At 47.6% G+C, this 57671-nt stretch carries 51 protein-coding genes (2 of these 51 cut by a window edge); 28 read left to right on the top strand and 23 right to left on the bottom strand.

Features of this window, described 5'->3' with window-relative positions:
- On the top strand, positions 1 to 124 hold the 3' end of the coding sequence (locus B147_RS0120785) for a methyl-accepting chemotaxis protein (protein ID WP_020589137.1). The gene continues 356 nt to the left of window position 1, outside the view; the window shows 124 of its 480 coding nt (coding positions 357–480); its start codon lies beyond the left edge, outside the window; its stop codon occupies positions 122 to 124.
- Between the two features lie 176 nt (positions 125 to 300).
- Here B147_RS0120785 and B147_RS29095 read toward each other — a convergent pair whose 3' ends face one another.
- The 3 genes from B147_RS29095 to B147_RS0120770 all read right to left on the bottom strand — a co-directional run bounded on the left by B147_RS29095 (position 301) and on the right by B147_RS0120770 (position 4771).
- A complete protein-coding gene (locus tag B147_RS29095) occupies positions 301 to 1959 on the bottom strand; it encodes a chemotaxis protein CheW (RefSeq protein WP_020589136.1) in 1659 nt (552 codons plus the stop codon).
- A 91-nt stretch (positions 1960 to 2050) separates the two neighbouring features.
- Complete coding sequence (locus tag B147_RS0120775; protein WP_020589135.1) at positions 2051 to 4030, bottom strand: methyl-accepting chemotaxis protein; 1980 nt, start codon at positions 4028 to 4030, stop codon at positions 2051 to 2053.
- A 327-nt stretch (positions 4031 to 4357) separates the two neighbouring features.
- Positions 4358 to 4771 (bottom strand): hypothetical protein, encoded by a 414-nt coding sequence (locus B147_RS0120770; RefSeq protein WP_020589134.1) that lies wholly within the window; start codon positions 4769 to 4771, stop codon positions 4358 to 4360.
- A gap of 173 nt (positions 4772 to 4944) precedes the next feature.
- On the opposite strand from B147_RS0120770, the gene B147_RS0120765 reads away from it, so the two are divergent.
- From B147_RS0120765 to B147_RS0120755, 3 genes are read left to right on the top strand one after another with little or no spacing between them, the layout of a single operon-like run.
- Positions 4945 to 6609: a FecR domain-containing protein gene (locus B147_RS0120765; RefSeq protein ID WP_020589133.1), complete on the top strand. Its 1665-nt coding sequence runs from the start codon at positions 4945 to 4947 to the stop codon at positions 6607 to 6609.
- Positions 6610 to 6629: 20 nt separating this feature from the next.
- Entirely contained in the window at positions 6630 to 9245 is a 2616-nt protein-coding gene (locus B147_RS0120760; protein ID WP_020589132.1) for a CHASE2 domain-containing protein, read from the top strand.
- 21 nt (positions 9246 to 9266) lie between these two features.
- A complete protein-coding gene (locus tag B147_RS0120755) occupies positions 9267 to 9518 on the top strand; it encodes a hypothetical protein (RefSeq protein WP_020589131.1) in 252 nt (83 codons plus the stop codon).
- Here the strand turns inward: B147_RS0120755 and mltA are convergent.
- The 5 genes from mltA to mobA are packed head-to-tail and all read right to left on the bottom strand — an operon-like array spanning position 9515 to position 13471.
- On the bottom strand, positions 9515 to 10738 hold the full coding sequence (mltA, locus tag B147_RS0120750) for a murein transglycosylase A (RefSeq protein WP_245569073.1): 1224 nt from the start codon (positions 10736 to 10738) through the stop codon (positions 9515 to 9517). The genes B147_RS0120755 and mltA overlap by 4 nt on opposite strands.
- Positions 10728 to 11909 carry a DNA recombination protein RmuC gene (locus B147_RS0120745; protein ID WP_245569072.1) on the bottom strand — a complete coding sequence of 394 codons (1182 nt, stop codon included), beginning with the start codon at positions 11907 to 11909 and terminating at the stop codon, positions 10728 to 10730. Before B147_RS0120745 ends, mltA begins: the two co-directional genes overlap by 11 nt.
- Positions 11910 to 11929: 20 nt before the next feature.
- The gene (gene moaC / locus B147_RS0120740; protein ID WP_026259759.1) at positions 11930 to 12418 is read right to left on the bottom strand and encodes a cyclic pyranopterin monophosphate synthase MoaC; all 489 of its coding nucleotides are present in this window, start codon (positions 12416 to 12418) and stop codon (positions 11930 to 11932) included.
- A 27-nt stretch (positions 12419 to 12445) separates the two neighbouring features.
- Positions 12446 to 12805 carry a molybdenum cofactor biosynthesis protein MoaE gene (locus B147_RS0120735; RefSeq protein ID WP_020589127.1) on the bottom strand — a complete coding sequence of 120 codons (360 nt, stop codon included), beginning with the start codon at positions 12803 to 12805 and terminating at the stop codon, positions 12446 to 12448.
- Between the two features lie 9 nt (positions 12806 to 12814).
- The gene (gene mobA / locus B147_RS0120730) at positions 12815 to 13471 is read right to left on the bottom strand and encodes a molybdenum cofactor guanylyltransferase (RefSeq protein ID WP_020589126.1); all 657 of its coding nucleotides are present in this window, start codon (positions 13469 to 13471) and stop codon (positions 12815 to 12817) included.
- A gap of 188 nt (positions 13472 to 13659) precedes the next feature.
- Between mobA and pyrR the strand changes: the two genes are divergently transcribed.
- Genes pyrR through B147_RS0120715 form a run of 3 tightly spaced genes read left to right on the top strand, consistent with a single transcriptional unit; the run spans position 13660 to position 15146 of the window.
- A complete protein-coding gene (pyrR, locus tag B147_RS0120725) occupies positions 13660 to 14196 on the top strand; it encodes a bifunctional pyr operon transcriptional regulator/uracil phosphoribosyltransferase PyrR (RefSeq protein WP_020589125.1) in 537 nt (178 codons plus the stop codon).
- 38 nt (positions 14197 to 14234) lie between these two features.
- The gene (locus tag B147_RS0120720) at positions 14235 to 14738 is read left to right on the top strand and encodes a MogA/MoaB family molybdenum cofactor biosynthesis protein (RefSeq protein ID WP_020589124.1); all 504 of its coding nucleotides are present in this window, start codon (positions 14235 to 14237) and stop codon (positions 14736 to 14738) included.
- Between the two features lie 3 nt (positions 14739 to 14741).
- Complete coding sequence (locus B147_RS0120715; RefSeq protein ID WP_020589123.1) at positions 14742 to 15146, top strand: hypothetical protein; 405 nt, start codon at positions 14742 to 14744, stop codon at positions 15144 to 15146.
- Between the two features lie 60 nt (positions 15147 to 15206).
- Here the strand turns inward: B147_RS0120715 and ychF are convergent, their stop codons facing one another.
- The 4 genes from ychF to B147_RS0120695 all read right to left on the bottom strand — a co-directional run bounded on the left by ychF (position 15207) and on the right by B147_RS0120695 (position 18910).
- Positions 15207 to 16277, bottom strand: coding sequence for a redox-regulated ATPase YchF (ychF, locus tag B147_RS0120710; protein ID WP_020589122.1), 1071 nt, complete (start codon positions 16275 to 16277; stop codon positions 15207 to 15209).
- A gap of 25 nt (positions 16278 to 16302) precedes the next feature.
- The gene (locus B147_RS0120705; protein WP_020589121.1) at positions 16303 to 17175 is read right to left on the bottom strand and encodes an MBL fold metallo-hydrolase; all 873 of its coding nucleotides are present in this window, start codon (positions 17173 to 17175) and stop codon (positions 16303 to 16305) included.
- A gap of 16 nt (positions 17176 to 17191) precedes the next feature.
- Positions 17192 to 17497 carry a YhbY family RNA-binding protein gene (locus B147_RS0120700; protein ID WP_020589120.1) on the bottom strand — a complete coding sequence of 102 codons (306 nt, stop codon included), beginning with the start codon at positions 17495 to 17497 and terminating at the stop codon, positions 17192 to 17194.
- 186 nt (positions 17498 to 17683) lie between these two features.
- The gene (locus B147_RS0120695) at positions 17684 to 18910 is read right to left on the bottom strand and encodes an HD-GYP domain-containing protein (RefSeq protein WP_020589119.1); all 1227 of its coding nucleotides are present in this window, start codon (positions 18908 to 18910) and stop codon (positions 17684 to 17686) included.
- 540 nt (positions 18911 to 19450) lie between these two features.
- Here B147_RS0120695 and B147_RS0120685 point away from each other — a divergent pair.
- The 8 genes from B147_RS0120685 to B147_RS0120650 all read left to right on the top strand — a co-directional run bounded on the left by B147_RS0120685 (position 19451) and on the right by B147_RS0120650 (position 25656).
- Entirely contained in the window at positions 19451 to 20497 is a 1047-nt protein-coding gene (locus tag B147_RS0120685) for a 3-deoxy-7-phosphoheptulonate synthase (protein WP_020589117.1), read from the top strand.
- A gap of 425 nt (positions 20498 to 20922) precedes the next feature.
- Positions 20923 to 21306, top strand: a complete 384-nt coding sequence (locus tag B147_RS0120680) for a response regulator (RefSeq protein WP_020589116.1) — start codon at positions 20923 to 20925, stop codon at positions 21304 to 21306.
- A gap of 35 nt (positions 21307 to 21341) precedes the next feature.
- Positions 21342 to 22202 (top strand): ATP-binding protein, encoded by an 861-nt coding sequence (locus B147_RS0120675; protein ID WP_026259758.1) that lies wholly within the window; start codon positions 21342 to 21344, stop codon positions 22200 to 22202.
- Positions 22202 to 23101 carry an ATP-binding protein gene (locus tag B147_RS0120670; RefSeq protein WP_020589114.1) on the top strand — a complete coding sequence of 300 codons (900 nt, stop codon included), beginning with the start codon at positions 22202 to 22204 and terminating at the stop codon, positions 23099 to 23101. The genes B147_RS0120675 and B147_RS0120670 overlap by 1 nt, the downstream gene beginning before the upstream one ends.
- A gap of 74 nt (positions 23102 to 23175) precedes the next feature.
- Positions 23176 to 23562 carry a NifB/NifX family molybdenum-iron cluster-binding protein gene (locus tag B147_RS0120665; protein ID WP_020589113.1) on the top strand — a complete coding sequence of 129 codons (387 nt, stop codon included), beginning with the start codon at positions 23176 to 23178 and terminating at the stop codon, positions 23560 to 23562.
- Between the two features lie 19 nt (positions 23563 to 23581).
- A complete protein-coding gene (locus tag B147_RS0120660; RefSeq protein WP_020589112.1) occupies positions 23582 to 23941 on the top strand; it encodes a NifB/NifX family molybdenum-iron cluster-binding protein in 360 nt (119 codons plus the stop codon).
- 205 nt (positions 23942 to 24146) lie between these two features.
- Positions 24147 to 24401, top strand: coding sequence for an FmdB family zinc ribbon protein (locus B147_RS0120655; RefSeq protein ID WP_020589111.1), 255 nt, complete (start codon positions 24147 to 24149; stop codon positions 24399 to 24401).
- On the top strand, positions 24364 to 25656 hold the full coding sequence (locus B147_RS0120650; protein ID WP_169400724.1) for a THUMP domain-containing class I SAM-dependent RNA methyltransferase: 1293 nt from the start codon (positions 24364 to 24366) through the stop codon (positions 25654 to 25656). Before B147_RS0120655 ends, B147_RS0120650 begins: the two co-directional genes overlap by 38 nt.
- A 40-nt stretch (positions 25657 to 25696) precedes the next feature.
- Here B147_RS0120650 and B147_RS0120645 read toward each other — a convergent pair whose 3' ends face one another.
- Positions 25697 to 26449 carry an alpha/beta hydrolase gene (locus B147_RS0120645; RefSeq protein WP_020589109.1) on the bottom strand — a complete coding sequence of 251 codons (753 nt, stop codon included), beginning with the start codon at positions 26447 to 26449 and terminating at the stop codon, positions 25697 to 25699.
- A gap of 337 nt (positions 26450 to 26786) precedes the next feature.
- Here B147_RS0120645 and B147_RS0120640 point away from each other — a divergent pair, with 337 nt between their 5' ends.
- The 7 genes from B147_RS0120640 (at position 26787) to B147_RS0120610 (ending at position 35953) form a co-directional block, all read left to right on the top strand.
- Positions 26787 to 27530 (top strand): metal-dependent hydrolase, encoded by a 744-nt coding sequence (locus B147_RS0120640; RefSeq protein ID WP_020589108.1) that lies wholly within the window; start codon positions 26787 to 26789, stop codon positions 27528 to 27530.
- A 119-nt stretch (positions 27531 to 27649) separates the two neighbouring features.
- Entirely contained in the window at positions 27650 to 29551 is a 1902-nt protein-coding gene (locus B147_RS0120635) for an HDOD domain-containing protein (RefSeq protein ID WP_020589107.1), read from the top strand.
- Positions 29552 to 29597: 46 nt separating this feature from the next.
- Entirely contained in the window at positions 29598 to 30869 is a 1272-nt protein-coding gene (locus tag B147_RS30600; RefSeq protein WP_020589106.1) for an adenylate/guanylate cyclase domain-containing protein, read from the top strand.
- A gap of 22 nt (positions 30870 to 30891) precedes the next feature.
- A complete protein-coding gene (ald, locus tag B147_RS0120625; protein WP_020589105.1) occupies positions 30892 to 32010 on the top strand; it encodes an alanine dehydrogenase in 1119 nt (372 codons plus the stop codon).
- Between the two features lie 38 nt (positions 32011 to 32048).
- Positions 32049 to 33026, top strand: coding sequence for a class I SAM-dependent methyltransferase (locus B147_RS0120620; protein WP_020589104.1), 978 nt, complete (start codon positions 32049 to 32051; stop codon positions 33024 to 33026).
- A 39-nt stretch (positions 33027 to 33065) separates the two neighbouring features.
- Positions 33066 to 35177, top strand: coding sequence for a hypothetical protein (locus B147_RS0120615; protein WP_020589103.1), 2112 nt, complete (start codon positions 33066 to 33068; stop codon positions 35175 to 35177).
- 20 nt (positions 35178 to 35197) lie between these two features.
- On the top strand, positions 35198 to 35953 hold the full coding sequence (locus B147_RS0120610; RefSeq protein ID WP_020589102.1) for a type VI secretion system-associated FHA domain protein: 756 nt from the start codon (positions 35198 to 35200) through the stop codon (positions 35951 to 35953).
- A gap of 167 nt (positions 35954 to 36120) precedes the next feature.
- Here B147_RS0120610 and B147_RS29085 read toward each other — a convergent pair whose 3' ends face one another.
- Together B147_RS29085 and B147_RS0120600 are read right to left on the bottom strand one after the other, a co-directional pair.
- Positions 36121 to 37434, bottom strand: coding sequence for a tetratricopeptide repeat protein (locus tag B147_RS29085; RefSeq protein ID WP_020589101.1), 1314 nt, complete (start codon positions 37432 to 37434; stop codon positions 36121 to 36123).
- Between the two features lie 5 nt (positions 37435 to 37439).
- Entirely contained in the window at positions 37440 to 38453 is a 1014-nt protein-coding gene (locus B147_RS0120600; protein ID WP_083927954.1) for a polysaccharide deacetylase family protein, read from the bottom strand.
- Positions 38454 to 38747: 294 nt separating this feature from the next.
- Here B147_RS0120600 and B147_RS0120595 point away from each other — a divergent pair, with 294 nt between their 5' ends.
- From B147_RS0120595 to B147_RS0120585, 3 genes are all read left to right on the top strand, one after another.
- A complete protein-coding gene (locus B147_RS0120595; RefSeq protein WP_020589099.1) occupies positions 38748 to 39593 on the top strand; it encodes a hypothetical protein in 846 nt (281 codons plus the stop codon).
- 109 nt (positions 39594 to 39702) lie between these two features.
- The gene (locus tag B147_RS30595; RefSeq protein WP_020589098.1) at positions 39703 to 41316 is read left to right on the top strand and encodes a protein kinase domain-containing protein; all 1614 of its coding nucleotides are present in this window, start codon (positions 39703 to 39705) and stop codon (positions 41314 to 41316) included.
- A gap of 1 nt (position 41317) precedes the next feature.
- Positions 41318 to 42043 (top strand): PP2C family protein-serine/threonine phosphatase, encoded by a 726-nt coding sequence (locus tag B147_RS0120585; protein ID WP_020589097.1) that lies wholly within the window; start codon positions 41318 to 41320, stop codon positions 42041 to 42043.
- Between the two features lie 98 nt (positions 42044 to 42141).
- Here the strand turns inward: B147_RS0120585 and B147_RS0120580 are convergent, their stop codons facing one another.
- The 3 genes from B147_RS0120580 to B147_RS0120565 all read right to left on the bottom strand — a co-directional run bounded on the left by B147_RS0120580 (position 42142) and on the right by B147_RS0120565 (position 47793).
- Positions 42142 to 43836, bottom strand: a complete 1695-nt coding sequence (locus tag B147_RS0120580; protein WP_020589096.1) for a bifunctional sulfate adenylyltransferase/adenylylsulfate kinase — start codon at positions 43834 to 43836, stop codon at positions 42142 to 42144.
- Positions 43837 to 44163: 327 nt separating this feature from the next.
- Complete coding sequence (gene acs / locus B147_RS0120575; protein WP_020589095.1) at positions 44164 to 46128, bottom strand: acetate--CoA ligase; 1965 nt, start codon at positions 46126 to 46128, stop codon at positions 44164 to 44166.
- A gap of 279 nt (positions 46129 to 46407) precedes the next feature.
- The gene (locus tag B147_RS0120565; protein WP_020589093.1) at positions 46408 to 47793 is read right to left on the bottom strand and encodes a sigma-54-dependent transcriptional regulator; all 1386 of its coding nucleotides are present in this window, start codon (positions 47791 to 47793) and stop codon (positions 46408 to 46410) included.
- Positions 47794 to 47846: 53 nt separating this feature from the next.
- Here B147_RS0120565 and B147_RS31885 point away from each other — a divergent pair, with 53 nt between their 5' ends.
- From B147_RS31885 to crcB, 3 genes are all read left to right on the top strand, one after another.
- Positions 47847 to 48002 carry a hypothetical protein gene (locus B147_RS31885; protein WP_157237974.1) on the top strand — a complete coding sequence of 52 codons (156 nt, stop codon included), beginning with the start codon at positions 47847 to 47849 and terminating at the stop codon, positions 48000 to 48002.
- 250 nt (positions 48003 to 48252) lie between these two features.
- Positions 48253 to 48450 carry a hypothetical protein gene (locus tag B147_RS0120555; protein WP_020589091.1) on the top strand — a complete coding sequence of 66 codons (198 nt, stop codon included), beginning with the start codon at positions 48253 to 48255 and terminating at the stop codon, positions 48448 to 48450.
- 351 nt (positions 48451 to 48801) lie between these two features.
- Positions 48802 to 49179 carry a fluoride efflux transporter CrcB gene (gene crcB / locus B147_RS0120550; RefSeq protein ID WP_026259757.1) on the top strand — a complete coding sequence of 126 codons (378 nt, stop codon included), beginning with the start codon at positions 48802 to 48804 and terminating at the stop codon, positions 49177 to 49179.
- Between the two features lie 289 nt (positions 49180 to 49468).
- On the opposite strand, the gene B147_RS0120540 is transcribed toward crcB, so the two are convergent.
- The 5 genes from B147_RS0120540 to B147_RS30590 form a co-directional block, all read right to left on the bottom strand.
- Complete coding sequence (locus B147_RS0120540) at positions 49469 to 50677, bottom strand: acetate/propionate family kinase (RefSeq protein WP_020589088.1); 1209 nt, start codon at positions 50675 to 50677, stop codon at positions 49469 to 49471.
- A gap of 341 nt (positions 50678 to 51018) precedes the next feature.
- The gene (locus B147_RS0120535) at positions 51019 to 52374 is read right to left on the bottom strand and encodes an ATP-binding protein (protein ID WP_020589087.1); all 1356 of its coding nucleotides are present in this window, start codon (positions 52372 to 52374) and stop codon (positions 51019 to 51021) included.
- A 30-nt stretch (positions 52375 to 52404) separates the two neighbouring features.
- On the bottom strand, positions 52405 to 53043 hold the full coding sequence (locus B147_RS0120530; protein ID WP_020589086.1) for an eCIS core domain-containing protein: 639 nt from the start codon (positions 53041 to 53043) through the stop codon (positions 52405 to 52407).
- A 68-nt stretch (positions 53044 to 53111) separates the two neighbouring features.
- On the bottom strand, positions 53112 to 55364 hold the full coding sequence (locus tag B147_RS0120525) for a hypothetical protein (RefSeq protein ID WP_020589085.1): 2253 nt from the start codon (positions 55362 to 55364) through the stop codon (positions 53112 to 53114).
- A gap of 48 nt (positions 55365 to 55412) precedes the next feature.
- On the bottom strand, positions 55413 to 57671 hold the 3' portion of the coding sequence (locus B147_RS30590; RefSeq protein ID WP_020589084.1) for a contractile injection system tape measure protein. It continues 1659 nt past the right edge of the window; only the last 2259 of its 3918 coding nucleotides appear in the window; the start codon falls outside the window, past its right edge; the stop codon is at positions 55413 to 55415.

Here is a 57671-nt window from a genome sequence, read left to right as displayed (position 1 = left end):
TGCCGATGTGAATATAGCTGCTGGTGGTATGGCTGAAATGAGTAACACCGTAGACCAGAAATCAGCTGAATTTGCTAAGTTGGCAGCAGACTTAAATGACCTTGTAAAACAGTTTAAGGTCTGACCCGGGAAGATGCACTTCGCAGTGCGTTGTGTATGATGTGAACGGCAAAGGGAAGGACAATTCATGAGCATGAGGAAAAGCATTTTGAAAGGCACAGTAATTCCATAAGTATTCCCCCCCCCTTGTTTTTTTTTGGGGGGGATTGACCGTTTTAAGGCGTTGAAAGGGCGCAACCTTCATAATTGCATTTCCACCATCCCAAGTGACTCAGCGATTTCCAGAATATCCATGACAAGGGTCGTATGACCGTCAATACTCATGGTTCCCTTAATCCCGGGCTGTTTAAAGTTGCTGCCGTCAACATTTAAATGCACTTCCAGAATATCCACCGGCGGGGAGACCATCAATCCAAACTCCCTTTCGTCCACTTTAAAAACAATGACCTCCCGGTACTCTTTTTCAGGCAGGGCGTCCACATTTACTATTTCAGAAATGCCATAAAGCCTGAGCACCTTTCCCCGATGTTGAATAACATTCTGCTTTTCGATTCTTTCAATATCGGCGGTTTTAACTCGTTCAATCCTCTGGACATGTTTAAAGGATGCCGCAAAATATTCTGTTTTCATATTTTTAAACATGACAATGGATTCTTTTGCACCCTCAAGGCGAACGTCCGGTTTCAATTTCTTTGAAAGCCGGTGTGCTTCTGATACAGTCGACAACCCGGCCATTTGCGCCAGATTCAAAATGTCGAGGATCAACGAGACCGTTCCATCGCCCATAATTGTTGCCCCGACATATGCTTTATGTTTTTTCAAATGACGCCCAACCGGTTTGACAACAATCTCTTCAGAATCATAAAATTGGTCTACAACAAGCCCGTACTTATAATTCCCTGCAAAAACAATTGCGATATTGGTGACGCCGTCTCGATTCAGCCGCCTGTCCGTTTCAGCCCTTTCCAGTGTATTCTCTGTTTTTTCAATGCCGATCACACGACCGTCGGCATCGTATTTTTTGGAACGGCGGTCAGCCAAATTTTTCCTGCGCTCCGGCTTTTGTTCTCCACTTTCCGGACAAATATAAATTCTTTCAATATCCAGCAGATCTGAAAGGTTAAGCAAAGGCAAAAGTTCGCCTCGCAGTCTTATGACGTCCGCATCCCCGACTTTTTCAATTTTATTTTTCGTATCTGCTGCTGGAATTCTTAAAAGCTCACTCAAACTCGTCTGTGGAATGCCAAATTTTTCTTCCCCAATGGAGATCATCTGACTGGGAATAATTGCCAGGGTTAACGGCAGTTTTATGAAGACAGCACCCCCGTTATCCCCAATTGAATCAACTTCAATAACACCACCGACAAATTCTATGGCGGCGCTTATCTTTTCCGGAATATCCGTCGGTGAAAGTAGAACACAGTCTGCAGAAATAACAATATTGACCTGTCCTGCATCCTGGAAAGCCTTCAACAGAACGTTGTCGTCATTTGATTTTCCAATTTCGTTGCCGCCTTGAAAGGCATTTGCCTCAAATTCGATGAAAGCACCAACAAGCGCATCCAATGGGTTCTGGATGGCTTCAAGAATGGTCCTGTCAAGCAATACATCCTTACCTGTTTTATCAAAAAAAACCCGGCCCCCGAATTTTTGGCAAATTTTTTCAAAAAGACCGGCAACAGGCTGCATCCGGGTCCGCATGATCGCATCCTGGATCTCTGAAGTAATCAGATCAATGCGCTGCCCGGATGTTTCGATCACTGCCATGTCAGAATTATTGATTCCCTGGATAAGCTGATTTCGCCCCAGCACAAGTTCTCCTGCCAGGGAAATCAAAGTCTCCAGAATACTGCGGCTGACCTGAACAGGCGAATTATTATTCATTGGCGTTTTTTCCATTGTTCATCTCCTACTATTGCCTGACCGGTACCAGTGGTCCGGCTTAAAATAAGGCCTGCCGCTCAAAAGCAGGCAGGCCTGTGTCAAATGCTTACAGCTTAAACCTGCTGATCATCTCATTAAGGTTTTCTGACAGTTTGGATAATTCCAGAGCACTCTCATTTATCTGTACGCTTCCAGCTGTAATCTCGTCAGCAGACTGGCTCACCTGGTGGACATCCTGGGTCACCTCTGCAGCTACGGTGGACGTCTGGTTGACATTTTCATTTACCTCCTGAACACCGGTGGCTGCCTGGCTGACATTATTGGAAATTTCCTGGGTTGTGGCAGACTGCTCTTCAATGGCAGTGGCAACCGATGTAACAATAGAATTGATATCGTCAATAATTTCAACAATTTCTTTTATTGCGTTAACAGATTCCGTGGTTGTTGACTGTACTTCCCCTATTTTCACGCCAATTTCGTCAGTCGCTTGGGCGGTCTGCTTCGCAAGTTCTTTGATTTCACCTGCCACTACAGCAAACCCCTTACCGGCCTCACCGGCTCTTGCAGCCTCTATGGTTGCATTCAGCGCCAAAAGATTTGTCTGTTCGGAAATATCGGCGATGGCTTCCGTCACTTTGCTTATCTCGGCGGCGGCCCGGCCCAGATCATCCACTTTTTCGGAAATATGTTCGGCTTTTTCAACAGCCTGGGTCGTTGTCTGGCTTCCCTTGGCGGTATTTGATGAAATCTCGTTAATCGTCGCAGTCATCTCTTCTGCAGCGGCAACGATCATCTGCAGATTGGCACTTGTCTGTTCTGTGGCGGCGGCGACACTGTTCATTGCCGTTGCCATCTCTTCTGCGGCCGAGGAAACATTATTTGCCTTTTGGGATGACTGCTCGGCCCCGGACGTCATCTCCTGGGACACCGCTGACAACTCCGTGGAAGAAGATGTCAAGGTCTGAATACCTTGGGAAATGTCCTTAAACATATTTTTCAAATTGTTTGTCATCTGCTGCATACTGGCATACACCCCGGTAAGCGGCTTACCGGTCGTTGGGAATTCGTAGGTCAAATCTCCTGCAGCAATCTGGTCGGCCACGTTGGCAATTTCAGACGGATCATGGCCCAACTGTGCCATAATGCCTTTTACAAACCACAGTACAGCCAGTACCGTCAGAACCAGGAAAATGGCGCCGGCGGCAAGAACCATATTCCGGATGGAAACCACAGGGGCTAAAAATTCCGATTCATTCTGAGTAACCACTACGCTCCAGCCTGTGGTAGGTACGTGGGAGAAACCGGCAATCTTATCGACCCCTTTGAAACGATACTTTTCAACACCTTCTTCCCCGCCCAATGCTCTTCTGGCAATTTCTTCCATCCCCTTAAGCGTGGAAATATTGAGTTTGAAAATATAATCTTCCACAGGATGGGCGATAAAAGTTCCGTCAGTCCCCACCATAAAAGGATAGCCTGTCTCTCCCATTTTTACCTGTACGATTTCTTCAGATAGAACTGAAAGCTTCACAGACACGCCCAGGATCCCGGCAAATGAACCGGAGTGGTCCTGCAAAGGCACGGCAATCACAAAGATGTGCAACCCGATTGCCTTTGAGATAAGAGGATCACTTATAACACTTTTGCCCGATTTTGCGGCCTGGAAATATTTCCTGTCTCCTAAATTTATATTTTGCTGTCTGTATTTGCCATACCCGCTGTCAGCTATAATCCGACCGGATGAATCCGTTACAAAAAAGTACACATAATTTTCTCCGATCTTTTTATAAACTGCTGCCAAATACTCTTCTGCACCGGCCAACGCGTCTTTATTTCCCGATCTTCCGGCTATTTCCCGGATAAAGGAATTCGATGCCATGGTCTCGGCTTGCCCGAGTTCCTGTTTCAAGGAAAGGTCCACCATGGTTGCAAGATTCTTGGCGGTGAGTTCTGCCTGTCCCTGGGCAATGCTGACCAGTGCGGAGGAAGACTTGGTTATCGAAAATAAACCTACGACGACCAGCGGAAGAATTGCCGCCACCACACCACCAACGATTAATTTTGTTTTTAATGTCATTTTTCTCATTATTATCTCCTCATTTTATAGGTCCATCTTTTTTTACGATTTTTAAATGCATGCAGTTCATATCATTGCGAAATATGTGCCATCGAAGAAATATTCAAATTTAAGATTGCAAAACAATATGTTATATATATTTTATATATTCTTAGACTTCTTGTTCTAATTTAGTTTCTTGGAAACAAGAACACTCAGTGTTCTTGTTTCCAAGAAACTAAAAATAGAGAGTACGATAGACGGTTTGAAGAACAATAAAATCAGTTTTTTAAAGGGTAACATATAGCTAAAGGAATTGGAATTTATTGTATCAAAACATTCATGGCTGAAAGCCGGTTATAGGCCGTATTTATTTGATTTCATACCAATTGATAGGGCGCTCAGTTTTTTTTGTTCTATGCGTTGCAGAACTGAAATAATATCCTGAAAATTATTGCCGGAATGATGGATATACGAAGGCTCTAGCAGGAGTGCAGATTTTTGGATTTCGTCAATTCTCTTACAATAAATCAAAATTAATTTTACGTTTTCGAATAAAGGTTTTAAGGAAAACAAAAGGCCGACACTTTTGGAATCGGTTATAAAGGCAATCAGGACGGAAACATTATGTAATGGTCTGCACAAAACTTCTGAAAGATGCGGCCCGGCGTCTGTCAAAACAATCTCACTTTCCGGGAAGTTATCCTCAATTCGAGTCTTCAACCTGCTCCTGAGTTCATCATTTTCGTTCGCATGTAATATTATTTTCATCCTTGGATATCCCTTTTTCCTATCAATTCTTAATATATCTGAACATAAGAATCAGCAGAAAGTATGCCAAATGGATTTGCCTGCTGCGGGATATAAAATTACCGCGTTTACAAAAATGGTGTCAGGTGATATTTAAATCGTATTATTAATCATACTTTTTAGAGATCAAATCCATGAAGCATAGAATAAAATATTCGGCGGTTCTATTTTTTGTTTTTCTTTTTATTACCCCGTTTCTTTTTGCTGGAACCTTAGACGAAAAAACCGTCACCATTACCGTCGCCAAAAAAGATAATCTGATCAATATCTGCAAAACCTGGCTTGAAAATCCCCATGACTGGAAAAGGGTTTCAGAATTCAATCAGCTTAAAAATCCCCACCTGATATATCCCGGACAGCACATAATAATTCCGGTCAAACTGCTCAAAGGGATTCCCATGGAAGGGGTTGTCACCTTTATCAAAGGCGATGTCTGGACCCGCCCGAAGGGTGCCGAGGCCAGGGCTGTTGTGAAAAAGGGAGACGTGGTCGGCCAGAGTGCTCAGATTGAAACCGGGGAAAAAAGTGCAGTGGAAATCACATTTGAGGACGGCAGCGCTTTTTTTCTCAGGCCTGATACCCGGATCAGCATCAGAACCGCAAGGCAGCGGCAGCCCTATTTTATGATCCGCAGGCTTTTTGTGCCTGCCGGACGGACAATGATGCATATACAAAAGAGTACAGGCGGGGATTCCCGGTTTGAAATCCATACCCCATCTGCGGTTTCCGCAGTTAGGGGAACCCAGTTCAGGGTGTCGGTGGACAATAACAAAACTACACGGACTGAGGTGCTGGACGGTGTGGTCGTCGTTGCAGGAACCAAAAAAAAGGTAATGCTGGACCCAGGCCAGGGTACCTGGGTGGAAAAGGGGAAACAGCCGAACAACCCCCAAACGCTTTTGCCGCCGCCGGCCCTTGAGGGGCTGCGTCCTTCGTACCAGAGCCTGCCGGTAGACTTTTCCCTTGCGATGCCCCAAAAAGCTGTGGCGGCAAGGGTAATTCTGGCAAAAGATCCTGAAATGAAGAATGTCGTCAAAGAGTTTGTGGTGCAAAAGGGTGATACTATTCCAAAGATCATGCTGCCGGACGGCAATTATTACTGCCAGGCTTTGAGCATCAATCCGGCAGGCCTGGAAGGTCTTCCCTTAGCGCCTGAAGGTTTCAAGGTCCGCATCAATCCTTTCCCGCCTTTTGTTCAACGGCCTGTTAACGGCGAAAAATTTAAAACAAAGCAGGTGGAAGTGGAATGGCTGAAGGTGAGCGACGCCGTCTCCTACAGCTTCCAGGTGTCAAGAGAATCGGATTTCAAAAATTTGTACAAGGATATTCAGGGTATCACCGGCACCCGCCAATCCATTGATCTTGAAGAATATGGCATTTATTATTTCAGGGTTTTCTCCATTGCCGGAGATGATTTTAAAGGGCTGTGGTCCGACGCAATTTCCTTTAGCTTTGTTGAACCGCCAAAAGCACCCGAGGCCAAGGCGCCGGCTGTGGACGAGAAGACCATCTCCCTCAAATGGCAGGACATGGGGCCAGACATGACCTACCTGTTTCAAATGGCCAAGGATCCGCTGTTCAAAGAAGTTTTACTTGAAAGGACAACCGATGTGTCCGATATCTGTTTTGACAGGCCCAAAAAGGGAGGCACTTACTATGTCCGGGTCAGGGCAGTTGATCCGGACGGATATGAAGGGCGGTTTACTCCGGCCCAGGCCTTTGAAATAAAAGCATTTCCCTATGTAGAAGCAGGAGTAATTGCAACATGGGTAATCGGCGCATTGATAATTATTTTATAGAACCATTGCCTGTGTAGCCCATGGCCGCAAAAAAATTTCAAGAAGATATTCTGCCGGGGGAGGCCTTTTTGTTTCGCCGCCGCTGCCTTGCCATGGTTTTTATTTTCCTGATTGTGGTGGGCCTTGTGGATGTCATGGGTTTTTTCAACGACATGGACAACCACATCTATGATTTTTTTTTCAGGTTGAGGGGAACGACCGATCCGCCAAAACAGATTCTAATCGCGGCTATTGACGAAAAAAGCCTTGAAACCCTGGGACGATGGCCCATTGAAAGGAAGTACTACGCTCTTTTCCTTGAACAGACAAAAGAAGTTCCGGGTATTCTTTCAGACATTATTTTTGCTGAACCTGCCATGGGCGACAATCTCTTCAAAAAGGCTTTGGCACGCTTTCCTCATATGATTCTGCCGGCCTACGTGGACCGCAGCGGGCACCTTGTGCTGCCCGCTGCCTCTCTGGGAAAGCCGGCCGTGGGGCATGTCCACATTGAGCCGGGCATGGACGGGGTGGTCAGAGAGACATGCCACATCCTCATCCTTAACGGAAAAGAGTTGCCTTCTGCAGCTTTTTCACTTTACAAACTCATGGAAGGACAGAAACCGGTGACACCGGACCAACTTAAAAGTGTCAACGTCCATGGCATGAATGGTGCGCCTTTGAATAGTATTCTCCAGGCACAGAAAAGGAGGATCAACTATTACGGTCCGCCGGGCACTTTTCCCAGCATTTCTTTTTCCGATATCCTGGAAAAGGTTTATCCACAACATTTTTTTAAAAACAAAATCCTGGTGCTGGGCCTTACAGCCGCCGGTATTGACCAGGATCACCTGACCTGTTTCAGCCAGAACAGGAACCGCATGAACGGAGTGGAACTGCAGGCAAACATATTGGGTAATATGCTGGACCGCTCATACATTCGAACCATGGGCCCGGTTTGGCACAAGACCCTTGGGGCTCTTTTTTTTCTTGTCACGCTTCTGTGGATGTCAAAGCGATCGGGCAGCCGGGTGCTGATGATGGGAGCCGGTCTTTTCATCGGGGTTACAGGTGGGGTCTTTGTCCTATTCGCCTTTCTTCATTTCTGGGTGGCGCCCGGGATCCTTTGGGCGGGTGTTGCAGGGGCGCAGGTATTCGGCCATATCATCAACCTGGAAATTATGGGGCAAAGGCTTTTTCAGGCCCGGCAGGACTGGCAGACCTCCTTTGACGCCATTGACGATGCCATTATCATCAAAGACAAACTTGGACAGCCTGTGTTGTTCAATAGGGCGGCGTCTTACGGGGCGATGGAGGTGCTGGAACGGCATGAACAGACAGAAAATCAGGGACATACTCCGGTCTTTGACCCAAAACTTGATCAATATTTTGAAATTCAAAAATTTTCTCGTCAAGGAAAGGATGGATTGTCTACCGGCAGCGTCCATGTGATGCGGAACATTACTGAAAGCACCCGGCTGCGGCAGCAGCAGGCATCCATGCAGGAACAGCTGATCCAGTCCCAGAAGATGGATGCCCTCGGCGCCTTGGCCGGCGGTATTGCCCATGATTTCAACAACATTCTTTCAGCCATCATGGGATACACCCAGCTGGCCAAATATGAGATCCAGGATAAAAATGAGGCTGCACAGAATCTCGACAATGTGCTCAAAGCATGCAGCCGAGCAGCAAACCTGATTTCCCAGATCCTAAGCTTCAGCCGCAGATCCTCTAAAGAGCGGGCCCCACTGATGGTCCGCCCCATTGTTAAAGAAATCCTCCAGCTGCTCAAAGCCACTATGCCGCCGACCATAACCCTTGAAGCCGATGCCGAGGGAAATGAGATGGTCATAGGAGACCCGAGCCAGATCTATCAAGTGGTGCTGAATCTGTGCACCAATGCCTTTCAAGCCATGGGAAATGAGCCCGGAAAGATAACAGTGACGGTAAAGGATATTGAGGTGGACAGGGAGACCCTTGTCCCAGACCTTGAACTTTTGCCGGGAAAATATGTGCAGATCAGTGTTGCAGACACAGGGCCTGGTATCCCGGAAATGATTCAGAGCCGCATTTTTGAGCCTTATTTTACCACCAAGGAAAAAGGTACAGGCACAGGCTTAGGCCTTGCTACCACCCACGGCATAGTGAAAAATCACGGGGGCAGCATCCGGTTTGACTCCAGTGAAAATAAGGGGACCTGCTTCCATGTCTACCTGCCCGGGGCAGAACAGATAGAGATGAGCAATTTTACGAACGGGCAGGGTAAGGATCAACAGGCCCGGGGACGGCTGCTGCTTGTGGATGACCGGGACGAACTTGTGGAAACAAGCCGTAAGCTTTTAACAGGCCTGGGGTATGAAGTTGAAGCAACCAATTGTCCGGAACAGGCCCTGAAGGATTTCAAGAAACGGCCGGAGTTTTTTGATGCGGTCATTACCGACCTGCACATGAAAAAAATGACAGGAATCCTTCTGGCCGAAAAATTGCGCAGGGTACGAAAGGATATCCCCATTGTCCTGTGCACCGGCTACAACGACGCCATGACAGAGAACGCAGCCCGTCAGGCCGGCATCAGCGTTGTTGTCAACAAACCTTTTTCCGTTACGCAGCTGTCAACAGCAATCCAGAGGGCCATGGCCAACACCGCTGAAATTTAAACCCGATACAATTCAAAGCTTATGAAAAAAAAAGACACCCACAAATTTATTCAGGAATATGACGGTATTGCCGCCTTTGGCATGGACAGGGCAAGCGATGAGGAGACCATCATGTTCTATCTTCAGAAATTCAGTGAAGATGCTTTTATGAAAGCGCTTCTGCCACGGCTTTCCGATCAAGAACTTGAAGACATTTATGATTGGGTCAACACATATTTAAAAAAACACTTTTCCGAAGATGAGTACCACAGGTTGTTTTTAAAAGACCGTTAATCTTTTGGGGTAAGCACCAGAAAATAGAGCTGTCCCCTGGCCACCATATGACCGGCAGTGTAATCTGCCCAGTCGCCGGCACCGCAGAACAGATCCACCCGGCCCGGTCCCTTGATGGCGCCGCCGGTATCCTGGTTCAGCACAAACAAAGACGCCCTGGGCCATTTCTCTTTTGGCTGGCCTACGGCGGTTGGCAGTGCCGTCTGGATAAAGGAAAGTCCGCCTTTGGGGAAAAGTTTGGTATCCGTGGCAATGGAACGTACAGGGGTTACGGAGACACCGATGCAACCAAAAGGACCGCCCTCGCCTTCCTTGAAAAACACAAAGCTTTCGTTGGTAAAAAGCACCTCGTCCATACGGTCCGGATGTGCGGTGAGCCATTCCCGGATCGCCTGCATGGACATCTTCTCTTTTGGCACCTCGTTTTCTTCAATGAGGTATTTTCCCACCGCACTGTATTTACGGCCATTCACCCCGGCATAGTGCAGGCGCAGGATCTCGCCATGGGGAAGCGCCACCCTGCCCGATCCCTGAATCTCCAGAAAAAACCGGTCAATACGGTTGGCCAGCCAGACCACGGGCTTAGCTTTTTGTGAAAAGTCCGATTGATTACTTATCTGCTCCCGGGTGTAGTAGGGTTTAATCCTTAGGGATTTTTGATCAACACGGGCCATGAGCCGCTTGTGACCCTTATAGGCATCGGAGAATTCCGACAGATCAATCTGGAACAAATCATCGGGCATGGAGTAGACCGGCCATGGATATTCCGGCCCCGGGGTACGGTTGCCCGGATAGGTGGGTTCAAAATAACCGGTGAAAAGCACATCTTTATTTGAGCCGCCCACACTTTTGTACACCGTATATGTATCCCGGATAAACCGGTTCAGATCTTTGGCCGACGGCTTGGTTTCAAGAAACGCTTTAAAGGTCTCAAGGGATAAGATCATATGGGAGGCCGTGTAGACGTCCGGGCCATATTCATAGGTCCGAGTTTCCGGTACCCGTTTAAAATAGACAAGACTCTGGTCAATGGATGCTCTAAGATCCTGCAGGAACAATGTGTCCGTAAATTCGGGCAGGGCTGATTCTGCCACCTTAACCAATGGATTTTTCCGGAAATCTTCCACTTTTTTCTGATTCCGGCACCCCAAGGTCCCGGCAAGGATCAGTATCAGCAATAGATAAGACAGGACAGATCTGTGTTCAAAACTATTCATCATTCTCATCTTCCAAAAGCGTTTCCTTCATCTGCTTCAGGGCCACGGCATGTTCAGGAACAGGCTCACAATCCGGCAGGCCCACACTGGAAACGCCTAAATTTTCAAATTTCCGGGCCGAAACCAACACCCGTTTTTCCATGGCACCCACGGTGCGGTTAAAGGTGGCGGCGGTGCGCTCAATATCCTTTCCCAGGCGGTTCATGTGTCCGGCCATGGTGGACAGCCGCTCAAAAAGCTCCAGGCCCAGTTCCCGGATGGCCCGGGCGTTTTCATAACCTGCCTGCTGCAGCCACACATAGGCTACGGTTTTAAGCAAGGCAATCAGCGTGGTGGGTGTGGCCAGAATCACGCCGTGGGCCACACCCTTTTCAATCAAATCGGGCCGGGCTGCAAGGGCGGCCGAAAAAAAATTTTCCCCGGGGATAAACAGAACAACAAACTCCGGGCTTGGGCTAAAGGCCGCCGCATAATTTTTTGATCCCAACTGGACAATGTGAGCCATGACCTGGCGGGCATGATCATCAAGCCTTTCTTTCTGCGCCTGCGCGTCGGTTGTTTCCAAGGCATCCAGATACGCCATGAGCGGCACCTTTGCATCCACCACCACCTGGCGGTTGCCGGGCAGTTGCACCACCATATCCGGGCGAAGCGCCCCTTTGCCGGCCCCCTGCACCTCCTGCTCAATAAAATCGCAATGGTCGACCATACCGGCCAGTTCCACGGCCCGTTTCAGGGTTACTTCCCCCCATCTGCCCCGGACATGGGGTACCCGCAACGCCTTGACCAGGTTATCTGTTTCTTTGGCAAGCTGGTGCTGGGTTTTTGCCATGTCCGACAAATACTGGCTGATGGCACCAAAGGCCTGGCTTCTATCCTTTTCCATGGTCCCAAGACGCTGTTCATACCGGTCCAGCATACGGTGCACCGGGTCAACGGCCCGGGTAAAGGCCTCCTCTTTGATTTTAAAATCTTGATGAGCCTGCTGGACATAACCATTGAAATGGGACTGGGCCATGTCCATAAACTGCCGGGAATTTTCATAAAGCGCCTCATCAGACAACGCCTTGAACCGGCCTGAAAAAAAATGCATGACCAGTTTAACAAGGATCAGAGCCGTTAACAGGCCAAGCACAAACCCGGCCCCTAAAAACGCCAGATTATCCGTACTCATACTCATGTGGCCAAACTCGGTCATAAGGATGTTTCAGGGGCTGTGTACGTGCCGCTTTTTCCACCGGATTTAAAGGCCAAATGAATATTGGAAATCTCCATGCCCTTGTCATAGGCCTTGCACATATCATAAATAGTCAGAGCCGCAACACTGACCGCAGTCATGGCTTCCATCTCAACCCCCGTTTTTTCAGTCAGCGACACTTCCGCCTCAATATGAATACAACTGTTTTCCTTATCGTCAAAAAAATCCACCCGAGCATGGGTGATGTTCAGCGGATGACACATGGGAATCAGGGACCAGGTCTGCTTGGCCGCCATAATTCCTGCAATGCGTGCTGTTTCCAGCACATTCCCTTTTTTTACTTTTTCATCGACAATGGCTGCCAAAGTCTCCATGGACATTAAAACCGTTCCCTTTGCCACGGCAACACGTTTTGTGGGTAACTTTTCTCCCACATCCACCATCCTGACACGGCCCTGGCCGTCAACATGGGTAAATTCGTTCACATCAACTCCTTTAAACACAAAGCCCAATCAGGCAAATACCTGGTTTTTGGCTGTGGCTTCTGTTTTTATCCGGTTCAGGGAATAGGTTAAGGCGTCAATCACATGTTCCCGTATATCGCCTGCCACGGCCAGAAACATCACATCATCCCCCACCATTAGCGGTGCATCCGAATTGATATGCACCAGCACTTCCACAATACCGGGCATGGCCCTGGTTTGGTCTAAAATCTCATTCAATTTTTCCTGGTCTACGGTTATGGTTAGGCCTGTGACAGGCCTGCCGTCCCTGGAACTGTCCCGGACCATCCCGTTATGGTAAAGCACCATCCCGGCTTTAGAAATATCCGGATGGTTTTTCATTTGGTTGATCATTGCGGGCAAATCCATAAATTCTCCTTAGATATCTTGTTGTTGTACATCTTCATTTTGTCCCTGTCCATGACCCGGCTCTGCAACCTGCTCCATCCGCCTGGCTGTTTCAAGGTCGGCAGGCGTGTTTACATTAAACTTAAAACGCAAATCCGGGTCCAGGGATTCAAGGATTTGGGGTGGAATCTGTTTGACCCGTTCAGGCTTATAAAATTTTTTAACCATAAATACCTTTTTTGCAAGCGTGGTCTCAATTCTCGGCAGACAGGCTTTATGATACAAAGCGGACAACGGTTCCAGTCCCTCCCAGGTTCTGGGTATAATAATCTGCTTTCCGGGACTTTTTTGCATAAAAAGGTAGCGGATGATCTTCTCACTGACAAACGGTACGTCACAGGCCGTTACATAGCTCCAGTCACAGGAGGCATGAAAAAGTCCTGCATGAAGCCCAGCCAAAGCGCATTGGGATGGATCAATATCCGTTACGACCAAAGCGTCAATATCCAAAAAAAGTGTCGGATCATTAACCACCAGAATCACTTCCTTAAATATCATGGAAAACAGGGTATGAATCCGGGCCAGCATGGTATCTGTCCCAACTTTATGAAATGCTTTGTTTGTGCCGGGAAATCTGCTGTTACATCCACCGGCCAGGATCACCCCCGTGCAGTCTATTTTTTCCAATGCCTTTAATGCCTTCTGCTGTAATATTTTCTAAATGGGTAGGTTTCTTTTCCGGAATTTAATAATAATATCCTCTATACGTTTGTTGATTATATGAACCCAGAATAAGAAATCAAGGTGTTGCCGTGCTAAAAAAAAGATGGTAGATAAAACTTTTAGGGCATACCCGAACAGTAAAAAGGCATATCATGACAAAAAAAAAGAGCATTCTCAATGATCAGGATTACAAACGAATCATCACGCGCATTGCCTACGAAATTATCGAAAAACATAAAGGGGTAAAAAACCTGGCCCTGGTGGGAATTCAGACCCGGGGGGATTTTCTTGCAAAGCGTCTGGCAGAGCAGATCGCCGCCATTGAAGGCACAACACCGCCTGTGGGGTCCATGGACATCAACATGTACCGGGACGACTGGACAAAAATCAGCCACCAACCCACGGTAAGGCCGTCGAACATCCCTTTTTCCGTGGATGACAAAGAGATTATTTTGGTGGATGACGTTCTGTTTACAGGAAGAACCATCCGGGCTGCCATGGAGGCGTTGATGGATTTTGGCAGGCCCGCCCGCATTGAGCTTGCCATCCTGGTAGACAGAGGTCACAGGGAACTGCCCATCCAGGCAGACTACCAGGGTATTTTTGCGGACACGGAACCGGACGATATGATCCATGTCCATGTCCTTGAACAAGATAAGGAAGACTGCGTATACAGGGAACTGCCGTAAACTGTAATTTATTGTAACTTTTATAAAAAAGGTTTCTCATGAGCGCCCACTCCCATCGGACATCTTTGCCCAAGCACCTCAAAATTGCCGTATTGTCCATGTCTTCCACCCGGACTATTGAAAATGACAAAAGCGGTGAATGGATAAAAAAACAAAGCAAAAAAGAGGGGCATGAAGTGGTCATTCACCAGGTACTGCCGGATGATGCAAATGCCATCACAGATGCACTTGAACATATTATCGAGCGCATAGCCCCCCATGCCGTTATCATGACCGGTGGCACCGGTGTCAGCCCCAAAGATGTCACCATAGAGGCAGTCCGCCCCCTGTTCGACAAGGAGCTTACAGCCTTTGGGCCGGTATTTGCCCAGCTCAGTTTTGAAGAGATTGACTCTGCCGCCATTCTGTCCCGGGCCACGGCAGGCTTTATAAAAGGCACCGTCGTATTCTGCATGCCCGGCAGTCTTAACGCCTGCAAACTGGCCTGCAACAATCTGATTTTCCCGGAACTTGGACATTTGATTAAACATGCAAAGGAATAGATTATGAAAGAACTTGACGCGTTACTAAATGACTGGAAAGATAATGACAACCAGACCCGCAAGGCATTTACCGAGCTTGTGGATCACGTAAACACCCTGTCCGACATCACCATTGAATTTGTCAGCCGGCCCGGCGTAAGTTACTCCTTTCGACCCAAGCATACGTCCCAGACCAAACGCCCGCTGTTTGCCATGGTGGATGTCATTGATGATGACCCGAATGACCGTTGGTTGTCTGTCTGTTTTTATGCAGACCTGGTCACTGATCCCCAAGAGGAAGGAGACCATGTACCCGAAGGCCTTTTGGGCGAAGACGCATGCTGTTTTGACCTGTATGAATATGATGAGCAGGAAATGGCGAATCTAAAAGAAAAGATTTCCGAGGCACACGGCAACGCACCTGAGTAGACACTTATCCGGGCACAAGACTGTTTTTTTCAAAAACAGTCTTGTGCCCGGATTATTTATCTACACCGAAAAGCGGATATTTAAAATATCCCCATCCTGGACCACGTAATCCTTGCCTTCCACATAGAACTTGCCGTTCTTTTTCAACTCTGCCTCAGAGCCAAGTGCCATGAGTTCATCATACGTGAACACCTCGGCCCGGATAAATCCACGCTCAAGGTCGGAATGGATAACACCTGCAGCCGTGGGGGCTTTGGCCTCTTTTCTCACCAGCCACTGCCGGACCTCATCTTTACCCACGGTGAAAAACGAAATCAGGTTCAATGACTTCAGGCAAAGGGCGGTCAAGGTTTCCAGGGCTGTGGACGTAATTCCTAAATCCTCAAGGAACTCCTGCTTTTCCTCGGCACTGTCCAGCATGGCGATTTCCGCCTCCACCTTGGCCGATACCAGCATCGCTTCTATGGCAAGGGCGTCGCAACTGTCTTTAAAGGCATCCAGAATATCCGTATTGCCAAGATCCTCTTCGGCCACATTGACCGCTACCACCAGTTTTTTCAACGTAATAAAAGGATATGAACGGATCAGCTTGTCTTCATCCTCGGATAACTCAAGCAGGCGAAGCGGCAGCTCCTGTTCCAGATGGGCCAGCATCTTCTCCATGAGGGCCAACTCTTTTTTCTGATCTTCATCCTTGATTTTCTTGACCATGGCAGAGAGCCGCTCAATGCGCTTTTCCACAAAAATCTGGTCGTGCATTACAAGCTCGGAGTTCACCATGTCAAAATCGCGCAGGGCATCCACACTGCCTTGGGCATGGTAAACCGCCTCATCCTCAAATGCCCGGACCACATGGCAGACGGCATCCATATCGGCTATATCTTTAAAGATGGCTCCTTTGGAAATGGTCTCAGCCTCCATTTTGGGTAAAAGCACCAGATCAAGACGCGCCTTGACCTCTTTTTTGGGGGCATACATCTCCACTAACCGGTCAAACCTGGAATCCAGAATGTCGGCGGTGCCCGGCACCGGGTTAAATGCCTTTGCCGGATCCGTGATCTCGTTTCCGGTCAGAATCTGAAACAATGTTTTCTTCCCTGTCTGGGGAAGTCCGATAATGCCTACCTTCATATTTTATGTTTGTCCTTTTTTAAATCTAAAGCGTTGTATTTAAAGTTTCAAAGAGCTGTGACGGCATCACCCTTTTTTTCACGGGATCCATTTTAACGCGGGCAGCCACATGGATGGGGTCATGGGGAAAGACCAGCAGGGCATCTTCGTCAACCGCCCGGTCCAGCATCTGTTTTTTCTCATCCACCAGCCCTTCGGGAAAACGGTCATATCCCATGGTGATGGGCAAGTTTACCCAGGGCAGTCCCGGGATAAGATCGGCGGTATAGATAACGGTACCGCTTTGGGCCTGAATCCAGGGAACCAGCATCCCTGGGGTGTGTCCCTGGCTCTGGAAAAATTCAATGGTCAGACAACCCACAACCATACGGTCCCCACCCTGCTTGAGCACAAGACGCCCTGTGGCCTGCAATTTTTCAGCAAGACCCGGAATAAATGAGGCCCGGTCACGGTAATGGGGGGATTTGGATCGCTTAAAATTTTCTTCTCCCACCACGAAAAGGGCATTGGGGAAAAGCAGGGCAGGTTCCCGGTCCGGTTCCCAGGCGCTTAAGAGCCCGCCGGCATGGTCGAAATGAAGATGAGTCAGAACAACATGACTGATGTCTGCATCACTTAATCCCTGTTCGGCCAGGGAGTGCATCAATATATGCGATTCTTCTTTGACGGCAAATCGCCGTTTCATGTCAGGGGAAAAATATGCGCCGCATCCGGTCTCAAATAATAAATTGTGATTCCCGGTTTTCACCAGCAGACAATTTGACGCAATATCAATCATGCCTTTTTCATCTGCCGGGACCCATTTCTGCCACAGGGTTTTAGGGGCGTTGCCGAACATGGTGCCGCCGTCCAGCCGCATACTGTTGCCCCGGATAACAATAAATGAAGTTTTCTGCATAACACTCCGATTGGGTTCAAGACAAAGTAATTTTTCGCTTTTCAGGATCCGGATGGCTGCGGTAAAGAACAGCTACATGGCCGATGGTGCCTGCAACATGGCATTTAAGCCGTGCTGTAATCTCATCTAACAAAGCGGCCTTTATCTCCTTTTCCTTGTGATCAATAAATTTTATTTTAATCAATTCAGATGCGTTCAGGGCGTTGTCCACCTCTTGGGTCAGGGCTGTTGTCACCCCCTTTGCCCCCACAAAGGCCGAAGGGTTTAAGTTATGGGCAAGGCCTCGTAGATACTTGCGCTGGGCGCCGGTAAGTTGTGTCACGTTAAATCCTTAAATTAAAGTTCATTTTTCAGGCACGGCATATTAACACAAACCGTGAATTGTGGATACACTCCGATTTAGACTCATTGGGAATAGACATGAAACGGCAGGCAAGTTACATGCGATGGACCTGTCAAGCTCATATACAACTTGATTCAAATTAACAGGATTTGTGTTGGAAAGGCGTCACAGAAGCCCCGAAAGGTCAAAGCTGTCGGATTTGCTCAATGTAGCAATAAATCGCTTGAGCAATTCATTGTCAAAACAATGGGACATACCCTGATCCCGCAATTTCACCCTGGCTTCCACCCGTTTTTCCGCTTCTTCTTCAATCATCTGCCGTTCCCTTAAACGTCGCAGTTTAGGGTCACGCTCATTCCGGACAATGGCCATCACCGGCGGCCGGGCATTCTCAATCGCTTCGGATTCAAAAATCTTCAATGTATCCAGGTACGGATTCTTACCGGCCATAATTTTCAAGGCTTCAACCGGATTTTTACCTCTTTTATAGGGTCTTGCCGAAGTCAGTGCGTCAAACACATCGGCAATATGGCAAATTTTGGCGGGCAAGGGGATCGCATCACCTGCCAAGCCACAGGGATAGCCGCTGCCGTCTTCATTTTCATGATGATACAAAATGGACTGGAGTGTGTCACAAGGCAATTTTTTCTCAAACAGCAGGGCTAGGGCTAAGGCGGGATGGGATTGCATCAGAACATACTCAAGGTTATTCAGGCGCCCGGGTTTGTTTAGCACATTTTCAGGAACTTTCACTTTACCCAGATCATGGAGACAACCGGCTACAGTTGCATGAAGAAGGAGCTGTTTTAACCGTTCCCTGTCGGGATTTCCGAAAAGGTCCTGGTTGGCTTTGATGAAAACAGCGCATAACCACCCTACCTTAACCGAATGGGTGTGGGTGTCATAATCATGCCCGATCATGGTTGCAATGCCGTTTAATGATTCGATGTCGGACAAAAAATCAATGGCCTGGGAAACAAATTTTTCAAGATTGTCCACTGTTTCACTGATTTTAGCCTGGGGCACAAAAGGAGCGGCAAATGTCTCTTTGATTACATCTGTGGACAGATTAACCAGTATGCTTGTTTTTTTCGAAGTAGACATGGCATCATTGTTGAGGATAAACTTAATATTATCTTTTATGTATGCTTTATAATCCTGGGCTTCAGCATTATGGATGTAAACCGTATCCCAGCCTCCCAACATTTCCCTTAGACGATCAACCGTAACGGCGTCGGTATCCGTGAGCAGACTACGGAACCGGAAGAGGCCGTCTTTGGAAGGGTGCCGTTCAAACAAAGATAAGTCGGCCAGGGTAGCCGGGTTTATGGACTGTGGATCAACCGCGAAAAAAGAACTGCCGTTGTCAAAATATTCCGATGCCGGCCCCATACCGTTTGCTCCTTTCCATGTCGCCGGCCGGTTTTGTCTGCTGTTTTTTCAAATTACCAGCAAATGTGACCGGCATGTTTGCAGACATGCGCTTATATAAGTTCAATATAGACCTGATTGATTTTTTGTCTTAAATGAATACCAGATTTTGATTGTAGTGCAGTTTTGTAAAAAACGCGACAATTATAGAATTTATTACCAGACATTATTTCGTATGTAAAGCACAATGCCACACAGGATTTCGGATGGTCCAAACTATAGAGACACGAAAAAATGCCTCCATTTTTAATGATGTTAAACAACTAAATACTTGACTCGCCGAAGAAACAAGTCTATACAATTTTGGAACAGATATAAAAGGATAAATCCATGTCCACCCGCAGAACAGGCAAATTTTATTTTTATTTTGGGTATTATTACTATACCTGCCTGCCTGTATTGCGCTAAATAGATCATCTCTTTAAAGCAGCAGGCAAGACACCGCCTGCTGCTTTTTTTCTTTGAAGTTTCAGGCGACAAGAGCCCGCGAAAGGAATTGCCATGAAACTGATTAACGATGTAAATGTAGAGTCATTTTTCACCTTAACCTCCCCGGAAGTCATACGAACAGAAGTGCCTGTACCCGACATAACGGCTGACTACGTACTTGCAGGTCGCCGGGAGGTCCAGGAGATCCTGACCGGAACAGACAAGCGGCTGATGGTCATTGCAGGCCCCTGCTCCATCCATGACATGGATGCAGCCATGGAGTATGCCCAGAGGATGAAGGCCCTGCGCGAGGACGTAAAAGATAAAATCAGCCTGATTATGCGGGTCTATTTTGAAAAGCCCAGAACCACCGTGGGCTGGAAAGGCCTGATCAATGACCCGTTCCTGGATTCTTCTTATAATATGGAAGAAGGGCTTCGCCGGGCCAGATCCCTGTTGATCGACATCAATGCTCTGGGATTGCCGGCTGCCACGGAAATTTTAGATCCCATCACCCCCCAGTACATTGCCGGCCTTTTAAGCTGGGTGGCCATTGGTGCACGCACCACAGAGTCCCAGACCCACCGGGAGATGGCCTCGGGACTGTCCATGCCGGTGGGATTTAAAAACGGTACTGACGGTAGCCTGACGGCAGCCGTCAATGCCACCCAGGCCGCAAAAGCACCCCAGCATTTTCTGGGCATTGATCCGGCAGGTAAAACAGCCGTGGTCTCCACCCGGGGCAACCGCTTCGGCCACATTGTCCTGCGCGGCGGCGCATCCCCCAACTATGATCCCGTGTCTGTGGGAAAAGCCCAAGCCCGGCTCAGGGAAAAGGAGCTTTTGGATGCAGTAATCATTGACTGCTCCCATGACAACTCAGGCCAGAAATACACCGGCCAATCCTTTGTATTTAAAAGCGCCGTGGATCAAAGACTTGACGGCAATGACCGAATTGTGGGCCTGATGCTGGAAAGCAATCTTCACGAAGGCAATCAAAAGTGCAAGTGTAACGGAGATGCAGGCACACTTAAGTACGGGGTCTCCATCACGGATGAATGCATCTCATGGGAAACCACGGAAGAACTCATCCATTACGCGTTTGATAAGCTGTCCTGAATTTTAACAAAAAAATAAACCACGGAAAGCACCGAAAGACACGGAAATGCGTTTGATTTTCGAAGAAGAGACTTCAACTTTGGCCGTCGCCCAAAAGGACGAACAAATTGAGCGCGTTGTGCTTTAATCTTCAGTGCTTTCCGTGTCTTCCGTGGTTATAGATCAATTGTAACAACCCTGGAGATTCCATTTTTGCGCCTACATTGTCGCACCTGAGGTACATGGTCGCATTCTTGCACCTACACCTTGAGCCTCTTTTTTCACATCCCCCTTGCCAAAGATATAATACGCCTTATTTTTCAAGTCATTGCATATAAGTTTAATATTAACCATGCAATGGCACACGCTTTGCTATCTTTTAACCCGAAGATTCCCGGACCGGGGATCTTGGCAATTTAGATTAAACGAGACTGGAGATATATAAAATGAAACAGGCGGTATTTGTAAGCAGGGACAATGCTCAGTTTAAGGGACTTGAACCGATGTTGGGCCAACACAGCATTGAAATAAAATGGTGCGCAACCGGCAAAGAACTTTTATCCCTGATGACCAATACCCCCAAGGGGCAGTGGATTGATCTGGTAATTATGGAAGAAACCCTGCCGGACATGAATGCCAAAGCCCTGGTGGAGGCCGTCACCACCCAAAGCCCCATGACCAATTGTGCGATTACCGGCACCATGGATAAAAAAGAATTCCATGATGTGTATGAAGGATACGGCGTGCTGATGCAGCTGTCAGTTCAACCGGGAGAGGATGATGCCAAAAACCTGGAAGACCAGTTGAAAAAAATCAGGTTACTTGGGTGATGGGAAACGCCGGCAACGGCAAGGAGATAAATGATATGATTATCAGCATCGCAAGCGGTAAAGGCGGCACAGGCAAAACCACTGTCGCCACCAATCTTTGCGCGAGCCTTGATACAGACCTTATGCTTTTAGACTGCGACGTGGAAGAACCCAATGCCCATCTTTTTCTAAACCCTGACATTACCGGAACCCAAAAGGTCAATGCACCTGTGCCCAAAGTGGATCTCAGTCTTTGCACCTATTGCAAAAAATGTATGGAAATCTGCCGGTATGGTGCCATTGCCGTAGCCGGGAAAACGGTGATAACCTTTCCCGAACTCTGCCACTCCTGTGGCGGCTGCACGGTTGTCTGTCCGGAAAAAGCCATCACTGAAACAGACCGGTTTATCGGCACGGTGGAAACAGGCAGCCTGAGTCTGCCCAACACCCCGTTATTCGGCCGGGGCCTTTTGGATATCGGCCAGGTTATGGCACCGCCGGTTATCAAACAGGTGCGGCAGCTTGAGGGAAAAAGAACGCTGACCATTATAGATGCCCCGCCGGGCACTTCCTGTCCCGTGATTGCCTCTATGAAGGGAGCGGATTTTGTGCTTCTGGTCACTGAGCCCACGCCCTTTGGCCTGCATGACCTGACCCTGGCCGTAGAAGCGGTCAAGCTGTTAGGTATTCCCTGCGGTCTTGTGATCAACCGGGCAGGCCTTGGCAATGATGATGTCAAAAAGTATGCCCAAAATGAAAACATACCGGTTTTACTTGAAATTCCATTTGATAAGCGCATTGCTTCGGCCTATTCAAAGGGAGAATTGCTTGTCCAGACTTTGCCGGAATACAAAGAGATGTTTAAAAACCTGTATACATCCATTGAAGCAATCGTGAACCGGAAGGGGGCTGCCTGATGAAAGAACTTGTTATTTTAAGCGGCAAAGGCGGAACCGGAAAAACCAGTTTAACATCAGCGTTTGCAAGCCTTGCCGAAAATATGATGCTGTGTGACGCGGATGTGGATGCAGCAGACCTGCACCTGATTATGGACCCGGACATTCGTGAGACGCATGATTTTGCAGGCGGCTATGAGGCCGAAATTATCCCTGACGCCTGCACCGGCTGCGGCCTGTGTATGGAACTTTGCAGATTTGACGCCGTAAAACCGGTTCAAGACGCAGGGATCTTCCATATTGACGGTCTTGACTGTGAAGGCTGCGGGGTCTGCGCAGATCTATGTCCTGAATCAGCCATTAAGTTTGAGGAAAAAATCTGCGGCCAGTGGTTTGCTTCAAAAACCCGCTTCGGGGAGATGATCCATGCCCGGTTGGGTATTGCTGAAGAAAACTCAGGCCGGTTGGTGGCCCTGGTGAGGGACGAGGCCAGAAAACGCGTACTTGCGAAGCGCATTGACCTTCTGCTCACGGACGGCCCTCCGGGTATCGGGTGCCCGGTTATTGCCTCCATTGGGCAGGCCAACGCAGTTCTTATCGTGACCGAGCCCACGGTTTCAGGCATCCATGATTTGGAACGTGTGGCCCAGCTGGCAGCCTATTTTAAATTACCGGCCATGGTCTGCATCAATAAATATGATTTAAATTTGGATCAGGCCAAAGCCATTGAAACCATTGCCGAAAAAAGGAATATGGAATTTGTGGGGAAAATCCCCTTTGATCCGGCATTCACAGAAGCCATGGTCCAGGGCAAATCCATCATGGAAACCCATGGTGACAGTCCTGCTGCAGCACAAATCAAACAGATCTGGGAGCGGGTCATGGCGCACCCGGCCATGAAAATAGACAGATTGTGCTAAGCATGACAAAATAAACAAAAGGACACTGTTCTTTTAAGATTCAATATACATAAGTAAAGGAGTAAGTAAAAATTATGGAAAACGGTAGAATTGCAATCCCCTCCAATGGTGACGGAGGACTTTCCGGTACCCGTGCAGGCCATTTCGGACATTGTGACGTATTCACCTTCGTGGATGTCAAAGACGGCAAAATTGAAACGGTATCCACCGTTGCCAACCAGGAGCACGCCCAAGGCGGCTGCATGGTACCTGTAAACCTTCTGGCCGAACACCGGGTAAATGCCCTGATCGTGGGCGGTATCGGCATGCGGCCGCTCATGGGATTCCGCCAGGTGGGTATTGATGTCTATCATGATGATCAGCGCCCGGATATTGAGCCTGTTGTCATGGACCTGATTGCCGGCAAACTTGAGCAGATTCGAAATGATCAAGTCTGCGGCGGTGGCGGTGGCGCGCGCTAATACTTTTTAGGAAAATACAATGAAAATAGCGATCACATCAACTGGCAAAGACCTCGATGCCCAGGTGGACCCGAGATTCGGCAGAGCTGCTTACATCATTGTGGTGGACACAGACACTCTGGATTTTGAGATCATTGACAACTCTGAAAATAAAAATGCATTTAAGGGCGCAGGCATTACAGCGGCCTCGTCCATCTGTGACAAAGGTGCTGAAGTGCTGCTCACAGGGTTCTGCGGACCCAATGCATTCAAAACCCTTGATAGTGCGGGCGTCAAAGTAGCAAATGACGCCACAGGTACCATCAGGAGTGCGGTTGAAGACTATAAAGCCGGAAAATTCACCTTTGCCGACGACGCCAATACCGAAGGGCACTGGTAGACTGTAATTAGTATGGAGTGCGCCCTGTTTTGGTGACATCTTTTTGCCCCTATCTTACCCCCGTCTCATTAAAGAAGGTGTCACCAGCACAGGGTGTTCTCCATTTAGTGTTTGGACAGCTCGATTGAGAGGCATACGCCCCGCTAACGAGCTGTCCAAACACGGGTTTTTCATTTAGACAATAATTACAAAAAAAGGAGGTGTTATGCCTTTATATGACTTTCATTGTCCGGAATGCAACCGGATCGTTGAACTGCTCATGACCAGCCGGGATGACCAGGCTGTCTGTCCTGAATGCGGTTCTACCCGCCTTAAAAAACTTATGGCAGCCCACTCAAGTTTTTCAGGCAATTCCGGCAGTTCCCTGCCCGGCCCCAATGACACAGCCTGCTGTGGCTCCAGGCCTGGGGAGAAAAGCGGGTGTGCCGGTCCTGGTTCCTGCTGCGGCAGGACTTTTTAAATTAAAGACGATTGTGCAAAATTCTTCAGCCTTTGAAAAACGTATAAAACGCCGTATTTCTGCAAGACCCCACGTTTTTTTCGCCGTATGTCCACCAGGCCTTGGTGGTATTTGTGAAAAAGAGGTCTCACAAGTGTCCCAAAAGGCGGAGGAACTATTCTCCGCTCATTACAAGATCAATGATATTAAGGTACGCTCCGGGGGTATCGAATTCAAAACGCGGCTGAAAACCGCCTGTCTGGCCAATATTCTGATGGGATCATCCACACGGATTCTCATGCGTCTTGCATCATTCAAGGCAGACGGTTTCAGGCGGCTTGAAGAACAAATTAAAGCCATTGACTGGGAATTGTACCTGCCGCTCCAGGCTCTGCCCGATATCAGGGTCACCACCCACAAATCACGCCTGTATCACTCCACAGCCATTGCCGACCGGATCAGCCCCATTGTTCATGACCGGCTGTTTTTAAAAGATGCATCCCGGCGTCACGACATCACCGACCCAGCCGCAATTACCCCGCAAACCCTGATGGTACGCGGGGAGAATAACAGATTTGAACTATCCCTGGACATGTCCGGAACGCCTTTATACAAACGGGGCGTTAAAGAAAAAATTGTCAAAGCACCGTTGCGTGAAACCCTGGCCTTTGCCATTCTGACCCGGCTGGGCCTATCTGAAAAAGACACGCTTGTCGACCCCATGTGCGGCTCCGGCACCTTCAGCTTGGAGGGCGCCATGATGCAATGTGCACTGCCCCCAGGGGCACTCAGATCATTCGCTTTTGAAACCTGGCCGGGATTTGAGGAAAAAAGTATCGCCTATGCCCGTAACAAACTTATGGCAGCAGCCGGGGCGTGCATGGATACCCGCCCCCTGCCTCCCATTTCGGCACGAGATCTGGACCGGACAGCCATTGACCACCTGAAACAGACCTGTACCCGACACAAGGCGTTCCAGCGCATCTGTCCCGTCTGTGATGATTTTTTCAACATAAAGCCTCCACCCGTTACAAACCATCAGGGCGTAGTAGTCCTCAATCCACCCTACGGCATCCGTCTGGATAGAAATGATGACGTCACAGTCCTTTATAAAGAGATCGGACACAAGCTGGCTGCTGATTTCAAAGGATGGCGGGCAGGAATTGTCTGCCCGGGCAGAAAAGAATTCCAGGCGCTGAACCTGGGTCTGTCGACCATGCCCCTTTTCCATGGCGGACTTGATCTTTATACCGCCATCGGTGTGATCAGCAGGTAAACTGAACTGTGAAGGTCTTTTCATATGAAAGGCATGGCAGTTAGTCCAAACTTTGGATAAAATCTTGCAAACACGAAAAATATTCTCTGGCATTAAACATCATAATAGTGTTGTGATCGCCCCGATCAAACAGTTTAATGGTTTTACGCGCTGTTGCCCAGTCATATAGTCGCTGACCGTGACTCACATCAATCAAGCCATCATGAACTGTGTGCATTACGAGCACATCACCTTTAAATAGAGCTATTTTCTGCTGATGATTAAGCTGCTGCTCCACTGCATCGCGTAATGTAGGCAATTCAACATTGAGTTCATCGGGGTGAACCCGCAACAACAAACGCTCAAGCACATCGGCAACAGCACTTTCAAGGACTAGTCCGGCAGCATCAGGAAAGCGCGCTGCAGCCTCAAGGGCAAAAATAGAACCGACACTGCGGCCGAAAAAAATCAAATCCTTTGGTTTACATTTTAATGCTTCAATGGTTGGTGCGACATCGCTGATCATTTTCCCCAATTGCGCCTGACCACTTGATTGCCCATACCCGCGCAATTCTGCAAGCAAACAATTGCAGCCCATCTGATTTATTAAGGCAACAAAATCACCGCGCCAGTCATCAACAATCTCACCATTGCCGTGAAAATGTACTAGCGTTTTCGCCTCGGGATTAATTTCATGATAGCTGCATGCTAATCTGGCACCATCAACATCCACCCAAAAAGGGTCGGCAAAAAACCCCTTACGCGGAAAAAAATAACGCTGCTCAATTAACGGATGATCAAGTAAATTATCCATAAACACTCCCTACCCAATGTTATTAAGAAGTAGGATCACATCTTGAGTAATTGATTAAATTATCGAAGCGGGTATGTCAAGGCAATGAAGAGTCGCCCCAACAGTATATAAAACTTTTTATCTATCGTTGGAATTTAAGAACTGAAAGTGGAGTTACAAATTTGAGTCCTATGTGCTATAACGGCCACAGGCGGCCTTGGTCCTGTGCCTGGGCTCTCCTCGACAAAGGTTGAAAGTAACAACCCGAATTTAACGAATGTATACGTTCTTGCACAAAACATGACTTTTGGACGGCCTTAAAAAAACGCATTTCAAGGATAATGATCCGGTTTAACCTGTGGCGGATTTTAAAACACATCTCACTGTGTCAAGCATCGGAAGCAGCATTGCGGCAACAATGCTGTTCGCAGCCGCAATAGCATCGCCCCAGGAAGTGCTGCTTTACTTTATTATGGGCGTGGTGGGCGGCCTGTTGCCGGACATTGATTCAGACAGTTCTTTAACGGTCCGATTACTGTTTACATTTATTGCGACATTGATATCCTTTTTAGTCATGTTCAAGCAGCGGGCGGACAACACGGTGATCGAGCTGCTCATCATCTGGGCGGCAAGCTTCATTTTCATAAAAATTTTTATTTTTTCTTTATTTACAAAGTTGACGGTACACCGGGGCATTATCCATTCCATTCCGGCGTCAGTGGCCTTTGGTTGCATGGCTGCGATCGGTCTGAACCGTGTGTTTCATTTCAATGACTTTGTCTCCTGGATGGCCGGGGGGTTTGTTTTTGGCGGTTCGATCTTGCACCTGATACTTGATGAACTGTGCGGTCTCAATTTTATAAGCTTAAAAGCGAAAAAATCTTCCGGCTCGGCATTTAAATTCGGGAGCATTAAAAACATTAAGGAAACCATCGCCATTTATATGCTCATTGCCGTCCTGTTTGTGGCCATGCCCAGTCACACCCGTTTTTTCTCCGTGATTTTTACCCCTCAAACCTATGAGCATCTAGAATTTTTTCCCAATGGGAAATGGTTCAGCTGGCTGTGTGCAGAACTTAAAAAAACAGATATCATAGAATAGGCGATGAATTTAGGCATTCCAGTTGCTTCAATACCTTCACTGTGTTATTGGAAATCTATACAATCAGTCAGTTTTATCATGAACAATTATTTTGACACACGAGCCTGGAACTACTAACGATGATGCAAACGTTTCACAGGGTGATTCTGAAAAAGTGCAATACCGGAGGACACCACGTTGAATTGCCCCGTTTTTTGAGAAAGGAGTTCCAACTTTCCCCTGAAAAAGTAGCACATATTCTTCGACATCCCCCTGCAGTTCTGGGGGATTTTAACAGCAAGGAAAATGTGGAGGTTGCCCGCAAATATCTTTTTAACCTTGATGTGGAGTGTGACGTAATCCCGGTGATCAAGGACAAAAGGATTCCTTTCGCCATTGATCCCCGGCAGTTGAAATGGATCTCCAAAGAATTCAGCAAAACCCTGCGCGCCGGTGTTGAAACATCGCTTTTCTATGTGACGGTGGAACCGGTTAGAGAGGGTTTCTTCTTGCCGTCCCTTTTGGGAAAGCAAGAAGAAATCGAGAATATGTTCCGGTTTAGCGATTCTGTTTTTGTTATTGATGACACCACCTTTGTCCTGCTGGGTTTTGCCACGGATCGAGATTCTTGCAATGTTGTGTTTAAAAAAATCGTATATTGTATGGAAAAGCATATCCAGAAAAATATTTCGGTCCGTATCGGATTTGCAGTGATACCTGACGATGGAAAATCCTTTTATGAACTGATGGCGATTGCCCAAAAAAATCCGGTCTCCCATAGGAAAAGCATAAACGACGGTGAGAAAAAAAGAGAGACGATTTCTCCCCGGAACGATCCCCCCCGGCAAACCAATGGTTCCCTTTCAGATTTTCAACAATTAACCCTTTGTTTTAATAAAGCCAAGGGGGAATTTTACAATGAACTTACGGCGTTGCCCCCTGATGTGCTATGGGGTGCGCTGAGTAGAATTTCCATATCCGATCAGAAAAAATTTTTTCTCCAACTCCCCTACGATTCCCATCTGACATCTTATTTGGCGGAACAAATGAAAAAGCAATCACCCCCGAAAGATGTCGATACCGCAAAAAGAATCGTTCACAGAATGATCAGCCGGATGCAGCTTGCTGAACGTCTCAAAGGCAGGCAGGTGAACATGGAAAAAGTCGGGTTACACCTGAACCGGGTGGAATCCATTTTTACCCTGCCATCCGTAGCCATGCAGGCATACAGTGTGGCGTCCGATCCCGATTCTACGCTGGATGATATTGTGGAAAAAATAGTTCTGACGCCCGCATTAACTATAAAAATATTGAAAATTGTCAATTCACCCTTTTACGGGTTGAGCAATAAAATCAGCTCCATCAAGGATGCGGTTGTACTGATGGGAACCGAGGAAGTAGTAAACATGGCCTTTGGCCTCTCATTATCAGAATCGTTTCTGAATGCGGATCTCAAAGGCTTGAAGGATCCCAAAGCCCTGTGGCGTCACTCCATGGGAACCGCCTTAATCGCAAAGTATCTTTGTCGGGATCTGCCCCAATTCAAAGATATGGGAATTTTTACTGCCGGGCTCCTCCATGATCTGGGCAAGGTCTATCTGATCGAAAATTTTTCGCAGTTATATACGACGATTCTGGCACGTGCGGCGGAGAGTGCCGTTCCCATCAGTGCCATTGAGCAGGAAATTCTGGGAATGGACCACGGTAAGATCGGAAAAAGCATTGGAGAAAATTGGAATCTACCGGATCCCCTAGTTCATGCCGCCGCCTTTCACCATCAGCCGTCGGCTGCCGGGGAGTATTCATTATTTGCCGCCATGATCGGTTTCTCGGATTATCTTTCCAATATGGTTGCCCTAAAAAATGACCCTGACGCAAATGAACAGGCAATGAAGAAACTGAATCAGCAGTTTAAGGTAGATCACATGATTGCCATGAAAAAATTATTCCCTAATTTCAATACCCAATTCATCAAGCATTCTTTGGCGGATGTAATCGAAATTCTTGAGGAAAATGCCCATTTGTTGGATATCGCCGATTGAAATAACCGAAAAAAGCACAAGATCACATGCAATATAGGGAAAACCCATGAGTAACGATAAGAGAGCGGAAGAGTTATTTGCCGAATTCAGAAAAAATTTTCTCTCCATTCAAAAAAAATATGATGAAAAAATTAATGAGCTCTCCATTATCAAAGAGATGAACAACACCATGCAGCAAATTGATTTTATTGATCAGGATTTGATATGGACACGGCATCTGGAGTGTTTGAAAAAATATAAAGGCCTTGCTGCCGCTGCATTGTATTTCTCCCCGGACAATGAAATTAAAAAGGACCATTTCTTCCATACGAAGATGGAAGATACGTTTAATTTCACGGCCATAAAACATCTCCCTTTCTTTAAAGCGCTTCTTGGAGAAAAAACAAACGTCCTCATCGCCAGCCTCAAAGATGTGGAAAAAAAAATGTCCAAGCGGGACACAAGCCATACCCATCTGTTTTCCGATGAGGATTACGCCTTTTATGGTCAATCCATACTTTCCAAAGGAAAAGTCATTGCGATTCTCATGCTTTTCGGAAAAGACAACAATATGTTTGAAGCCTCTCACTTTCTCTTTTATAATGTAGTGTGTGACCATCTGTACAACAGTATGGTTTTTTTACGGCTTTACTATGGCAAGCTGGATGAAGAGAAACAAATGCTTCAGTTGAGTCGTTTTTTTTCGAAAAACGTTATTGGAGAGATATTCAAGAAGGGGAAATTAAGGCTTGGCGGGGAAAAAAAACAGGCAGCTGTTGTTTTTGTTGATTTAATCGGATTTACAAGTTTTTCCGAAACCATGGAACCCGAAGAGGTGGTCATTTTGCTCAACCACTTCTTTTCCCGGATGATACCCCTGATTTTCAAGCACAGGGGAACCCTGGACAAACTGCTGGGGGACGGCATTCTGGCTGTATTCGGAACCCCCCTGGAGGATCCGGACAGCTGTCTGAATGCCGTACGCACTGCCCTTGAAATGTTTTCAGAACTTCACACCCTGAACCGTGAAATCAAAAGCACCTTCAGGCAGCTGGAAATGAGCGTGGGAATTAATTACGGGGAGCTGGTTGCAGGATTCATGGGATCGGAAGCGCATTTAAATTATACAGTGGTGGGGGATACCGTGAATGTGGCCCAACGGATTGAATCCCTGGCCGAACCCAATCGGATACTGGTTTCCAATGCGGTGTGGAAACAGATTGAACCCCATGTGGATACCCTGGATAACTTAAAGAGAGTGACCCGACTGGACGATGTAAAATTGAAGGGAAAGGCAAAAAGAGTTTGTCTGTTCCGACTGGAACCCAGGTATTCATAACAGCATGCTTAGGGGAGGAAAAATGATTGTAGGAATACTCAAGGAAATAAAGTCTGAGGAGAACCGTGTGTGCATGACCCCGGCGGGGGTGGAGGTGATGGTTAAGAGCGGGCACGAGGTGATGGTGGAAAAAAGCGCCGGAATGGGCAGCGGTTTTACCGACGACGCCTACACCCGGTCCGGTGCCCAAATAGTCGATAAGCCCAAACAAATCTACGCAAAAGCGGACATGGTCATGCACGTTAAAGAGCCCTTGCCGCCGGAGTACGACTTAATCAGGGAAGGGCAAATCGTTTTTACCTACCTGCACCTGGCGGCCGACGAGCCCCAGACCCGGGCATTGATCAAAAGCAAGGCCGTATGTATCGCCTATGAAACAATCCAGAAGGCCGACGGCAGCCTGCCGCTGTTGACCCCCATGAGCGAGGTGGCCGGACGCATGGCAATCCAGGAAGGCGCCAGGTTTTTGGAGATGACCCAGGGCGGCCACGGCATTCTTCTGGGCGGAGTGCCCGGGGTGGAGCCGGCCACGGTGGTGGTGATCGGCAGCGGCGTGGTAGGGGTCAATGCGGCCAAGATGGCCTGCGGCCTAGGGGCCAAGGTCTATCTTTTGGGTAGGAACCTGAACCGGTTGCGCTACCTGAGCGATGTGATGCCGGCCAACTGCTTCACCCTGATGTCCAGCCCGGCAACGATTCGCAAGCTGGTCAAGACGGCGGATGTGGTGATCGGGGCCGTGCTAATTCCCGGTGCCAAGGCACCCAAGTTGGTGACCCGTGACATGCTCAAAACCATGAAGAGCGGCTCGGTGCTGGTGGATGTAGCCATCGACCAAGGGGGGTGCTTTGAAACCTCCAAGGCCACCACCCATGGCAATCCCACATTTATCATTGACGGCGTGGTGCACTACTGCGTGGCCAACATGCCGGGAGCGGTGGCCAAAACCTCAGCACTGGCCCTGACCAATGCCACATTGCCCTATGCGCTGCAGATTGCCGACCTGGGTTGGAAAGGAGCGATGCAGGCCGACGAAGAGATCAAACTGGGTGCCAACATCATCCACGGCAAGGTGACCTACAAGGCCGTGGCCGAAGCCTTCGGTCTGGTCTATACGCCCGTGGACAAATTGCTGAAGTCCTGACACCGTGGCATTTCTTGCCATTCATCCTTGAATGATGTATGACTTTTGCCATGGAGACCAGTGGAAAATATCAGGCCCAGGCCCAGATGCTGGCCAACCGGGTAAAAAAAAGATTCAAGCACCTGTATAAACGTTTTACAAAACAGAACCTGGAGGTTTTCCGTCTGTATGACTGGGATATCCCGGAAATCAGGGCTGTGGTGGACTGGTATGCTGGCCACCTTGTGGTGGGAGAGTATGCCAGAAAACAATCCACCTCAGACTGGCTTCCTTTGATGGGCAAGGCTGTAGCCCAGGCCCTTGATGTTCCCCAGGCAAACCTGCATCTTAAAATCCGCAAAGCAGGCATCAAGGACGGAGCGCGATACAGAAGAATTGATACCAAAAACAAAAAAATCCCCATGTGGGAGAGAGACCTTCAATTTCTGGTCAACCCCAGTGACTATGTGGATACGGGTCTGTTTTCCGACCACAGGGATACCCGGACGATGGTCAGACAGATGGCCCGGGGTAAGAATTTTTTAAATCTGTACTGCTACACAGGGGCATTCACCTGTTATGCGGCAAAGGGCGGGGCTGCTTCCACCCTGTCCGTGGACCGGTCTGAAACCGCCATCACATGGGTTAAAGAAAATCTGGACCTAAATAAGTTGTCAGCGCCCTGCCACACCCAGGTTCAGATGGATACCTTTGATTTTTTGAAAAAAGCAGTTCGACTTAAACACCGATACGATCTGGCTGTGGTGGATCCGCCCTCCTATTCCACCACACGCATGGATAACAAGCACTTCGATATTGCCAGGGACTATCCGTTTTTGCTCAATCAAGTGTTCACGCTCATGCGCCCGGGGAGCACGGTATTTTTTTCTACCAATCACCAAAATTTCGACCTGGCTGAAAACAAACTTGACGCCGCTGATATTAAAGAAATAACCCGGGAAACGATTCCGGAGGATTATGTTTCCAAAAAAAAACAGATCCACCGGTGCTGGCGAATCACTTGTCGGGAATATTAATTTTTGTTTGTTAAGTAATTTGAATCAAGGCGGGCAGACATGGACAAAACATTATCTTTGCTTCCATACCTGGAATCGGGCCGCAATGGAATTTTACTCGATATCCATGTATCACATCAAGACAATCCAAAAGGGGATCTACCTTCGTTCACCTTTGAAACTGCCGGAATCGAAAAACCGTTCACCCGTTTGGTTAAAGGCGGGCTCAAGTGCGAGGGTTCAAACCGGGTTTTCCACCCTGTTTTCATGCTGATCCAAAAAGATACCTATTTTTCTGACAGAGAACCGTTTAATCCCCAGACCAATACAACGCTGGACCAAGCCTGGCTGGACACCATTCAATTTTTTTCCCAAGATTACGGCACATTTACTATTCCCGCCCCCCCCGACCATGAACCAACCCAGCTGAAACCACTTTTTTACTGCAAATTTAAAGACCGCTTTTTCCACCCCCCATGCCCGGACTGCGGCCGGGAACTGATACTCTGCAAAAACGACGCAATTCTGGAAAAAGCCGGCCTGGATTCTTTTCATACCAGCCTGAGCCGCTATCTTTTCTGCCCAGAATGTTATGAATCAAATTCAACCCATTTTTTTTATACCTATACCCCACAGGCCGACGACCCGGCTGGTGTCCTGGATCGGCACGGCTTAATAAAGCGCTTCAGCAAAATGAAGACAACCATACCCGATGGATTCCCATGCGCTGACTGTCCCGAACATAGTGTCTGCTATTTGGCTGGACAAAAAGCCTTGTCCCGCATTGGATTTCTCTCTTTTTATCCATTTTACATGCTGGTGTTTGATGCCTGCTCAATAAACGGGACTCAATTTTTACAACACTTGTCCAACGCCCCGGAAACTGTCGGGCTGAAATCAAACGCCTTGTCATTGAGCCCCGGCACACCACAATCATCAGGTCATGATCCAACTAAATATTTATTCGGGGATGATCCCAGATTCTGGCTTGAAATTTTATTCTTAAAATATGCGTTTTTTAAAAAAATACTCACATCAATTGAAAAAAGATTAAACGACCAATTTAAGCCTGTTTTCAACCTTAATATGGACAGTATCTGGATCAACACAAAATCAGATGCCGGCATGATGCCTTTTTTCTGGGACTATGAGCTTTACCTGATTGATCTTGTCAGCACCAGGCCCATGGACCTTTTCCAAACTTCCATGGCAAATAACCGGCAGACAAATTTCATTGCACAATTGTGCCTTTACATTTTTTTTGTAAACAATAAACACACGGCAAAGACCGTTTTTCAGTCCGGGGCGGATCTGCTGCAAAGCACAGATGAAACAGAATGGGCAAATAATGCCCAGGCACTTTTTAACTCACATCCAATCTTTAAACCGGAAAATATTTTCTGGGAACCGGCTCCTGCTGACATGGCTGAATCCTGGCATGACTTATGGATTCAGACGATTCATTTTGCAGGGTCTTTGATTAAAGAAAAAGAGATCTTAGATTTTCCCGCTTTTATCAAACACTGCATCCGTCAGGTAAATGAGATATTAACTGCTGTAAAATCAGAACTTTTCAGCAAAGATTTTCAGATAAAACAAAAACCTGTCATGCCGGTTGCCGGTGCAGCCGAACAGGATGAGCCGGAAACAATCCCATCAGCCAGCACCGAAGACTTACACGAGGATACCCAGGCAAATCAAGCCATTACCACCATCCTGAAACAGCTTAAAACAAAATGGGAAAAAGAGGCATCACCCGAACCATCCCAGGAAGAAGATGTCATGGAAACCCTTGTACTCTCCTCGACCGAGGAGGGCATCAAACCATCGACGGATTTTTCTGCCAAAAAAAATAAATGCACGGAGGATAAGTCTATCACCCCATCTCCCATGGCAGATCAACATGAATTTGAACAGATGCAAAAAACAATAATTCTTAACAGGCAGGGCAACATTGATCCGGCTCCCAGTGATTTTGAGGATATCCAGAAAACCATTGTTATGAACACGTATCAAAAAACGAAAACAACGGAACCGGAAAAAGATTTCAACGACCTGGAAAAGACTGTTATTGTATCCTTCGGCAACAGTTCGCAGCCTGAAAACAGAGGCGATTTTTTTAATGAAGATGATGATCTTGATAAAACCGTCATACTTCCCCCTAAAAAATAGATCCCGGGAAACAAAGAGATATGGACAATTTCAATATTTCATACCAGTCATTAAAAAAACAGCTTAAAGCTATTTACGCCATCAATGCCGACGCAAATGCCATTGAAACACACTTAAATGAAGTACTGGCAAATCTGGATAAAAACAGTCGCCGGGAAATTCTTGACGAACTGATCCAGGGATTTGAGCAAGACAGCACGGCCGGACCCCGCCCACCCATTGACGCAGAGAACACCACCCAAGAGAATATGGTAATTGGCGACCATCTTTTGGCACGGGTTATAAAACTGCTGCTCGGACGAAACGTATCCCAGGAAGACATGAATTCCGACAAGCTTCTGGAAAGCCTGGCAGAGTCCACTAACACGGTTCTTGAAGCCTTGAACCAGCTGATCAGCACCATTAACACCACCCTAGTCGGAAAACAGGATTCAGACCAGCCCATCCGCCAGGTCATTGGCTACCACCTTGAAGAGGCAAGCCACGGGCAGCCCTTAGACATCTATATCAGCCAGATCGGCAAAGCCTTTCACGAATCCCAAGAGGCGAGCAAACAGGCAGCCCATGCAAAAGTCGAAGAAATTCTCAACCAACTAAGCCCCGAAAAAATTGCCCGGGATGCCGGAGCATCCAGGCTGAGCCCCATGAAAAAGTCAAAATATTACGATGAATATGTACACAAATTCAAAAAAATCGAAAAGTGGTTCGAGTCAGGGCGTTTCATGGAATCGTTTTTACGGGAATTTGAAAGAAATTGCCAAAAAATATCCATTTGAGCCGGTTGTTAATGGGCACCCCTAAAGCACATAGCACATCAAAAGAGAGCGTCCTTTATAAGTTAAAACTTTAACCCTGAGTTGCATATTTGGGCCTCTAATATTTCTGCCAATATCAACAATCTAAACTTCCCATATACACAGCCCTCCAAAATTCAAAACCGGTCTCATTGGGTATTACTCTGCTTAATGCTTTCCAGTCTTTCATAAAGGGTCCGGGCTTTTTTCAGGTTAGACTGGACATCTTTATAGCCGGGGTCAATCTTCTCAACCAGTTCCCATTCGTTTATGGCCAGTTCAAGCTGTTCTTTGCCAAAATAATGGATACCAAGATTATAGTGCTTTTCTTTGTAGGTATCTTCACAGGTTTTAATATAGGTGCGGCATTGGCTACAAGCGTCATCATTATACTGCATTGCCGAGGAAAAGCTCTGTCTGGCGTCAAGATACTGTTCTTTCTTAAACTGGGTCAGTCCTTGCTGGAAATAGCTTTCAAACAGATTGGCACCAATCTGCTCATTGTCCGGATCCTTAATTTGTGCTTTTTTGAAAAGCGGGATGGCCTGACTGTATTTTTTCTGTTGAAAAAGGACCATGGCCTGGTCATAGTCATTAGGTGTTTCAACAGCTGGAACCGGTGTGCTTCTTTCATCAGGGACAGATTCCGGTACTTCCGGGCTTGGGGGGGGTATTTCAGTTACATCAGATGGTTCTGCTACATCAGGCGCTTCAGGTGCCTGGGGGGGAGTATTTGGTTCCGGAACTTCGGGCGTAACAGGTTCCTGGGGAAGCTCCGCCGGGGCTGCCGGAGCCATAACTTCGGGTTGAGACGGACCGGTTTGTTCTCCACGCATGTCCCGCCTGCCCTTCATATAGGCCTGATACTTTTTTTTGAGATCCTCAACGGTCAACCCGTTTAAGGCCGGAATTTTGAGTTGCTCCCCGGCACGTACCCGGGTGACATCCACCATATTGTTGAATTTACCGATAATGGGATAATATTTCAGATCCCCGTAATAAATTAGACTCAGCTTGGAAACGCTTTGTCCGCCAAGCAGTGTATGCAGAATATAATCTTTTGAATCCAAGGAAACACCACCAGGGCTTAATTTCTCTTTGGCCGGGGTATAATCCGGCCAGTTTTGAAGTGCACTTAAATATTGTCTTCTTGCCGAATCATATAAGCCCTGTTCATCAAGGGCCAATCCTTTTTCATAGTGTTGCCGGGCTTTTTCATAAAGCACGGATTCCACCTTTTTTTTGTGGTCTAAAGCAGACGGATTCTTGGGGTCAACCGTCAATGCCAGCTCATACTGCTCCAGCGCACTTTGAAGCCGCCCCTGAGCTTCATATGACTCACCGGTTATGATATATTTTCCGGCCAGGTTGGGTTTTTGGGGTTCCGGCGTCTGCTGGGATACGCAACTTGGCAGAAGACACAATGACAACAGCACTGCAAATAAAATTTTTTTTGTATTCATCGTATTCACTTTAAAGACAGTTCGGTAAATGTATGTAATCTGGTTTTAAACGTCTTAATATCTTTTTTTAATATCATATCCCTTTTCAATGCAAGGGGATTTGAAAAAAACGGGTTGCCGCCCCGGACCACAGAAACGGCCATTTCATACCCGGCCTTCCTTGAAAGCGCCATCACATGTTTATTATAACGCCCATAAGGAAAGGAAAAAATAGTGGTATTCTGGTTCAATTTACGGTCCAGGGTCTGCTTTGAAACGACAATTTCCCTGTAAAGCCTTTTTCCATATGCATCATTGGTTTCTTCCTCCAGTTTCCGGCTTAAATCGCTATGGGATGTTGAATGGGACCCAATATAAAATCCGTCGGCTTTAAGCTGGCGCAGATCCTGCCATGTCAGGGCCTTACCCGACACCCCGATATAGTCCGTGTAAACAAAAAAAACTGCTGAAAAGCCAAATTCCAGAAGGATAGGGGCTGCTGTGTTTAATCCTGATTTAAACCCGTCGTCAATGGTTATCATGACCGCTTTCTTAGGAATCTGCCGCCTGTACCTTAAAAAATTCAGGAACATATCAGGTGAAATTGTTCTAAAGCCGTTATCCTTAAGAAAGGTTAGCTGCTGCCTGAAAATATCGGGAGGCGTATTTAAGGGCGATGGATCATTGGGGAGAAATTTGTGGTAACACAAAATGGGAACGGCCTGGTATCCGTCGGCAAACAAACCGCCTTTATTTTTTTCTTTCAGTGGAATAGTTATGAACTCGGCGCTACCCGGACTATCCGGATCATGGGCATCCTCTATCCGCCAAATATCCTTTTCACTGCCATAATACTGCCTGGCCAGGTTTTCTAGCGCAACGCCCCGGTCTCTGGGATACAATACATATGTTTTTGATTGATACACCGAGGAGGCCGGGTCCTGGACAGGCTGGGGGGGTAACCCACAGGAGGCAAAGAACATTGAACCCATGAAAACCAGTAAAACAGATATAAGACTGCTCAGATTTAATTGTATCAAAATCGCCTCTGTTTTTTACAAAATGAATACGATTTTCCTCGACATCTATTATTACCCTAATTTTTATGCGTGTTCAAATCAATTAAACAATTTGTAATCACCGGGAATCTATTAGAATCAATATCGGCTTTTTCAAGTAATTTCGCGACTTGACAGCTCTTCTTTTTTTATTGTAGTAGATCAGCTTAAAGCATTGTTTGCACAAACAATGTGATTTCTCCGGAAAATACTGTGTGTTCGCGGTTTTTATCTTAGATTTTTTAATTTCCGGAAGATAACCAAAGAAAGGGGTTTATGCAAATATTCAAAAAAAACAGGTTTGCCCTTAAAAAATTTCTGATCAGCATATCCATTTGGTTTATTGCCTGCCTGCTTATTTATCTTATCGGACATGCTGTGGAACATCACAAAAACAACAAACTTGTAAAATCCGGCATTGCCATATCCAAAGACATTTCCAGCCAGTCCGGCCTGCCTTTGCTTGAAAGAGAATTTGACCATTTAGGCGCGCTTATTGAACAGGCAACAAAAAAACCGGGGGTTGTTTTTGCCTCCATCATAGACCATAAAAACAAAATCATCGCATATTCCGACCAGAACCAATTTTTTACGTTGAACAAAAAATATGCGCGGCAGGAAGGTGGTATTAAATACTGGCGGGTAATCAGTCTTGAAACCCATAATGTCATGAATTTCCTAACCCCCATCACCTTTTCCGACACAAGGGTCGGAGAGGTATTCATCTCCCTTGCCACACAAAATTTTGACCAGTTTTACCGGATTGTTATGCTCTTTGCGGTATTAAGCTTTCTTTGCATTATTTTACTTTTCGGGACAGCAAATTACCAGAATGCATTGATATGGATTCGAAAAAAGGAGATGACGACAGAGACCACAGCCCACGAAGCGGATGATGCGCCCCTGTTTACTTGCCCCCTTTGCGGTACCCCAACACATTTTTCAGACCGGACCTGTGATGGCGCACTCATAGAATCGACCACTGTGCTTACCCGCTATGGTGACCCCGAAAAAGACATTCTGTTATATGATCTGAATAAATTTGAAGAGTTAGGCTGGATTAAACAACGTATCATCACCAAGTGTGCTGAAATAATTTCCGTTATTTCCGATCAACATTAACAGCCTGAAACGGCCCGGATTTTATATCCAAGGGGCGTCGATTAAAGGAAAGGATCCGGTTGATCACCGGGCTCTTTGCATAACACGATGTAATAACCGGAGAATCCATATGGTGTCCAACAAAAACAAAAAATCTACATCCGGCAGCCTGTCCCTGGAACTTGAATCAAGCGCCCATTCAAGTCTGTTAAGAGCTGCCAGGGGAAATCAATTCTTAAACCGCAACCGTACCCCCTTAACTATTTATGCCGTTATTTTTCTCTGCATTGGTATCGTATGTCATGTTTTGCTTAAAAACGCCCAGGATGCAAGCCGGCATGAAATTTATGATTCAGGGGTGCTGTCGGCAGAGACAATCGCTGAAAAAGTGACGGCTCCGTTGCTGGGAAAAGATGTGCTTACCCTGAATGTGGCTGTGGGAGAACTGGAAAAAAAATATCATCCGGTTTTTACGGCCATCCTTGACCATGACGATAAAATCATTGCCCACAGCGACCCGAATGAAATCGGCAAGACATATACGGAACCTGCAAATAAAACAAAGATCCGAACGGACAGAACCGTAACCATTGAACGTATGATCATAGAGGGCAAAAGCATTATCTCTTTTTCCAAGATACTTGTTTTTTCAAAGGTGCCCATCGGAAAAATACGCTTTGGTCTTGATGCAGGTCCCATGGATCAAACCATTGCAGGGTATGAACGGCGTATATTCATTATCTGGGGGATATGTGCCGTCTGCTTTACTGCGGCGGTTTATCTTACGGACATGTACCTTAAAAACAAGCAGCAAAAAATACTTGAAGAAATTGAAAAGACAAGGAAAGTCGGACCGTATCTGCTCACCAAAAAAATTGCCCAAGGCGGCATGGCCGAGCTCTATCTTGCCGAATATATGAGAGAGGACGGCTTCAGGCGGACCGTAGCCGTAAAGAAAATTTTACCCCATTTGATAGAAAATCGGGATTTTGTGGATATGTTCATCCGGGAGGCCCGGTTAGCCGCAATTCTCCAGCACCCCAATATCGTCCAGATCTATGATCTGATTAAACTGCACAACGCCCATTTTATGGCCATGGAATATGTCCCCGGAAAGAATCTTGCTGAAGTACTTGCCCATGAAAAAAAAGGGCTGCCTGTGGGTATGGCCACATTCATCATTCAGAAAATCAGCCTGGGTCTTTATTATTCGCATACAAGGACCAGTGACGATACCGGGGAACCTTTGAATATTGTCCACAGGGATGTCAGTACCCAAAACATGCTAATCTCATTTAAAGGGGAAGTCAAAATAAGCGATTTCGGCATTTCCAAAGCCCGGTCTGAGCCCAGCCTTACCCGGGCAGGTGTAATAAAAGGGAAATTATCGTACCTGGCACCTGAACAGGCTTTGGGAAAAGGGGCGGACCATCAGTCAGACCTCTATGCGCTGGGGATTATTTTTTACGAAATTTTATCAGGAAAACGCCTGTATAAATTTGAAAACGAACTTGAGGCATTGAGTACTCTGCCTAAAATGGTTGTCCCCCCCATTAACACCGTTCGGACGGATATTCCCGAAGAATTGAACCAAATCGTCATGAAATGCCTGGAAAAAGATCCCGGGAAGCGCTACGAATCCGGCAAAAGGATTTACGATGATCTGGCACAATTCAGAAAAAAACGGAACATTTCGTTTGATGAAACCAACCTGATTGATTTCATGACAAAGAGATTTAAATAAAATGACAAATTATATTTTTGTTGGAAAAACCGACCGGGGCCTGAAACGAAAAAAAAATGAGGACGCCGTTCTGGTCAATGAACAAGACGGTTTCTGCCTTGTGGCTGACGGTATAGGCGGCTCTCTGGCCGGAGACGTGGCAAGCGGCATATTTGCGGACACGGCCCGGGAGGTATTTGCACAGGCTCCCGCCCTGAATGAATCCACATACACCATCATCCAGCGGGTGTTCTTAAATGCCAATGAAGACATTCTGGATTATTCCGGCAACCATCCCGGTTGTGAAGGCATGGGGTGTACAGCTGAATTGTTTGCCATTGAAGAGGATCGTTATGTGCTTGGTCATATTGGTGACAGCCGCACATACCGAATGAGAAACAATGAATTGAAACAGCTGACAAAAGACCACTCCCTGGTTCAGGAGCAGCTTGACCAGGAACTGATCAAACCCGAGGATGTCAGCACCCATGCCTTGAAAAATGTGATTTTAAGGGCAGTTGGAATCAAAAAAGATCCGGCAGTGGATATCATACGGGGTAACCTGTTTAGCGGCGATATTTTTCTGCTCTGCTCAGACGGCCTAAGCGACCTGGTGGACCTGGAAACAATGAAACAGCATCTTCTGTCTCCCCTTCCCCTTGAACAAAAGGCGGATTCACTGGTCCGGGAGGCCAACGACAGGGGCGGCAAAGATAATATTTCTGTTGTTCTGGTGGAGATTCAATAACGGCCATGGGCCGACCTGGTCTATCAACGCCAAGACTCAACCCACAACAAACAATGAAAGTAATTCAACAAGTTATTGATACTTTCATATAAAAAACCTTACACAAACCCCTTTTCACTGATCAGCAGTAAAATCTGCTGAACCGCCTCATCAGGGGTCAGGTTGGAGGTATCAATGGACAGCTCCGGATTTGAAGGTTCCTCATAGGGGTCATCCACCCCGGTGAAGCCTTTAAGCAACCCGGCCTTGGCTTTGGCATACATGCCTTTGCGGTCCCTTTTTTCGCACACGCTGATGGGGGTGGCCACATGGATTTCAAAAAATCCGCCATGGGCCTCAATGGAAGTTCTTATCTTTGACCTTGTACGCTCGTAGGGGGCAATGGGGGCACAGATGGCAATACCTCTGTTCTTAGTGATCTCAGAGGCCACAAACCCGATGCGCCGGACATTGATATCACGGTGCTCCTTGGAAAAATTAAGTTCCGAAGACAGATTTCGCCGGACAATGTCGCCGTCCAAAAGGGTTACGGGCCGGGTACCCACTTCCATAAATTTTGAATACAGCACATTGGCAATGGTTGATTTTCCGGCCCCGGAAAGCCCAGTGAGGAAAACGGTAAACCCCTGGGTGGCAGGGGACGGATAGGAACGGCGCAATTCTTTGATCACTTCCGGGAAACTGGCCCATTCCGGTATATGCTTACCCTTTCGAACCCGGTCCCGGATATGGTCATTGGTGAAAGAGAGCGTTTCCTGGCCTTCGTTCACTTCGCTGGCCAGCTTAAACTCATCCTCAAAGGGCAGATAGACCATCTCTTCAAAAAATACCGGGTCAATACCGATCTCTTTGCCGGCCTCCCGGGCCAAATCCCGAACCTGGGGTGTATCGTAAAACGGATTGCCGCAACTGTCCTTGCCCGGGGTTGCATGGTTATGCCCGATGACAAAGTGGGTACACCCGAAATTTTTCCCGATGATCATGTGAAGCACCGCATCCCTGGGACCTGCCAGCCGGGTGGATAAAGGCAGCAGATTAAGCATATACGTATCCGGGGGATAATGGGCTGCCACCTTCTGATAACAGCGCATCCGGGTATAATGATCAAAGTCTCCGGGTCTGGGGATGCCTGCGATGGGCAGCATCAACAGGTTTGCCTTTGCCTTTTTCATGGCCTGGATGGTCAGTTCAAACTGGGGACGGTGAATGGGCTGCCGGGTTTGAAACCCCACAACCCGCTTCCATCCAAGCTTGACAAACTGTTGCCGCACCTCCGAAGGCGTGTTTCGAATTTGCTTAAAATCAGAATGGATCGGCAGATTCAACGATTCAATACTGCCGCCGACATAATACCTGTCCTGTCCCCCCTGAAGCCGGGCCACCTCATCATGGTTAATGTCTGTAGTACCGTAAACAGCCATGGCCTCTTTTTCCCGGTCCGCCTGCCAGATGTCCTCGATGGCCATGATGCCTAATGGGAATCCTTCAGGGTCACGAAGCACAACGGACTGGCCGACTTCAAACCGGTCTGAGAGATCCCGGGAAACATCAAGACAAATGGGCACGGGCCAGATTTCACCCGAAGGCAGACGCATGCGATCCAGAACACTTTCGTACGCCTCCTGGGTCATAAACCCTTTCAGCGGACTGAACACACCCGTGGTTAACAATTCAAAATCACAGATCTGACGCAGGTTCAATGTAATATCCGGTAAGGAAGATAATAATTGTTTAAGTGCGTTATGGCGTTCCTGGTCCACCAGGAGATTGACAAGAGATATATCTTGGGGCATGTAGCTATCCTTTAAATAATGACCTGCTTTATTTTTTATGAAAAAACCGAATCATCCATCAGAATTTTTTATGATTGATTACCTATCCTTGGCAAACTCATGTAGCTATAGAGCAAAATCAGCCGGACTGTCAAGAGTACCTACCCGGTCCTGTCGGGAATCCTAACAGGAAAGGCCGGGAAACCTGTCTGGTTTACCGGCCTTTCCGATCCGCCAAAGGACAATTATGTGAAAATCTGTGTAACCGAAATAGATCTTCTAACTCTCGTTGTGGGCTGAGGCTGGGTGTCGATAGACCAAGCGCCACAAGCCAGCCCACGGCTGTTATTATTTCATTAATTCTTTATGGCTGTTGATCAGGGTGCCCACAACTTCAGGATCAGACAACGTGGATACATCACCAAGCTGATCATACTCATCCGTTGCAATTTTTCTTAAGATACGCCTCATGATCTTGCCGGACCGGGTCTTGGGCAGATCCGCGGCAAAATTGATGATATCCGGCGTGGCAATGGGCCCGATTTCAGTTCTCACATGTTTTTTCAGGTCAGCCATCAGTTCATCGGACGGGGATACGCCGACATTCAGGGTAACAAACGCATAAATCCCCTGCCCTTTAATATCATGGGGAAACCCAATGACTGCAGCTTCGGCCACATCCGTATGACTGCCCAAAGCGGATTCCACTTCTGCGGTGCTCATGCGATGCCCGGACACATTGATAACGTCATCCACACGGCCCGTGATCCAAATATAGCCGTCCTCATCCCTGCGGCAGCCGTCGCCTGCAAAATAATACCCGTCAAACATTTGAAAATAAGTCATTTCAAACCGGTCATGGTTGTTATAAACCGTGCGCATCTGACCGGGCCAGGGTTCCTTGATTGCGAGGATTCCGTCGCAGGCCCCTTGCAACTCTTTTCCATCTTCACTGAGCACGACAGGCTGCACAGAGAAAAACGGCAAAGTGGCGGAACCGGGCTTCTGGTCAATGGCATAGGGCAACGCAGAAATCATGATACCGCCGGTCTCTGTCTGCCACCAGGTATCAACAATGGGACACCGCCCCTTTCCCACATGTTCATGATACCACTGCCATGCCTCGGGGTTGATGGGCTCGCCCACGGATCCCAGAACCCGCAGAGAGGAAAGGTCATATTGCTTCACCCATTCTTTTCCCTGGGCCATGAGCGATCGAATGGCAGTGGGCGCGGTGTAAAACTGGTTGACTTTCCATTTGTCAACCGTGGCCCAGAACCTGCCGGGATCCGGATAGGAGGGAATGCCTTCAAATATAATGGATGTGGCTCCCTGAGAAAGCGGGCCGTAAACAATATAGGAATGGCCCGTAACCCAGCCGATATCTGCCGTACACCAGTAGACATCTCCTTCGTGGTAATCGAATATGTATTTAAAGGTGGTTCCGGTATACACCATATATCCGCCGACATTGTGCTGAACTCCCTTGGGCGTGCCGGTGGAGCCGGATGTATAAAGAATGAACAACGGATCCTCGGCATCCATCCATTCCACGGGGCATTCAGCACTCTGGGCCTGGGCGGCCTCGTGCCACCAGACATCCCGAGCCTCTACCATATTAATTTCAGAACCGGTTCGCTTGACCACAAAGCAGGTGCCGACACTGTGTCCTAAATCTTCGCACATCTTAAGGGCCTGGTCTGCATTGCCCTTGAGGGGAACGGACTTGGCCCCGCGCATTACACCGTCCGATGTAATCAGAACCTTACAAAGGGAATCCATGATTCTATTGGCCAGGGCCTCGGCAGAGAACCCACCGAATACAATTGAATGAACGGCCCCGATTCTGGCACAGGCCATCATGGTTATGGCAAGTTCAGGTATCATCGGCAGGTAGATAGCCACACGGTCACCTTTGCCCACCCCGCTCTCTTTCAGTGCATTGGCAAAGCGGCAAACTTTTTCATGGAGATCACGGTAGGTGATCACCATATCTTCACCGAGACTGTTTCCCTCCCAGATCAAAGCAGCCTGGTCACCCCGGGTCTCCAGATGACGATCCAGACAATTATATGTAATATTGGTCTTGGCATTTTTAAACCACTCAATGGAAACCGGGCCCTTGGACATGCTGTAGTTAAAATCCCGGACCTTGTCCCATTTTTTTTCCCAGTGAAACGTTTCTGCAATTTCTCCCCAGAACTCTTCAGGATCTTCCACGGATTTTTTGTACATGGCCTTGTACTCGTCCATGGATTTAACCCAGGCATTTCCACGAAATGTATCAGGTGCATGAAAAATGTTCCCGCTCATAGTGAGGTTCTCCTTGTTCCTAATAATGTACCTACAATTTATTTTTAACTATTTTAGCATTGAGATTAGAGCAAGCTTTGTGCCGGAAATAATTTATAAAGATAACATACTGATAACAAGGAAAATATTTAGATCAATGAATTTTGTTTAATCAAAGATCAAACTACAAAAAAAGTTGTTAAATTTTTCCAAACAAATACACAAAAACTTTTCAGAACAAGAGGATAGATTAAATTACAATAAATATTGTAGGTACAATTAAATTGTAGGCGGACCGACTTATTCTTCTGCGCGAAGTTTTTGAAGGCGCTTGCTGAGCGCCTGTTGGGAAATTCCCAGAATTTTGGCTGCGGCAGACTGATTCCCCCCTGTATGAGCCATGGCTTTTTCCACCAGCTCATTAGCGGCCTGCTTCAAAGTCGGAAGTCCCGGATTTAAGGGCAGAGACGCCCCGCGCCCATGATCAGCATAGGTGGAAACATTAAACAGATCAGCAGAAAAGGCACCGCCCTGGTATCTGGACATGGCATCGTAAACCATGGACTTCAACTCCCTGACATTCCCCTTGAACGGATGTGTTTCCATGGTTTCAATAAGGCTTTTCGGGATATCAGGTACAGGCTTGTCCAGTTCATCGGCCGCCTGGCAGATAAAGCGGTCAAGAAGCAGTGGAAGATCCAAAAGGCGCTCCCTTAGCGGCGGTATGGTCAGCGTGTGCGTGGAAAGGCGGTAAATCAAATCCTTTCTGAACTTGCCCTGCTTTTCAAGCGCCCACAGATCCTGATTGGTGGAGGCAATAATCCGGGTATCCGAATGCCGGGTAATATCCGACCCCAATGCCAGATAATCCCCTTCCTGGAGCAGCCTGAGCAGCTTGACCTGGGAGGTTAATGCCAGATCGCCGATCTCATCCAGCATCAAAGTTCCCCCGGAAGCCTTCAAGATCAAACCGGGCCGGGCGTTCCGGGCGCTGGTAAACGCGCCGGGCACATGGCCGAATAAGGTATCTGAGAACACATTATCATCCAGTCCCGCCACATTAACCTTAACCAGTTCTCCTCTGCGCCCGCTTAAGTTGTGAATACACTGGCCAATCAATTCCTTGCCCACCCCTGTTTCTCCAAAGATCAGTACCGGCTGGGGAGACGGCGCCACAGCTTCCACATAATGGAAAATGGCATGCATCTGACTGTCCTGGGTAATGATACTGCTGAAGGCCGCCGGTTTTTTGATCTGGGCAAATAACTCCTGGTGGAGGGGCTTTGAAAATTGCCCCGATCCCTGTCCGCTATCAAGGGCCTGCTTCACCGATTTTATCAGGCGATCCGGATCAACGGGCTTGAGGATATAATCCATGGCCCCGAGCTTCATACATCTAACAGCCGTATCCACCTCAACATTACCCGTAAGCACAATAACGGGTATCCTCGGCCAGGTTTTGCGGATACTTTTCAACAGGTGATCGCCGCTGATATGAGGCATATTCAAATCCAGGAGGACCAGTCCGGGGATTCTACGTTCCATGGTCCGGATCACATCCCTTGAATCCTGGATGGCGGTGATGTTGTCAAAACCAGCCATTCGCAGCACCGTTTCGACTGCAGCAAGAATTTCTGGATCATCGTCCACTAAAAATATAGGATTATCCGGATTTGGGGAATTCAAAACGCTTAACACCTCCTTCTTTCCAGCCCTTAAAAATTCCAGGCATGGGAAGAATGAATATAAAATTGGTTGTGACAAAAAAGACAATGGTCAGTGCTCCGGGAATGATAATACTTATGGGAACGTTTTCATCCCAGTGGGTTAAGACCAAAGTCAACCGCCCTGAATTTAAGGGGTTCGGCCACCCCATCTTTATCCTGAAAAAATAATCCAATGTCAACTGCTGTTCAAAAAACCCGACAAAAGTAACACAAAAATGTAAATTTTTACCCAGTTATTCCGATAATAACTCTAAGGGTTTTTTAACAATAGATACAAATGCCCCCCCAAAAAACACCGACACTGGGGCGTCTTAACTTTTTCAACTGTTTTAAAACACAATGGCACACAACTTGCTTTTATAAAACTTTAAGATTTGAGACACAAATCAAGGATCTACTAAAAAAAGGATTTATTAAAATGGATAGCAACAAAATATTTGAAGTAAAAAAGACATTCGGACTCAGCGTACTGCTTAAGCTGACTCGCAAAACCATAGACGGGGTGGAGATTAGTGAAATGGACGGAAAATACCGATCTAATCTTAACCTGGACGAGATGAACCGGGCCGTGAGCCGCACCATAGCGTCCCACAATATCCAGTTAAAAACCGGATAGGCTTTTTGATAGAACCATTTGCCGGGGAAATAGTGCGCACCCGGCAAATGGTGTTCTGTGAAGCATACCGGAAAGGCCTAATTCTTTTCCGATTTTTTTATCTCAAACACCTTCATTCGAACAAAATCGATACATTAATGTCTCAATGATCCATATTTGCAATTATTCCTACCTGCTGATTTTATAATAAAGGGGTGGTATTCACCTCAATTTTAATTTATGACTGTCCATATTAATTGGGCCAGATTGAGTATAGGTATAATGGAGAAGGCCTTTTAATGACAGCCATGGACTAAGTGAAGTATATAGAACACCCGTGCCCAACCCAAAACAAACCGGTTAATATAAAAAATGATCAAAATAGCAATGGTAGGATTAGGCGGCGCCATGGGAGCCATGTGCCGATTCCTGGTATATGAAGGGTATATCAACGCCCTAAAAAACACATCGCTTCCGTTAGGAACCATCACCGTCAACGTTTTAGGGTGCTTCATCATAGGACTTTTAGGCGGTATTGCCGACACACGGCAAATCTTTGCCCCGGAGATCAGGTTACTCATTTTTACCGGATTTTTAGGCGGATTCACCACATTTTCCACATTTGGATTTGAACTGTTTTTATATATGCGCAACGGACAGCTCGGCCTTGCCGTTCTAAACGGGCTTATCCAGTTAAGCGCCGGACTGATTTTTGTCTGGGCCGGATTTGTGTTATCAAAAGCTTTTTAAAAAATAATACATTTTTGTACCACGTAATTGTAATAACGGCCATTACAACATCCGGCACCCAAAAAATAAACCCGGGCCGTCCGGCTAAAAAGCCGGACGGCCCGGGAAGGAAAAGAAAAGAAGAAAGTGTGCAGGATTAAAATGGCGACCGGTTCGGGCTGGTTAAACTCGCCACATCCAACATGCTTTCTTTTTTATCATTTGAATCTAACCTTGACATGACCCAAACATGACCTTTTGGTCATAGTGTTTGACCCAAAAAGGCACCCACATGCGGCGTTGCAGTAAGTCAGGCACCTACAAGGTCCTTGCAGATGGTTGCAATTTCAAATTCTTCATCCGTGGGAACCACCCAGACTTCCACGGAACTGTCATCGGTGGAGATGCGGCCGTTTTTCCCCCTTAAGCCTGCATTGGCCTCTTGATCCACTATAATGCCGAGGTGCTCAAGCCCTTCCAGGCTTTTACTCCGGACGGCCGTATCATTTTCCCCGATGCCGGCGGTAAAGGCAATGGCATCCAGACGCCCCAGCACGGCACAATATGCCCCGATATATTTTTTTATACCGTGGCACAGCATCTCAAAGGCAAGCCTGGCATCGTCGTCACCCGAGGCGATGGCGTTGTGAATATCCCGCATATCATTCATACCGCAAATACCGGTAAGCCCGCTTTCACGATCAAGAATGGTCTGAATTTCCGGAGCACTTTTCCCGGTACAAGAGCCAAGATAGGCAGGCAGGGAAGGATCAATGTCACCGCACCGGGTTCCCATGATCAAGCCGGACGTAGGCGTCATCCCCATGGAGGTTTCCCGGCACACACCGCCTTTAACGGCAGTTATGGAAGAGCCATTGCCCAGGTGGCACACAATATTGCTCAGTTCATTTAAAGGCCTTCCCATCAAATTGGCAAGCGTTCTGGTGACATAGGCGTGGGAGGCGCCATGGAATCCGTACCGCCGGACTTTATATTCACTGTAAAAAGCTGCGGGCAACGCATACCGGTACACATAATCAGGGAGACGGCTTGCAAACAGCGTGTCAAACACGGCCACCGAAGGCACGCCGGGAAAATGCACCATGGCCGCTTCAATGCCTGCCAGATTGGCCGGATTATGCAAGGGAGCCAGCACAATGTTCTCCCGGATACCCTCAATGGCCCAGTCATCCACAATACAGTTTTCCTTGAAAATCTCACCGCCCTGGGCCACCCGATGCCCAATGGCGGCCAGTTCTTCTGCAGATTTGACAAGCGGATCATCACCGGCCATAAGCAGAGCGGCCACTTTTTCGATGGCCTGGGTGTGATTCTTAAAAAGTTCAAACATTTCTGTTTTTTCACCGGGTCCCGTGTCCGGGAACAAGGTATGGGTCAGACTGCTCTGGGGACTACCGATTCGCTCCACCAGACCTGCGCATATTGCTTTAGGACCGGCCAAGTCAAACAATTTATACTTCAGGGAGGAACTTCCTGAATTAATGACAAGTACTTTCATTTTTCCAACTTTCGCTTAATTAAATTAACGCCCTTTAGGCGGGCTGTCAGATCTTCTCTGTCAGCTGTTAGGAAATTGATTTTCCTACTTTAAGGCTCATGCACCATGTCAAAGTTTCCAGATTAAAAAACCCGGAAAAAGAGTTTAATTTTATCTTAGACCAGAGTTAATTTTCAAGTATTCTTTCAGTATCGCCCCATGAATTCAAAACGAAGTATGCAAGTTTAAAAACAACTAAGCCCCGGCCAGCATAAGCTGCCCGGGGCTTGCTTTTTTTACAAATTCACCCGCGTCCCTGTTCCCAGCCAATAGGTGTCCCGTCTCATGGACAATACAACCGGTCAGGGCGTTTTACCCTCCTTGACCAGCTCCCTGGATATTCCTTTGATCAAATCCTCTTCTGCAATCCGGCTCCTGCTGCTTTTGAGGGCATGGACGGCAGCATACCTCAACACGTTCACAATGGCGCCGCCTGTCAGCCGGTATTTGGAAGCAATATGCCTGACAGCGGCTTCATCCAACGTATGATGATTCAACCCCAAGGTCTTTTGCCACAATTCCAGGCGCTCTTCGGCATCGGGTGCGGGAAAATAGACCACGGATTGAAAACGCCGGGCAAAGGCCTCATCAATATTTGATTTCAGGTTGGTCGCCAGGATCACCAGACCGGGGAAATCTTCGATACGCTGGAGAAGATATGAGATCTCCTGATTGGCATGGCGGTCATTGGATGAATTGGCCTGGGTCCTTTTCCCGAAAAGGGCATCCGCCTCATCAAAAAACAGCACCCAGTTGCGGTTTTCCGCCTGGTCAAACACATTGGCCAGATTCTTTTCCGTTTCACCAATATACTTGGACACAATCATGGAAAGATCAATCTTGTACACATCCATTCCCACCCCTTGGCCGATCAGGGTTGCCGTCAGGGTTTTGCCGGTGCCGGGCGGGCCGTAAAACAGACACCGGTACCCGGGCTTGATGACCTTGTCATACCCCCAGTCATCCATGATGACGGCGGCATGTCTGATCCAGCAATTAATATGATCAATCTGCTCAGCGACCTGCCCCGGAAGTACAAGATCCTCCCAATCGAGCCGGGTGGTCGTCAGCTTGGCAGGAAAGGCGACATTATAATCCGGCTTATGGACAGCACCGGTGGTAAAAAGACTCAGATACTCGGCCGAAATTACGAGGGCACCACTGAAAAAGGGTTCGTTTCCGCTGTTGTTTTCAAGTTTTAATATATTTCGTTTTGCAAATCCGTGGTCGGATCCCAAAAGGGTCATGAGTTCAAATCTTTTTTCCAGATCTCCGGCGGCCAGGATGAATGACGCCGTCTCTCCTGTGGGAAGAAAACCGCCGTGGGTGATCCCCTTCCATCCGCCAAACTCGGTAAAAGGCCGGTCGAAATTCTTATTGTGGATAAAAAAGGTATCCAGAAGCTGGGGACGGATGTGGGGAATCAAGGAAAGGATGAGGATGATTCGCTCATCATAGCCAAATCCGTTGGCCCTGACGACCCGGGCATAGGCAGAATCATCCCTGTCCAAGCCCGGGGGAAGAATTTCGTAAATGGATTGAACCGGACAGGCATTTTCAAAATAGAGGGCAATCCTGGTCTCCAGCACCCTGCTGAACCAGTTCAATTCCTTTTCAAGGGTTTTGCTGTTTTTACCGGCACCAGCGGTTGGGGTCAATCCTGTGCCTCCTCATTTTCAATGGTATGGTCAGACCTTCCGGCCCTGGATATCAGCTTCCCGTTCCAGAGATGCGCTGTCATTCACCGGCATCCCGTTTACCTCTGTGGTCGGCCGGACACGGCCCTGGCGCTGCTGAACCACATGGGCCAGTTCATGGCCCAGAAGCTGCCGGCCAGATCCTGAATCCGGACTGAACTGCCCCGGTGCAAAATGAATGTCAGAGCCCTGGGTATATGCCAGGGCACCGACCTGGGTCGCTTTTCCGGAATCGGCATGAACTCTGACATCGGAGAAATCCGTGTTAAATGACGATTCCACCCGGTCCTTGACATGATCGGGCAATCCTGTCTGATTCTCTTTTTTCTGAACCGGCAGCGGGGATGATTTAAATTTTCCCTGCAGCTCCTCTTCATCCTCAGGTGCCCGCTGTACAGCCCATTTCCCCTGGACCAGCTCTTCATCTTCCAATGCGGTTCTCTGGGCAATGCCCTTTCCCTGAACGGGTTCCGGCTCTGTAAATTTCATCTGGACCGCCCGGATAATCTTCCGCTGGGCTGCTGATATGGGCCGGTTGTCAGGAATGCGGGCGATCATTTTGCCCTTGGACCTGGGAGTGACGGAACGATTTTCCCGGGCTTTGGCCCGGGGGATAAATGATTTTGACATTTTATTTCTCCTTTTATACCTGTCAGCTTTCAACCATCAGCTATTGGCTATCGGCTGACTGCTTCATCCTACCTTTTCGCCATGAGTAACCTTCTCCATATCCCCATGAGTATCTTCACGACAATAACCCCGGCAATGATGTAAAAGGCTTCCTGCCGGTGTTCTTTCATAAACGGATCACACAAAACGATCAAAAACCAGGACAAAAAAACCAGCAATCCTGTTCCCCAGAATACAATAAAATGTTCAGAAAGAAACGCCTTGAGACCGCATAGGCTGTCAAACCAGTTAAAGCTTACGGAGAGCAGCCAGATAAAAAGCCATATCACGGCCAACACGCGGATAAATGCCAATGCCGGATTCTTGAACGGGCACAGGATCACACAAAGGTTCAGGTAATTTTTATTGAATTCATATAAAAGTTCCCGGACAAAAAACATCTCTTCCGTATCAATAATATATTCTGACAGAAACGGATCAGGAGGATTGGAGGCGTCATTGGAAATAAAGACATCCTGATCCAGACAAAGCCCCTGTGTATCTTTTTTAAGCAGCCTCATTCCTGCTTCATCCGGTTCCAATTGAGCCTTTTTGGCACTATCCATGGGATTTAACAGACCCAAATCGTCTTTATTAAGGTATAAAAGCAGCTTGTCAGTGGCCCCTGCCCAATTGATATACCTGCTGATTGCCAGTTGGAGCGTAGTGGAATCAAGGAGGCACTCCCCAGGGAATTTAACAATAATAGTATCCAGGAAGGCCGCATAGGTTCTGAGTGTGACGGCAGGACCGTCCCCTTTTCCCGGAGTTGAATCCGCATCAAAAATCCGGCTGCTGATGATAAGATTTATGTGAACCTCATTGTCTGGTTTAGTCTCTTTAACGGCTGATAAAAGGGCGTCAAAAAAGCCTTTACTTTCCTGAGACTTAAGTTCCGACAGGTCCAGGGTAAGGCCGCCAAACCCCATTTTCCGGACAAATCCCCAAAGATCCCGGGCAAGGGAAGTGATTTCAAATTTTGAATCCGGTTTCCATACCCAGTCTTTGGGAGTGACATCCATAAAAGCTTTATGGGTTTTTAATGCCTTTTTTATTTCTTCCAGGATCGTCTCAGGCGCCGTTACGGTTTCTTCCGGGGTTGAGATCTTGATTTGTTCCATGACGGTCTTAAATACATCGTCCGGGATATCAGCACCGGCCATGCTGCTTCGAACCTGACTCTTAAGTTTTGCCAACTTTTCGATACAAAATTCTGAGGAGCAATCCCTTAATCCGGCTTCAAGGACAGCCAAACTGTCCGTCAACACATCAGGCGACGATATTCTGTCTTCCGAGACCTTTTTTTCAGGTTCTGGCTCCTGGGAAATGTCCTTCCAATGGGGCAGACTGACTAATTTCTCATAGTCAGCTAAATATTCTTTTATTAATCCATGAATAATTTGCCCTTTCTTTTCGATGGTTTCCTGATCCGCCTCCAAAGAGCTCTGTTCCTCAAGCGTTTCATAATTTTCAGGGATAAAAAAGAGGATATAGTCCACAATTTTCCCAAATAGCGACCGTTCCTCTTTCTTCTTCAGCTTAAGCTTCTCAAATATCTCTTCTTTTAACTGCTCTTTTGTCTTTTCTGTTTTAACAATTTCGTCAAGTTCCCTGACCTTCAGCACCAGCCCAATGGTTTCGTTGAGTTTTTGGTTCAACAGATCAAAATTTGCCTTCACCTGGTCCGTTTCGATAAAGGCCGCGTTCATTTGGTTTATTTCATCTTTAATGGCCCCAAGTTCACCGGAAAATTCGCCGGCGATAATTTTACTGACATATTTCACCCTTTCCCTGTACAATTCAGTTTTTAAATCGTTCTTGAACGCCAGAATTTGGTCCGATATTCCTCCGGCCAGGGTTTCCAGGTCATTTTCATCCGGAATCTTAAAGGATTCAAATTGGGGGGACAGTTTTAAACCCAAATCAACCCTGGTATTGAACTTTTGGGCCAAGACAATCCGGTTCTTGATCCGGTTAACATCCCAATATGGGACCAGAGTACCATCCGGGTTCAGGGTGTTGCAGACATAAGTAAGCCTTGTGAGCAAGGAGAAATTCAAAAAGGCCTTTTTGTCCTCCTGGTCATCGGCGGATTCATTTTCAGGTTCACCGGGCAAGGATGCATCATAATACCCTATCACAGGGATATCGGCATTGGGAGCGCAACTGCAGGGCGCCGCCTCCCAGTCAATATCTGCGGCTGTTGCCTCGCAAAAGCAGGCAAGACAGAAAAAGATAAGGATAATCCGGTAATAAACGCCCTGTATGCATGTTTTCATCATGAATCATGTTCCTGTTTAGATTTGGTTTGGGATATCTGCAGCAAGCGCTTAGCGCCAGTGGACATGAAGGACTCGATCCATCCAGGGAAGACGGATGGGCGAAAAAGTCCAGGGGATACGGTCAAGAAGCATATCAAAGGGTTTAGGTGCCACGACCAAGGACCAGGCATCCTCGGTCGCCTCCAACCGGCCTTCCCGGGTCAAAAATGATTGCCTGAATCCCTCGACGGATGTCTTCCCCAGAACTTTCCAGTGGGCGATCATGCTGAGGATCAGTTCCCGGGTCAGGTCTGTTTGCGCTTTCTCCAGCAAAAAAAGCTGATGAATGGGCCGGTCCGGTTCCATCCCGCAGAGCAGTTTGTTCAACATCAGCCGGTATTCCGGTGCCGACTGCTCACCTGTGACCATGTACTCCAGTATATGCACAGCTTTTTCAGCGGCATAACGGGATTTGAACGCTTTATCCTCAAGCAGATCCAGCTTATTGAAAAGCATGGACAGATAAGGTCCGGCAAGAACCATCCCGGCATTTTCAACAAAAATAGGTTCCGATTTACTATCCCATTTCCGGGAAGCTACGGCTGAATGTGTTCCCATTGCCGTCACACGCGGATCTCCGGACGGCTTACCTGTGGGCCGGGAATCACCAACTTTTTCCAAGTTGTTCTCGGCCGGTGGATGCCCCAATTTTCTGTGCCCCGGAACAGATGAGTTTGGATTCTCTCCGGAACCATGCTCTTGATGAGGATCACCGGATACAAGCCCTGTCAGTATCCGAAGCAAAAACGCTTTGGGATCAGGTCCGCTTTTCAAAATCAGGCTCAATTTACCCGCCAACAGATCCCGGTCGTCATCTTGCTTGTCATCAGGGGATTTCCGCAGTTGGACACAGGCATCTGATTTAAGTTTCTCCCAATCGGTTTCAAGGCCTCTTTCCCGGATCTTCCAATGAAGTATTACCTGAACCACACCCCAGACCTCTTCCAGGTTAAGGGTCGATCTTATATTTTTTTGCACCGCCGGATTCTGAAACAATTCGCTCCATTTTTCAAAGAGGGTGCGAATGCTGTGTTTCGAATCCAAGGGGGCATTCCCGGCTTCTTGTCCTGGGTCCGGAAGTAAACGATCTGCCTTCCTAAAGTTAAGTGCCTGTCCCAGGGCCGGGCCGGAATCCATATCAGTTTCCGGGGCTTTAAAAATGGTTTTGCCGGCTTTCGGCTTATCAGCGGCCCTGCTTTGGGCCTCTGGACCAGGAAGGTCTGGAAAAGGGGCAATGGGAAGCTGCATGCGTTCTGCAAACCTGAACAGAACCCGGATTAAAAACGGCTCCCTTTTTTCCGGTGACAGAGCCAAAACACTGTCCATCACAGCGAGATAAGAGGCCTTTTTATCAGAAGTGCTATCCGGTTCGGAAAAGCCCGGTGACAGACCGGAAGTAAGAATCCGGCTCCAGGTTTCTGAAAGAATAATCTGCCAGAGAGTACCCATGCGCAGGTTTTCCAGAGCTTTGCCTGCAAAATTTCGGCTGAAGGCAGACACCGGTTCGTCCGGTCTGTCGTCCCCATGGACCTTGGCCTTCAGGGGATCTACTCCATATAGAAATTTTCCGGTCAGCGCGTTAACCGACATCCGGCCCGTCTTCTTAGACGACGTTGTTCCCCCGGTCATCTGTTCGGCAACCATGGACGACAACTCTGCCAGGAGCATCTCGGGTTCCGGCGTAGAGGCTGCAGCTTCAAAGATCATATCCCCAATCACCGACAAAGCATCCCCTGTCGGACAGGCAGACGCATCCTCATCCGCCATCCCTCCAAGGCAGTCCAAAAGGCGCTGTATCCACTGAAGGTATACTTTATAACCGGTTTCCCCGCACCTGACAAAAGGACTGCCAACGTCTGACTGAAACAGTACCGGATTCTCCGTGATTTCATCTTTTTGAACGGTGGGACTGGGCACGGCCTCGTCCAAAAGGCCTGAATTCAGGTTCCCATCCCAACAATCTCCATGACTCGGCCCGGCAATGTTTTCCATTGACGGACCGGTCATTACCGTATCAGTCCTGCCCTTGGTTATTTCATTGCTTAACGTGGTGTTCCCAGCCTTGGCCCGGACTCTATTATCCGACTCGTCTGCCCCGTTTGCCGCTTCTTCTCCGGAGAATTTTCTGACGGATTTTCCTCTGGCAGGCGAGACTATTTGATCTTCAGATGTATGCTTGCCCGGGCCGTTGCCCAAAGGACGATTCGTAATGGCTTGATGGGGTTCCCGGTCTCCTATGGTGTCTTCTTGCTGGACAGACACTGGAAC

The organism is Desulfobacter curvatus DSM 3379 (assembly GCF_000373985.1).
GTDB lineage: Bacteria > Desulfobacterota > Desulfobacteria > Desulfobacterales > Desulfobacteraceae > Desulfobacter > Desulfobacter curvatus.
The sequence above is the reverse complement of the archived record's forward strand: the minus strand, read 5'-3'. Positions and strand labels throughout refer to the sequence as shown.

Bases quoted from the DNA above. Each gene is read 5' to 3' on its own strand.
- B147_RS29095 (WP_020589136.1), bottom strand. From the start codon at position 1,959: ATGGAAAAAACGCCAATGAATAATAATTCGCCTGTTCAGGTCAGCCGC.
- B147_RS0120775 (WP_020589135.1), bottom strand. From the start codon at position 4,030: ATGAGAAAAATGACATTAAAAACAAAATTAATCGTTGGTGGTGTGGTG.
- B147_RS0120770 (WP_020589134.1), bottom strand. From the start codon at position 4,771: ATGAAAATAATATTACATGCGAACGAAAATGATGAACTCAGGAGCAGG.
- B147_RS0120765 (WP_020589133.1), top strand. From the start codon at position 4,945: ATGAAGCATAGAATAAAATATTCGGCGGTTCTATTTTTTGTTTTTCTT.
- B147_RS0120760 (WP_020589132.1), top strand. From the start codon at position 6,630: ATGGCCGCAAAAAAATTTCAAGAAGATATTCTGCCGGGGGAGGCCTTT.
- B147_RS0120755 (WP_020589131.1), top strand. From the start codon at position 9,267: ATGAAAAAAAAAGACACCCACAAATTTATTCAGGAATATGACGGTATT.
- mltA (WP_245569073.1), bottom strand. From the start codon at position 10,738: ATGATGAATAGTTTTGAACACAGATCTGTCCTGTCTTATCTATTGCTG.
- B147_RS0120745 (WP_245569072.1), bottom strand. From the start codon at position 11,909: ATGAGTACGGATAATCTGGCGTTTTTAGGGGCCGGGTTTGTGCTTGGC.
- B147_RS0120735 (WP_020589127.1), bottom strand. From the start codon at position 12,805: ATGGATTTGCCCGCAATGATCAACCAAATGAAAAACCATCCGGATATT.
- pyrR (WP_020589125.1), top strand. From the start codon at position 13,660: ATGACAAAAAAAAAGAGCATTCTCAATGATCAGGATTACAAACGAATC.
- B147_RS0120720 (WP_020589124.1), top strand. From the start codon at position 14,235: ATGAGCGCCCACTCCCATCGGACATCTTTGCCCAAGCACCTCAAAATT.
- B147_RS0120715 (WP_020589123.1), top strand. From the start codon at position 14,742: ATGAAAGAACTTGACGCGTTACTAAATGACTGGAAAGATAATGACAAC.
- ychF (WP_020589122.1), bottom strand. From the start codon at position 16,277: ATGAAGGTAGGCATTATCGGACTTCCCCAGACAGGGAAGAAAACATTG.
- B147_RS0120705 (WP_020589121.1), bottom strand. From the start codon at position 17,175: ATGCAGAAAACTTCATTTATTGTTATCCGGGGCAACAGTATGCGGCTG.
- B147_RS0120695 (WP_020589119.1), bottom strand. From the start codon at position 18,910: ATGGGGCCGGCATCGGAATATTTTGACAACGGCAGTTCTTTTTTCGCG.
- B147_RS0120685 (WP_020589117.1), top strand. From the start codon at position 19,451: ATGAAACTGATTAACGATGTAAATGTAGAGTCATTTTTCACCTTAACC.
- B147_RS0120680 (WP_020589116.1), top strand. From the start codon at position 20,923: ATGAAACAGGCGGTATTTGTAAGCAGGGACAATGCTCAGTTTAAGGGA.
- B147_RS0120675 (WP_026259758.1), top strand. From the start codon at position 21,342: ATGATTATCAGCATCGCAAGCGGTAAAGGCGGCACAGGCAAAACCACT.
- B147_RS0120670 (WP_020589114.1), top strand. From the start codon at position 22,202: ATGAAAGAACTTGTTATTTTAAGCGGCAAAGGCGGAACCGGAAAAACC.
- B147_RS0120665 (WP_020589113.1), top strand. From the start codon at position 23,176: ATGGAAAACGGTAGAATTGCAATCCCCTCCAATGGTGACGGAGGACTT.
- B147_RS0120660 (WP_020589112.1), top strand. From the start codon at position 23,582: ATGAAAATAGCGATCACATCAACTGGCAAAGACCTCGATGCCCAGGTG.
- B147_RS0120655 (WP_020589111.1), top strand. From the start codon at position 24,147: ATGCCTTTATATGACTTTCATTGTCCGGAATGCAACCGGATCGTTGAA.
- B147_RS0120645 (WP_020589109.1), bottom strand. From the start codon at position 26,449: ATGGATAATTTACTTGATCATCCGTTAATTGAGCAGCGTTATTTTTTT.
- B147_RS0120635 (WP_020589107.1), top strand. From the start codon at position 27,650: ATGATGCAAACGTTTCACAGGGTGATTCTGAAAAAGTGCAATACCGGA.
- B147_RS30600 (WP_020589106.1), top strand. From the start codon at position 29,598: ATGAGTAACGATAAGAGAGCGGAAGAGTTATTTGCCGAATTCAGAAAA.
- ald (WP_020589105.1), top strand. From the start codon at position 30,892: ATGATTGTAGGAATACTCAAGGAAATAAAGTCTGAGGAGAACCGTGTG.
- B147_RS0120620 (WP_020589104.1), top strand. From the start codon at position 32,049: ATGACTTTTGCCATGGAGACCAGTGGAAAATATCAGGCCCAGGCCCAG.
- B147_RS0120615 (WP_020589103.1), top strand. From the start codon at position 33,066: ATGGACAAAACATTATCTTTGCTTCCATACCTGGAATCGGGCCGCAAT.
- B147_RS0120610 (WP_020589102.1), top strand. From the start codon at position 35,198: ATGGACAATTTCAATATTTCATACCAGTCATTAAAAAAACAGCTTAAA.
- B147_RS29085 (WP_020589101.1), bottom strand. From the start codon at position 37,434: ATGAATACAAAAAAAATTTTATTTGCAGTGCTGTTGTCATTGTGTCTT.
- B147_RS0120595 (WP_020589099.1), top strand. From the start codon at position 38,748: ATGCAAATATTCAAAAAAAACAGGTTTGCCCTTAAAAAATTTCTGATC.
- B147_RS30595 (WP_020589098.1), top strand. From the start codon at position 39,703: ATGGTGTCCAACAAAAACAAAAAATCTACATCCGGCAGCCTGTCCCTG.
- B147_RS0120585 (WP_020589097.1), top strand. From the start codon at position 41,318: ATGACAAATTATATTTTTGTTGGAAAAACCGACCGGGGCCTGAAACGA.
- B147_RS0120580 (WP_020589096.1), bottom strand. From the start codon at position 43,836: ATGCCCCAAGATATATCTCTTGTCAATCTCCTGGTGGACCAGGAACGC.
- acs (WP_020589095.1), bottom strand. From the start codon at position 46,128: ATGAGCGGGAACATTTTTCATGCACCTGATACATTTCGTGGAAATGCC.
- B147_RS31885 (WP_157237974.1), top strand. From the start codon at position 47,847: ATGAATATAAAATTGGTTGTGACAAAAAAGACAATGGTCAGTGCTCCG.
- B147_RS0120555 (WP_020589091.1), top strand. From the start codon at position 48,253: ATGGATAGCAACAAAATATTTGAAGTAAAAAAGACATTCGGACTCAGC.
- crcB (WP_026259757.1), top strand. From the start codon at position 48,802: ATGATCAAAATAGCAATGGTAGGATTAGGCGGCGCCATGGGAGCCATG.
- B147_RS0120540 (WP_020589088.1), bottom strand. From the start codon at position 50,677: ATGAAAGTACTTGTCATTAATTCAGGAAGTTCCTCCCTGAAGTATAAA.
- B147_RS0120530 (WP_020589086.1), bottom strand. From the start codon at position 53,043: ATGTCAAAATCATTTATCCCCCGGGCCAAAGCCCGGGAAAATCGTTCC.
- B147_RS0120525 (WP_020589085.1), bottom strand. From the start codon at position 55,364: ATGATGAAAACATGCATACAGGGCGTTTATTACCGGATTATCCTTATC.